This window comes from Staphylococcus sp. ZWU0021, assembly GCF_000798895.1.
GTDB classification, from domain to species: Bacteria; Bacillota; Bacilli; order Staphylococcales; family Staphylococcaceae; genus Staphylococcus; species Staphylococcus saprophyticus.
In genome coordinates this window covers 368166-425836 of sequence record NZ_JTLN01000005.1, presented here as the reverse complement: position 1 = coordinate 425836, position 57671 = coordinate 368166, and the positions used below count along the sequence as shown (strand labels likewise).

Here is a 57671-nt window from a genome sequence, read left to right as displayed (position 1 = left end):
ACCTATGATTTCGCCCTGAATAGGTATGGATAAATTAATATCTTGAAGTACATGTTTATTCCCAAGTGTAAGATTTAAGTTTTCTACCTTTAACATTTTAAACCTCCTTAATAATATTTTTAGGCTAACCTAATTTAATTTATAATATACCATGAACTTTTAGCGTGTCAAGTTGATTCGTGATACAATAAGGTGAATGATTTGAGAGGTGAGATAATGCTAACTGAAGAAAAAGAAGACTATTTAAAAGCAATTTTAACGCATGATGGTGACCATTCTTTTGTTTCGAATAAGACGCTATCCCAATATTTAACTATTAAGCCACCATCTGTAAGTGAGATGGTTAATCGTTTGGAGAAGTCAGGGTATGTTGAAACAAAACCATATAAAGGTGTAAAGCTTTCAAAGGAAGGTTTAACATATACATTAGATATCATTAAACGTCATAGATTATTAGAATTATTTTTAATAAAAATTTTGCAATATAATTGGGAAGAGGTACATCAAGAAGCAGAAGTACTGGAACACAAAGTATCTCACTTATTTGTGGAGCGTTTAGATAAGTTATTAGATTATCCAATCACATGTCCACATGGCGGTATTATCCCGAGAGATAATCAATATAAAGAATTATATACAACCAATTTATTAGCGTTTGATACTGGTGATACAGTGACAATCAAACGTGTACGTGATAGAACGGACTTATTAATCTACTTATCAAGTAAAGATATATTGATTGATGAACGTATTGAAATCTTGAGTAAAGATGATACAAATAAAGTTATTATTGTAAAGAAAGATGAGCAAATTACAGTATTAAGTTATGACAATGCCGCGCATATATACGCTGAAATTTAAATTTACTAATAGCCGTGTATAACATAGTTGAAAAACATAAAAAAGCAACCGCCTAAAAATTGAGCGGTTGCTTTTTGCATGATAGAAACCATTTTACTGTCAGAATGAAAAATAGGATTGTAGTAGATGATAAATTGTAAATAGATTAATGGCAATCCATATTAAACTAAATAAGGCCGTTGGCAAATGCGTGAGTTCTTTGAGTGTCGTGCCATCCCATGAGACATTTTGAAGTGAAAATGTTAGCTTAAAAATCGTCCAAGATGATTGGAGTACTTCGCCAAGTAGCACACCTAAAATAAAATGATAGCTAATAGAGACGATATAAAGCATCATTTGTTGATTATCACTTTGGAATAAAAAATATAATAAAGCGATGAGTAATAAGACAATTAAAATAGGGACTAATTTTCTTGATGTTAATGCTAGAAAATAAATGAAAATGATTAAGTAAGCAGTAATAAATAAACTAGGGTATTGATTTTCTAGCGCTAAAAAACCTAAAAGCAACATTAATGGTGGCATGATGTAACCGCCAAATGTTGTGATAGCTTGACCTAACGATGATTTAGATTGAGTAATCGCAAATCCTTGTTGAGAAGTTTCTATACGTTCTGAAGGTTTAGCAACAATAACTAAATCTTTTGCTTTACCACCACTTATTTTATTGAATAAGATATGGCCAAATTCATGCGTTAGTACTGGGATATAATTTAAATAAATATCGAGTATCTGATTTACAGATTTATATCTGTAAGTATGAATGATGATATAAATTAATGCGATAATCAGAACCCAAATTAAGTTGAGTTGTATTGTAGAACTAAAAAATGCTTGTATTTTTGTCATAATGTAACCTCGGTTTAGAATTCCTACAATCTCTTTTATAATTGAGATTGTTATAGCATAAACTTAATTATAAAGTAATTTAATATAGAAAGCATTTGGACTTTTGACGTAGATTGTGGTTAAAGTTGAATATTAAAAGCATGCGCATATAACGTTTAGAGTTGAATTTATGCTTATGATAATAAATTTAGATCAGTATAGGTTACAAAATCGTTTAATTTATAGTCACGTGTACTTATTGAATATGTTACTATAACAATAATAAATTGATAAGATGTATTTGAGTGAGGAGATTCTAAATCATGATGGAAAACAACCATATAGATAAAATAGATGTGTTATCTGTCTATTTTGATAATGTGACATTATTGGAAATGCGCAACAATATTAAGCGATTTTTTCTGGCAGATGAAGGGGAAAATTTATTTATCGTTACTGCAAATCCTGAAATTGTGGACTATGCTACAGAAAACGAAGCATATCGTAAATTAATTAATAGTGCAGATTATGTTATTCCAGATGGAACTGGTATAGTCAAAGCGGCAAGTATACTGAAGACACCATTGAAGACGCGAGTACCTGGAATTGAATTAATGGAAGAATGTTTAAAAATTGCAAATGCTAATAACCAAAAAGTTTTTTTATTAGGTGCTAAAAATGATGTTGTGATGAAGGCAGAACAGAAACTTACTGAGAAATATCCTGATATAAACTTTGATTTTCATCATGGTTTCTTTGATTTAACAGATGAAATGGTGTTAAAACAAGTCACATCATTTAATCCGGATTATATCTTTGTTGGTATGGGTTATCCGAGACAAGAGCAATGGATAGAGCGACATGCACACCGTTTTAATAAAACGGTACTCATGGGTGTAGGTGGCTCAATTGAAGTGTTTAGTGGAACGAAAAAAAGAGCGCCTGTATTATTTAGAAAAATGAATTTAGAATGGGTATATCGCTTACTTATTGATTGGAAACGTATCGGTAGAATCAAAGCAATTCCCAAATTTTTGTATAAAGTATTTAAATTGAGATTAAAGAAATAACATTAGAAAGCACAGTGATTGTAATCTGTTATTCATAAAACAGGTTGTAGTTTTAAGTTAGTGTCATAAGCAAAAAGTGTTACTTGAGCTGAATTTTACTTAAGTACATATAAATTAGGAGTCCGAGACATAGGTTTATTGATGTCTCGGACTCCTATTTAAATTTAAGTCATTTATTTTACAACAAATCTTGAACTATCTAAGTCATTTCTGAATTTCTTTTGTTCTCCTTTAGAACGCTTTTTAAAGTCGTTTAAGAATTTTTCATATTCAGGGAGAACGTCATCTAATTCACCGAATTGTTTAAGTTTGCCTGCTTCAATCCAAGCAATTTTAGTACAGAATTCACGTACTTGTTTCATATTATGACTAACAAAGAATATCGTTTTACCTTGTTCTTTATATTCAAATATCTTATCTAAACATTTTTGCGCAAAGGTTTGGTCACCTACAGATAATGCTTCGTCGATGACGAGAATGTCAGGGTTAGTTGTGATGTTGATAGAGAAACCAAGCTTAGCACGCATACCACTTGAATATTTTTTTACAGGTTGATATATAAATTCTCCTAGTTCACTAAATTCAATGATTTCAGGTGTGAGCTTTTTAATTTGCTTACGCGTAAAGCCCATACAAAGCATTTTGAATTCAATGTTTTCGATACCTGTTAATTGACCATTTAATCCTGCATTAATCGCAATGACACTTACATCACCATCACGTTTGATATCGCCTTCAGTAGGAGACAGAGAGCCACCAATCATATTACTCAAAGTAGATTTACCCGAGCCATTTATACCTACTAAACCGATGACATCACCTTCATAAGCCGTTAATGACAAATCATTTAATGCATAGAACGTTTTATTTTTATGAAAAGGAACAATGACATCCTTTAAACGTTCTTTATTATTACGATAAATACGATATTCTTTAGTTACATGTTCAATGTTAACCGATACGTTCATATTTTTACCTTCCTTGTTTACAGTTAATACCATTATATTATACATTATATTAGTTGTTAAATTTATTAACCTATTGTAAAGTAAGTGAGTACAATTTAACATAATTATTACTTATACAGTTGTTAAATTTTACTGAATATACATTATAAAATCAACTATTAATGATAAAGTTAAAAAATAATATAGATACGAAACGCTTTTATCTGAATTTATAATAACTATTTTTCATTATTTTAATATATAACATGCTAACTTAATAACACTTTTCAAAATGAGTCATATGCGAATAGAATGAAAGTTGTTATGTAACGACATAAAGCGTATATTGGAATTGAATACAATAAATAGCGTCATGAATAAATGATGATAAGCAAATCGATTGAAAGTGTGGTTTATTTAAATGAATGCAGTGTGGATAGTATTTAGAGAGCATTTTAAAAATTTCTATCTTATACAAAGGCTTGCGCAGTTCCAAGTGAAAATTACGAATACGAATAATTATTTAGGTATGGCTTGGGAATTAATTAATCCAGCGATGCAAATTATGGTTTATTGGTTTGTCTTTGGTCTGGGGATTAGAAGTAATAATCCTATAGACGGCGTGCCATTTATTTATTGGTTACTCGTAGGTATAAGTATGTGGTTCTTTGTTAACCAAGGTATTTTAGAAGGAACAAAGTCAATAGCAACGAAGTATAATCATGTAGCGAAAATGAATTTTCCGTTATCCATCATCCCTTCCTATATTGTAATGAGTAGATTCTACGGTCATCTAGCATTACTCGTTGTTGTTATATTCATATGTATGTTAGCTGGCTATTATCCAACAATTTATACATTACAACTGTTTTTATACGTACCATTTGCACTAATCCTTACAACAGCGATTGCTTTGTTCACCTCTACATTAGGTGTACTCGTTAAAGATACGCAACAGGCAATTCAAGCTTTAATGAGAATGGTATTCTTTGCTTCATCTATTTTAATTGTACCGCCAGAAGGTATTGTAAAAGATGTAATGAAATTAAATCCGATTTATTATTTAGCAGAGGCATATCGTTCTGCTGTGTTACACAAAGAGTGGTACTTTATTACACATTGGGAATTAACGTTGTATAACATGTTTATTATTATACTTCTGTTTATACTCGGTTCAATACTTCATATGCGTTATCGAGATCATTTTGCAGATTTCATGTAAATAAGTAGATATTTAAAGTATAGAGAATGCTGAATCAATGAATTTAGCGCGTAATATATTGAAATCAAAGTCTGGGACATAATGATATGTCTCAGACTTTTTTACACTCAACATAATTGCTTACTACGCTTTAGAACTACTGTGATTTGCGTGAAATGAGCCGTATAAATGCACGAATATAAGTGCATGTAATCCTATTAAAATGTTGGCGGTTATTATAAAGGCGTTTCAACATTTGTATTAAGTATGAAATGCGAGGGATCTAAGGATTTGCATTGGTTCAATAAAATTGAGTATTTCAAATGGATAAAAAGGATTTTTCTATAATTTTCTATTTATGATAGATATAATATAAACAAGCGCATTGAAAAAATAATTGGCGGTGAACGTAGTGAGACAACTTATTAAAAAATTATATATGGGTATAATTCGCTTTTTGAATTTAATATATAAAAAGAAGAAAGTACAAAGTAAGCATATTGTTATCATGATGACATTTGCTGAAGACGTGTGTCCAATCGTTGAAGCATTATACCCAAAAGGGTACGCAATCACTGTGATTGGAAATGAAGCAAATCGTAAATATTTACAACAATTTGAAACAATAAACTTTTTACCAGCGGGTAATAAGCGTGTATTTAAACATATCAAAGCACTTAGTTCTGCAAAAGTCATCGTTATTGATACGTATTATTTAATGCTTGGAGGATTAAAGAAAAAACCGAATCAAACCATTATTCAAACATGGCATGCAGCAGGTGCATTGAAACAATTTGGATTAACGGATCATCAAGTGGATTTATCCAATGCTAAAATGGTGAGTCAGTATAGAAAAGTCTATAATGCGACAGATAAGTATTTGGTAGGCGGTGAGCCAATGGTTGAGTGTTTCAAAGCATCTTTTGAAGCGACAGACGACCAATTTTTAAGAACTGGACTACCAAGGTTGGTTCCTTATACAAGACTCGATGTAGTAAAAAGGCAGAATGAATTGAAAAAACAATATGGTATAGAAGGAAAGGTAGCAATATACGTCCCCACTTATCGTGAACATAAGCAAGCCAATCGTCAAATTGATAAAAGCCAATTTGAAGCAGCATTACCAGAGTATACGCTACTTAGCAAGTTACATCCTTCTATCGCAACAGAAGACCAAACAGCGATTAATTTACAATCAATGATGATTTTAGCGGATGTGATCATAAGTGATTATAGCTCATTAGCGATTGAAGCTAGTATTTTAGATAAGCCATCATTATTTTATGTCTATGATGAAGCACAGTATGAGGAAGAGCGAGGATTAAATACATTTTATAAAGCTATTCCTGAAGCATATAAAGCCTATACAGAAACAGAATTAATAGAAAAGCTAAAAGATCATGATGTACAATTAACCCCTTTATTTAATGATTGGCACGAGTATAATGCCAAAGACAGTTTGACTAAAGTTATTAATGAGATAGAGAAAATGGTGAAAATATGAAAATTTCAATTATCATTCCTGTATTTAATGCAGTGAATACAATTCGTAGAGCAATTGCATCTGTTGATACGAAACAAAATTATGAAATTATATGTATAAATGATGGCTCAACAGATGATAGTAAAATAGAACTCGAAAAACTTCAAAATGAATACAAGCATGTCATTATTATTAATCAAGAGAATCAAGGTGCGGCAGCTAGTAGAAATGTTGGGCTTGCTAATATGACAGGTGATGTATTTATGTTTTTAGATGCAGATGATGAATTTTTGCCAAGCAGAATTGATTTTATGGCAGATTATTATCAGCAAGATGACAATGTGGATATTGTAATTGGTCAAATTGGTCGTGAAAAAGATGGCGATTGGCAAACGATTTATTCACATCAAGCTATTCAAAAACTTGATAAAGTCAATCTCGCACAATGTCCAGATATGATGCAATCTATCGGTCCGGGCGCTAAAATGTTTAACGCCAAATTTGCAGACTTACGCTTCGATGAAGATGTGGTGTTCTGTGAAGAACATACGTTTATTATTAATGCATATAAAAAAGCACATGATATTCAACTATTACCTGATATTGTGTATGGTTATAACGAGCAAGAAGGGTCCGTAACAGATCAACGTGCAGATCAATTTGCTTCGTATATGCAAGATGCAGTTAAAGTAAGAGCGCGTGTTATGGATACGTTATTACTTAGAGAATCAAGAATTTATTATAGCTACCGCATGGATGAGTTGATTGTCAGTTATTTATTGCAATCATATATTGAAAAGCATGACATAATAACACAACAATTATTAGATTTAGTTATTGCATACATGATGGAAATGCAGAAAACAGATTACGATGGTGCAGCGATGTTTAGAATTGTAAAAGTGATTGAGCAAGGCAGTAAAAAGTGGAATAAAGCGCTGTATCAACAATGGAGAGATACATTGTTAAAGGTTGGTATTGGTAGACCGAATTATTATCGCTTTAAAGCGGAAATTTTACCCAAACGCGCTCGATTCAGAGGAAGAATGAAATTGAAACAAATTTTAAACCGATAAAAACAGTCGATATTCGTAAACTTGTATGGAATATGCTATAATTTTTAAAATGTAAAATTTAAGTAAATTTTTTGTTAAGGAGTATAGTTTATGAAACGAGTAATTACCTATGGCACATATGATTTATTACATTATGGTCATATTGAATTGTTAAGAAGAGCAAGAGAAATGGGTGACTATTTAATAGTTGCTTTATCAACAGATGAGTTTAATCGCATTAAAAATAAAAAATCTTATTATAACTTTGAACAACGTAAAATGATGTTAGAATCCATACGTTATGTTGACCTTGTTATCCCAGAAAGTGGTTGGGGCCAAAAAGAAATTGACGTTGATCGCTATGAAGTGGATACTTTTGTAATGGGCCATGATTGGGAAGGCGAATTTGATTTCTTAAAAGACAAATGTGAAGTGATATATCTTAATCGTACAGAGGGTATATCTACAACTAAAATTAAAAAAGAATTATATGGTGATAGTGAAAAGTAAAATGTGCTATATAAATGGAACTTGTTTTGAAAAAATTAAATAACACATAAAAAGGTTGTTGAGGTGAACTGACTTCAACAACCTTTTTATGTGTAAAAAAATGGAAGTGGTACAGAAATCAAATTTTTTATTGAGATTTCGTAGTCCCACTCCCATCGGGTAATATTATTTTTTATTACGTGATTTTTTTCTGAATAAGTCGATAATAAGATAAATAACAATGGCTATGGCTACAATGATTAAAATGGTACCTAATAATGTTAAGATTGGATGTTCATCCCAAGATGATTTTACAATTGTTGTTGCTTGATGTACAAGTGGTTTATTAACATTAACTGATGGTGGACCATATTTATCTGAAATAAATTCACGGTCATAGTCGATATGTGCTTTGTCATCTTCAATAACGACTTTGTAGTCGTTTTTATCGAAGTCTTTTGGTAATACATCGTAAAGATCTTTTTCAACAAAATACGTTTTACCGTTAATTTTTTGTTCGCCTTTTGATAATATTTTTGTATATTTATATTGATCAAAGGACATGTTCATCAATCCATTACCTATCATATTACGTTGTTTTTCGCCGCCAAGGTTTTTATAGTCGCCGGCCCCCATGATAACTTGATTAATTCGGAAACCATCACGTTTGGTTGTAATGGTATGGTTGTAATCGGCGATATCACTTGAACCTGTTTTTAATCCGTCAGTACCTTCTAGGCTCATATCGGCACCTTCAAGTGAATGGTTAAATGTATAATAAGTTACACCGTGTTGGGTTGGCGCAAGTTGTTTAGTAAAATCTAAAATTTTTGGTGTATCTTGTACAGCATGTTGTGATAAAATGCCAAAGTCTTTAGCAGTTGACGTATTATTGTCTTCGTTTTTGTATTTTTTAGGTGCGAAATCTTTTAATTGTTTATTTTCAGCACCAGTAGGGTTTACAAAATGCGTATCTTTCATGCCTAATGATTTTGCTTTTGAATTCATCTTGTCTGTAAAGTCTGAAAGATTCCCAGAAACTTCTTTAGCTAAAATAAGCGCAGCAGCATTACTAGAGTTAGACACCGTAATTTGTAATAACTCTTTGATCGTATATGTTTCACCTGGATAAAGTTTTGTATTACTTAGTTCAGGAAGTGTAGACATTCTATAGTGTTCATCTGTGATTTTAACCTTATCATTTAAAGACAAATCACCTTTATTTACTGCTTCGAGTGTTAAATACATGGTCATTAATTTAGTCATCGAAGCGGGATACCATGTTTTATTGATATTGTATTGATATAATAGTTGCCCTGTTTGCGAAACATTAATGGCGCCTTCTGGTTGATATGAATCTGTGACATTATAGCCATATTGATTAGCAGCCTGAGTTGGCGTAATGCTTTCAGCTTGTGCAAAAGGTGTTATAATTGTACCAACGAAGAGTACAGTTATAATAGTTAGTATAAACTTTCTCATAATGACATTCCCTCTTAATATATTCAGTTTTGGTGCAATAGAAATATTTTAGCATATTGTAAACTTATAATAAAATATAACCCTATTAGTTTAGGGTATTTGTGGAATGGAAAAGAGTTGTGTAAAATAGAATCAGTTGAATTGTAATTCATTTAATGAAATTTTTAAATATCTGCTCAATTATCGTATAAAAGAAATAAAAATTTTATGAAGAGGTAAAAAGCATGAAGCAAGAGAATCCATTATTCTACTTATTCAAAAAATTATCATGGCCGGTAGGGCTGATTATTATTGCCGTATTGATTTCTTCATTAGGTAGTATTACAGGACTACTCGTACCATTTTTCACAGGTAAGCTTGTGGACAAATTTTCATTTGAAAATATGAATTGGATGTTTGTCGCTGGATTCATTTCTATTTTTATAGTAAATGCATTATTGAGTGGGATTGGTTTATATTTACTAAGCAAAATTGGAGAAAAAATTATTTATGCCATTCGTTCTGTGTTATGGTGCCATATCATTCATTTGAAAATGCCATTCTTTGATCAAAACGAAAGTGGGCAATTAATGAGTCGTTTAACAGATGATACGAAAGTAATTAATGAATTTATTTCTCAGAAATTACCCAATCTCTTACCTTCTGTGTTAACGATCATTGGATCTATGATTATGTTATTTGTCATGGATTGGCAGATGACGTTATTAACATTTATTACGATACCTATTTTTGTATTGATTATGATACCACTCGGTAAAGTAATGCAAAACATTTCTAAAAAAACTCAGTCAGAAATCGCGAATTTCAGTGGTTTGTTAGGACGTGTTTTAACAGAAATGCGTTTAGTAAAGGTTTCTCATACTGAAGATTTAGAATTGGATAATGCACATAAAAATTTAAAAGAAATATACTTTTTAGGATTGAAACAGGCTAAAATTACTGCCATCATCCAACCGATATCAGGTGTGATTATGCTACTCACGATTGCCATTATATTAGGTTTTGGTGCAATCAGAATTTCGACAGGGGCAATAACAGCCGGTACGTTAATTGCCATGATATTTTATGTAATCCAACTGTCATCCCCATTAATTAATTTATCAACTTTAGTTACAGACTATAAAAAGGCAGTTGGTGCCAGTAGTCGTATCTATGAAATTATGGAAGAACCAACAGAACTTTTAAATGTTACTCAAGCATCAGAAATTAATGATGGCAGCTTAATATTTGAAAACGTTGATTTTAAGTATGGTACGAAACCCATACTTTCGGATGTTAATTTTGAAATACCTCCAAGTAAAGTCACAGCATTTGTAGGTCCCTCAGGATCAGGTAAGAGTACAATCTTTAATATTATAGAGCGTATGTACGATATTGAAGATGGCGATATTACATATGGTGGTAATTCAATTTACGATATTGCATTAGGTCAATGGCGTGAAAAAATAGGCTATGTCATGCAATCCAATTCAATGATGAACGGTACTATTAAGGATAATATTTTATATGGTATTAATCGGGAAGTCACTGATGAAGAATTGATTCATTACGCGAAGTTAGCAAATTGTCATGAATTTATTGAAAAGTTTGAAGATGGTTACGATACGGTCGTCGGTGAACGTGGATTGAAACTATCAGGTGGCCAACGTCAACGTATCGATATTGCCCGAAGTTTTGTTAAAAATCCAGATATCTTATTACTTGATGAAGCTACTGCTAATTTAGATAGTGAGAGCGAACGGAAAATACAAGACGCATTAGAGGAATTAATGGAAAATCGTACGACGGTTGTTATCGCACATAGACTTTCTACTATTAAAAAAGCGGAGCAAATTATCTTTATTGATGCTGGGAAAGTAACAGGTAGAGGTACACATCAAGAACTAATTACTAATCATGAAAAATATCAACAATTTGTAAACACACAGAACTTAACAAAATAAAAAGAACAGAAACGGCTTCATTTGTTTATCAAATGAAACCGTTTTCATAATTAAATACGAATATTCTAGGAAGTCAATGACTGATTTTTCGAAATAAAACGAACTATAAAATAGTTATTTTATAAAAAGTACATGCGTGCTATAATTATTAAGTAGATTCAAAGTAATGTCTTATGAAAGTATAACTCATTTATTATGATGATTGAACAAACTAAAAATTAGAAGAAAAAAGGATAAATGGAAAGTTGAAACTTAATAATTAATGCATGCGTTATTAAGGATGGAGACAATTTGTTTATTTATATTTTCAAAATACATAGCAACAGGTGTACTTTCAAACATACATTGATAACAATGATTTAAATTAGAAATGGTGGGTGTAGTGATGTTCTTAGTGATAAACATAATAGGATTGTTTGTATTTTTAGGGATTGCAGTCTTATTTTCTAGAAACAAAAAGCATATTCAATGGAAATCTATTGCTATTTTAGTATTAATAAATTTATTCTTAGCATGGTTTTTAATGTACTTTCCTTGGGGGAAAACAGCAGTACAATCGTTAGCGAATGGTATTTCTTGGGTGATTGATTCTGCACATGCTGGGACAGGCTTTGCATTTGCAAGTTGGGTGAAACCAGGTGCAATGGACATGGCAGTAAGTGCTTTATTCCCAATTTTATTAGTTGTACCATTATTCGATATTTTAATGTACTTTAATATATTACCAAAAGTCATTGGTGGTATAGGTTGGGTATTAGCGAAAGTTACAAGACAACCTAAGTTCGAGTCATTCTTCAGTATCGAAATGATGTTCTTAGGTAATACAGAAGCTTTAGCTGTTTCAAATGAACAATTGAAGCGTATGAAAGAAACACGTGTGTTAACTGTTGCAATGATGGCAATGAGTTCGATATCTGGCGCCATTGTTGGTGCATATGTCTCTATGGTTCCAGGTGATTTGGTACTAACTGCTATTCCATTAAATATTATTAATGCAATTATTGTTTCATCAATATTAAATCCAGTCACTCTTGAAGAAAAAGAAGATATTATTTACAGTATTCAAAATGATGAAGTGGAACGCCAACCGTTCTTCTCATTCTTAGGTGACTCTGTACTTAATGCTGGTAAATTGATTCTAATAATTGTGGCGTTTGTTATTAGTTTTGTAGCTTTATCAGACTTAATTGATCGATTAATTAACTTAATAACTGGCATCGTGGGAAGTTGGGCAGGTATTAAAGGTAGTTTCGGTCTAGATCAAATACTCGGTGCGTTCATGTATCCATTCGCACTACTATTAGGTTTACCATGGGGCGAAGCATGGATTGTAGCACAACAAATGGCTAAAAAAATTGTTACAAATGAGTTCGTTGTGATGGGGCAAATTAAAGACGTCGTTGATTCCTATTCACCACATAGACGTGCAGTAATCACAACATTTTTAATCTCATTTGCTAACTTCTCAACAATCGGTATGATTGTAGGTACTTTGAAAGGAATCGTGGATAAGAAAACATCCGATTTTGTCTCACAATATGTGCCAATGTTATTACTTGCTGGTATTTTAGTATCATTAATGACTGCAGGTTTCGTTGGATTATTTGCTTGGTAAGTTGAATGAGATTTCATTTTAAAATGCATAATAAATTCATATTGATGTGAAGCATGCGAAGTATACTTATATACAGGATTTAAAATGCTTATATGTTTTTTATCTCGAACCCATGTTGGAGTGTATAGGGAACTTAATTTTTTCTAAATTAGGTTTCTGTACACTCTTTTTTTATTGTTTAAAAGCGTGGCATCGTTTTGTTGAAGAAGTCCTATCACATAAGTACTGTATTGATAAGGCTAGGTATCAAAAAACACAATAAAAAACCAAGTAATTGAAGTGAGGAGACACATTCATCATTACTTGGTTTTTACGGGAAATGAATTAATTGTACATAATTAGTAAGGACTAGGTACTAAAAATATACTCGAGCAAAAATTGTTTTGTTTGTTACTATAAACAACACAAAGGAGATGGCTTCTTATTGGCTATCAATAAGAAGATAGATTTTATTATAGCAAACAGAGATGTATAAGTAAACAGAAATTTCAGAATTTTTAAACTTTAAAAAGTTGAGATATAAAGTATCGGCAGTATCATAGCGATTTAGGCCGATGAATTCGGCTTTTGCGACAATATAGATGTTGTGGTATTGACGATTATTTGCTAACATTCAATTGATTGAAGCAAATCGAAGGGGGTCGTGTGGGTGAATAAAACAGTACGTGATTTAATATTAGTCGTTTTTGGATCATTTATATTTTCAGCTGGCGTAAATACATTTATCATATCTGCTGATTTAGGTGAAGGAGGCGTAACTGGTATAGCGATTGTTCTGTACTATGCCTTTCACATTTCTCCAGGTATCACAAACTTTGTCTTTAACGCATTGCTAATTGCGATAGGCTATAAATTTTTAAGCAAGAGAAGTATGTACTTAACGATAGTTGCAACCATACTTATCTCTATATTCTTAGAGTTTACCGAAAGCTGGAAGATTGAAACCGGTAATATTTTAGTGAATGCAGTATTTGGCGGTACATGTGTCGGACTCGGTATCGGGATTATTGTACTTGCCGGTGGCACAACAGCGGGAACAACGATTTTAGCGCGCATTGCCAATAAATATTTAGATGTCAGTACACCGTATGCATTGCTATTCTTTGACTTGATTGTCGTAGCGATTTCATTATCGGTTATTCCAATTTCTAGCGCACTCGTAACAGTGATTTCGCTATACATTGGTACCAAAGTGATGGATTATGTAATAGAAGGTTTGAATACGAAAAAAGCAATGACCATTATTTCAAGCCAGCCAGATGAAATTGCTAAAGTAATAGATGAGCAAGTAGGACGTGGACTTACCATTTTAAATGGACGTGGCTATTTTTCTAAACAAGAAAAAGATATCTTGTATGTTGTAATAACTAAGACACAGGTCACACGTGCAAAACGCTTAATTAGAAAAATAGATAGCGACGCCTTTTTAGTGATACATGATGTACGAGATGTATATGGTAATGGTTTTTTAATCGACGAACATTAAAAATAAATCAATTCACTTTTAGCCTTTAATTTATGAAGTAATTCATAACTAAAGGCTATTTATTTTGCTTAAAAAGCTCCCCTGGAAACGCACTTATAAGCAACTGAAAATAAAAAGTATATAGATATAAACAGATTATAAAGTAAAGAAATACTATAAAAACATTTGATAGTCAATAGGTTTAAAAAATGATATAATGACATCTATGATAATGATTATCATTTAAAAAATATGGAAAATTTATAAGTCAATAGATAAAATTTATAAGGGAATAAACAGGCTATGATGCCTACTGCTATAGGAAGAAGGGGAATTATGAATCGCTTAAAAGGAGAACAGGTCACTATAGGTTATGGAGATAATGTCATCGTCAATAATTTAGATGTACACATACCAGATGGAAAAATTACTTCTATTATAGGACCAAACGGTTGTGGGAAATCAACATTACTTAAAGCGTTATCACGGTTATTACCGGTTAAAAATGGAGAAATTAAGTTAGATGGTGAAAACATACATTCACATTCTACGAAAGAAATTGCAAAGAAAATAGCGATTTTACCTCAATCGCCAGAAGTTGCTGATGGATTGACAGTCGGTGAGCTTGTATCATACGGTCGCTTTCCGCATCAAAAAGGCTTTGGTCGTCTGTCTGCAGAAGACAAAAAGGAAATTGATTGGGCAATGCGCGTAACTGGTACGTATGATTTTAAATTGCGTTCTATCAATGACTTGAGTGGTGGACAACGTCAACGTGTATGGATAGCTATGGCTTTAGCTCAACGTACGGATATTATTTTCTTAGACGAACCAACAACATATCTAGATATTTCTCACCAATTAGAAATCTTGGAATTGATTACGCAATTAAATAAAGAACAGGGTTGTACAATTATCATGGTTTTACATGATATAAACCAGGCTGTCCGTTTTTCAGATCATTTAATCACTATGAAAAATGGCGATATTATTGCGACTGGTGAGACTGAAGAAGTATTAACGAAAGATATTTTAGAAAAAGTGTTTAATATTGATGTAGAGATTAGTACAGACCCAAGAACTGGAAAACCTATGCTAGTAACATACGATTTATGCAGAAAAAGTTATTCTGAGGTTTAGGGGTAATTTATGACTACAAAGAGAAAAGGGAAGTTGAATTTTACAACGACATTTATTATAGCAGTGCTACTATTGATTGTTGCCTTGATTACTTCAATCTTATTTGGTGATGCTAAAATTCATTTATCGACTATTTTTGAAGCAATATTTAACTATAACCCTAAAAATCAACAACATAATATCATAAGTGAAATACGCATACCACGAGATATAGGTGCAATCTTAGTTGGTGTTGCATTGGGTACTTCAGGTGCAGTCATTCAAGGTGTTACTAAAAATGGTTTGGCTGACCCGAGTTTAATTGGTCTGAATTCGGGTGCTTCATTCATGCTTGCGCTCACTTTTGCATTCTATCCGACAGCACCATTTATCGTTATGATGTTTGCTGGATTCATAGGTGCATTAATGGGTGGCTTTATTGTGCTCATGATTGGTAGGTCAAGAAGTGATGGGTTTAATCCTATGCGTATTATATTAGCAGGTGCAGCCGTCAGTGCGCTATTGACTGCATTAAGTCAAGGTGTCGCATTGTTATTTAGATTAAATCAAAGTTTAACGTTTTGGAGTGCCGGTGGTGTTTCAGGTACGACTTGGAATCAATTAATGTGGGCAGCGCCATTTATTTTAATTGCACTTGTCATTATCATTTCAATGAGTAAGCAATTAACAATATTAAATTTAGGCGAAACCCTTGCTAAAGGCCTTGGTCAAAATGTAGCATTCACGCGCGCAATTACGTTGATTTTATCTATGATTATGGCAGGTATAGCCGTAGCGATGGTTGGTCAAATAGCATTTGTCGGTTTAATGGTACCGCATATAGTGAGATATTTAGTAGGAACAGATTATGCTCGTGTTATTCCACTTACGGCAGTTGTTGGTGGCTTGTTACTACTTGTTGCGGATACAGTTGCACGTATGTTAGGAGAAGCTCCAGTTGGTGCAATTATTTCCTTTATTGGTGTACCTTACTTCTTATACTTAGTTAAAAGAGGGGGACGCTTCTCATGATAGATCCAAGATTAAAACATAAACAATGGATCACAATGGTGATTCTAACTATCTTAGTATTGTTGGCATGTGCTTGGAGTATGACTTCAGGTGAGTATAAGATGTCAGTTGGCACGTTTTTCAAGACGCTAATTGGTCAAGGAGCCTATACAGATACCTTAATACTCATGGAGTTTAGATTACCACGAATGATTATTACAATTTTAGCAGGCGCAGCATTAGCTATGAGTGGGGCTATTATACAAAGTGTAACTAAGAACCCATTAGCGGAACCGGGTATTCTTGGAATCAATGCAGGTAGTGGCTTTGTTATTGCGTTATTTATAGTTGTAGGTCAGGTTGATGCAGCCAATTTTGTTTACGTCCTCCCTATTATAAGTATGATCGGTGGCGTACTGACTGCGCTCATTATATTTTCATTCAGTTATAACAAAGGTGAAGGTATTACGCCTGCAAGTATGGTGCTAGTTGGTGTTGGTATGGCCTCAGCACTAAGCGGTGGTTCATTAACATTAATGTCTACATTCGATGAAGATCAATCAGAGTTTATTGCTTCATGGCTTGCTGGTAATATTTGGGGAGATGAGTGGGCATTTGTTATTGCCTTCTTACCATGGATTATTGTACTTATACCATTTTTACTATTTAAAGCGAATGTCTTAAACTTATTGAATACACATCAGCATATTGCACAAGGTGTCGGTGTGAAAATCGGTAGAGAACGTATTATCCTTCTACTTGTCGCAGTCTTACTTTCATCTGCCGCAGTATCGGTTGCAGGTGCAATAGGTTTTATAGGATTATTAGGGCCTCATATTGCTAAATCAATTGTCGGACCAAGACACCAGTTGTTCTTACCAATTTCTATATTAATTGGTGCTTTCTTACTTGTCTTGGCAGATACTTTAGGACAAGTTATCTTACAGCCATCTGGTATTCCAGCAGGAATTGTTGTTGCAATTATCGGAGCACCTTATTTCTTATACTTAATGTACAAAACAAAATCAGTTTAATAGATGAAATATTGAGACGAATACTTGTTGAAGTTGATACAAGTATTCGTTTTTTTATGCTCAATTTTAGAAGGTAACCATAATGTTGGAAAAATTAGAAGAATCAACACTTATATGTTAGCGTTTATATTTGTGAGTGGGGTATACTAAGAATAAATAGATAAATGAGGAGGTCGTCGTTATGAAAAAATTGATTAAAGAAAAAACACATTTTTTAAATGATATGTTAGATGGACTTTCAATCACAAATAAAGAAATTGAGATTATTTCAGATACCGTTGTTGTTAGAAAACATAAAAAAGAAAAAGGTGTAGCGATTGTTTCTGGAGGTGGTAGTGGCCATGAACCAGCACATGCGGGTTACGTAGCACAAGGCATGTTGGATGCTGCAGTTTGTGGCGAAGTCTTTACATCACCAACACCTGATAAAATATTAAGTGCGATTAAAGCTGTAGACAATGGTGATGGCGTATTATTAGTAGTGAAAAACTATGCTGGTGACGTTATGAATTTTGAAATGGCACAAGAAATGGCTGAAATGGAAGACATTCACGTAGAAACAGTGGTTGTGAAAGATGATATTGCAGTAAGCGACGAAGAAAAACGTAGAGGTGTTGCGGGTACAGTACTCGTTCATAAATATGCGGGACACTTAGCAGAGAATGGCGTAGTATTATCAGATATCAAAGAAAAGATAGAGCATTTTTTACCAAATATTAAAACGATTGGTATGGCCATTACAGCGCCCATGGTACCAACAACAGGTCAATTTGGTTTTGACATAGCAGAGGATGAAATGGAAATAGGCATCGGTATACATGGTGAGAAAGGTCTATCAAGGGAAAAAATAGAAACCGTAGATAACATTGTAGAACGTTTATTAAATGAATTGTTCAAAGAAGTACAATCAGATGATTTGATCGTAATGGTCAATGGCATGGGCGCCACGCCGCTTTCAGAGCTTAATATAGTGGCAAAATACGTTGCTGAATATATGGACAAAAACGATAAAACGGTTGCTCAATGGTTAGTAGGCGATTATATGACAGCTTTAGATATGCAAGGATTTTCGTTAACGCTAGTACCGAATTCAGAAGCAATCCTAACTGCGATCAATACGCCAACCTCAAGTCATTATTTTAATTAAAATATCTTAAAACATAAACTGAAGGAGTGGAAGCATGAATATCTCTGAACTCAAAGCACGGTTATTAGAATTAGTAGAAGTATTTGAAGAAAAAGAAACACTACTTACGGATTTAGATAGAGCTATTGGTGATGGGGATCATGGTGTTAACATGGTAAGAGGCTTTAAAGCTTTACCTGATAATATTGATGACAGCTCTATGCAAAGTTTATTAAAGTCTACTGGAATGACTTTAATGTCTCATATCGGTGGTGCTTCAGGCCCTTTGTATGGCTTCAGCTTTGTAAAAATGTCTCAAGTGGTCAATGAAGAAATTGATCAAGACAATTTAAAAGCACTATTAAATTCATTTTCAGAAGCGATTGCGCAAAGAGGCAAAGTAGAATTAAATGAAAAAACCATGTTTGACGTTATCGAACGTGCTAATCAAGCCATACAACAAGGTGAAAACTTGACGCTTGATGTATTGCAATCATATGCTGATATGACAAAAGATATTGAAGCTACAAAAGGACGTGCTTCCTATTTCAAGGAAGATTCGAAAGGACACGTTGACCCAGGCGCACAGAGTAGTGTTTACATTTTAAATGCATTGATTGGAGATGAATCATAATGACTCAAATCGTAATCATTAGTCATAGTAAAGCAATTGCGGCTGGTACAAAAGATTTATTAAAACAAATGGCACCGGGTGTGACAGTAATTGATCAAGGTGGTGTAGGCGATGATATCGGCACGTCATATGACCATATACAAGCGTTAATTAATCAAGTAGATGATGATACGTTATGTTTTTATGATATCGGGTCTGCAGAAATGAACTTAGATTTAGCAATTGAGATGTATGAAGGGCAACGCCGAGTAGAGAAAGTTGATGCACCTATTGTTGAAGGGAGTTTTACTGCAGCAGTTAAATTATCAGTTGGTGGATCTATTGATGAGACCATAGAAGCGTTAAATAAAACATTTGGCTAATGCGCATAGCTATTGTTAAAAACTATAAAAAGTAAGTTAAATATGAAGGTAGCAACTAATTTGACAAAAAACTTCTTTTTTAAATGAAAATAGAGATAGATTATGGTAGAATAAAAGCTAACTGTTATAGAAATCTGGATACCTAGGAGGACATTGCCATGAAAGATTTAATACAAAAGCATGTCTTAAACGGCGAATTTGAGTCAGTCAAACGTTTAATGTCCCAGTCAGATTTTATGGAATTTGAAGAAGCTTATATTTCAAGTGCTCATGAAGTGGAAAATATTATGTTTTATACATGTATTTTAGATATGATGAAAGAAGAAGAAACGGCAGAAATGCACGATTTAGCGTTTCTCTTATTAGTCTATCCATTAAGTGAACTCCATGGGGCTTTGGATTCTGCATTTTATCACGCAGAAGCATCCATAAAAATCACTGAGGGCAAAGAAGTAAAAAGCTTGTTACAAATGTTATTATTACATGCAGTTCCGGAACCAGTCATTTCTGATAAAAAAGCATTCGATGTATCACGTCAAATACTTAAATTAGATCCTACGAATAGTGTTGCGCGTAATGTGCTTAAAGAAACTGCTAAACGTATGGATAATGTGGTTGTTGAATTTAACGAGTTAAATCGTTTTAAAAATGCCCATTAATGAGTTAGTTAATTTAGGTGAAGTATTAAAAATATTAGATTTTGACAAATAATCCAATCTATTTTAAATAGAACCAAGTAAACTACATTTATCTGTAATGTGTTTCACTTGGTTCTTTGTGTTAAAAATAATGTATAGTGTGAAATTTTATGGTGTGCTGTTGCAAAATTTATTCAGTAAGTTATAATAACTCAATGTGTTAACTATGAGGAGGTTAAATTTACATGGGGTTGAATAAAGAAGCGGTAAAAATTGGATTCGCTTATGTTGGTATCGTTGTAGGTGCCGGCTTTTCAACAGGACAGGAAGTAATGCAATTCTTCTCACCATATGGCTTATGGTCATACATCGGTGTTATACTTTCGGGTCTGATTTTAGGATTTATAGGTAGACAAGTTGCGAAAATCGGAACTGCTTTTGATGCACAAAATCATGAGTCTACTTTAGATTACTTATTTGGAAATAAGTTCAGTAAAATTGTCGATTACTTATTAATATTTTTCTTATTTGGTATTTCAGTCACAATGCTTGCTGGCGCAGGATCAACGTTTGAAGAAAGTTTTGGCGTACCAACATGGTTGGGTGCATTGATAATGGTTATTGTAATTTATATCACTTTATTAATGGACTTTAACAAAATTGTACGTGCTTTAGGCGTAGTCACACCATTCTTAATAATTTTAGTTGTTATTATTGCTGCGTATTACTTATTTAATGGAAGTATTTCGTTTGGTGAAGTCAATGACGCAGTCCCAGATGCAAGTCTCGTAAAAGGTATCTTATATGGTATCAACTATGGTGGTTTAGCATTTGCAGTTGGGTTTAGTACGATTGTTGCAATTGGTGGCGATGCTTCGAGACGTAGAGTTTCAGGCGCAGGTGCATTATTTGGTGGTATCGTTTATACGATATTATTAGCACTTATCAACTTTGCATTACAATCAGAATTTACAAAAATCGAAGATGCATCTATTCCAATGTTAACGTTAGCTAATGATATCCATCCTTGGATTGGTTTAGTGTTATCTATCATTATGTTAGCGGTAATGTATAACACAATTCTTGGTTTAATGTACTCATTTGCGGCAAGATTTACAGAACCATATAGTAAAAAATATCACATATTTATCGTGGTTATGGTAATTGTTGCATTCGCATTAAGCTTTGTAGGTTTCGCTGGTCTTATCAACTTCTTATATCCAATTATGGGTGTTGTAGGTTTAGTTGTTGTAATAGGCGTACTTGTGAAATACTATAGTAGAAAACGTCAGAACAAGAAATTTATTGCTTAAATAAAAAGATATATTAAATAATTATCATTAGGGAAGGGACTTTATTTCTACTTCCCATTGAGTAAAAGTCTGAGGCATCTTACTTATTGATGTCTCAGACTTTTTCATTCATCTATATTTGTTAGCCAATTCACACTACTGTATGAATTATGGTACAATGCTTCCGAAAGGAAAGGTCATGCATGAAGAAAAATTACAAGTGGACGATAATTACTGTGATTGTATTTATTGTGGTAGCGTTAGTTACTGCGTTGTTGTTAAAACAGCAGTATGATCGACAGCATTCTAGAGAAATAAAAGAAAAAGTACAAATTAATAATAGAAATGTCAATGCATTTACCAATATAACTTATAGTACAGGCGTACCAAACAGTAGATTAGATATTTTAACGCCTACTGATTTAGATAAAGATAATAAATTGCCGGTCGTATTTTGGATGCATGGTGGTGGTTTTATAGCAGGGGATAAACAATATAAGAATCCATTACTATCAAAAATTGCTGAACAGGGATATATTGTAGTAAATATTAACTATGCACTTGCACCTGACTATAAATATCCAACGCAACTTCATCAAATTGACCAAGCGGTACAATTTATTAAAAAAAATAAACATGAGTTACCTATGGATTTTGATCAAGTGATTTTTGGTGGTGATTCAGCAGGTGCTCAGCTATCAAGTCAATATACTGCGATGCAAACGAATAAATCTCTAAGAGATAATATGGGATTTGAACAGCAATTTGAACCAGATAAAATAAAAGCAGCAATCTTCTTTGGAGGCTTTTACGATATGAAAACTGTTAAAGCCACTGAATTTCCAAGGATACAACTGTTTATGGAAAGTTATACTGGTAAGAGAGACTGGGAGACACAGTTTAAATATATTAGTGAAATGTCCACGATTAATCAAGTTACAAAAGACTATCCGCCTACATTTTTATCAGTAGGTGATGCAGATCCGTTTTATAGTCAAAACATTGAGTTTTATAAAAAATTAAAATCTAAAGGCATACCTACAGATAAACTATTTTATGATGGAACGCACAATTTAAGACATCAATATCAATTCCATTTAGAGTTACCAGAATCGAAACAAAATATGAAAAAAGTGCAAAGTTTCTTAAGTAGAAATACAAGTTCTTCAGGTGTAGAAACTGAAGTGGATGAAGAAACATCGAATCCTAATGGTATCGAATTAAATCCATATTAATAAATTAATGCATCATATACATTGGTATGTATGTTGAAGATTTAAGTGTAAATCTAAAGAGCTTGCCAATGACTATGCTCAAAAAAGCTAATCCGTTTATCGGATTAGCTTTTTATTTTAATAACTTACAATATTTACGATTTATCATACGATTCGAGTAGCTCATTTATTGTGTATGCACTTTGCCACATATATCAATACGTTATAAATTACTATATAACATGAGTTAGAGTACAACAGACAAGACAATTAGTAATTAGATAATACGTTCTACTTAACTAAAAAAGATGACCAAGTTCCATTCTTTCAGGTTAATCTAACAGAGAATGATAAAAAACTGACACCTACGCGCATTACTGCTGCTACAATGTGAAATTGAGACAATAATAGTGAAGTTAGTTTACTGTTTGACATGTTTTTCATTTACAATAAACTTATATATAAGCGACGTTTAGATAAATAGTTGAGAGGTAAATTAAAGTAGTAACTTCGACATGACATATTTGTTAAAGTATTTACCATCTATATACAATTTGTCACGCAATTCACCATCAATTTGGTATCCTGCAGTTTTAAATAAATCTACTGCTGTTTCATTTTCAGGAACGACCGAAGCTTCAATACGACGGATATGATGATTTAAACACCATGCTTCAACAGAGTTAATTAATGATTGACCGAGCCCTTTCTCTCGATAATGTCTGATAACGCCCATAGAAAATATAGCTTCGTGGCGCGTGCGTTCAAAATTACCTGTCGTAACAATAGCAAAGCCAACGAGTTCATCGTTATTCTCTGCTACGTAAATGGCGTTAGAAGGTGATGTGATGTAATGTTCCAAGTTTGCAATGGCGTCATTGTTAGACGGTGCATATTCCCCAGGATTATATATTAAGTAATCAGATTCATCATAAATTGTCGTTAATAACTTTACAAATGGATCTATATCATTGATACCAATTTCACGTATTTGATGAACCATGTATGAACACTCCTTATATCTATTTTGCTAATACTCAGTTATAGTATAACTTAACATCATTAGCATGATATTACTAGGTATTATTTAAATAGAGTCAAACTAATAAAAAGGAAGTATGCTTATGAAGCCCAATATTTTACTCGCTGGTGTCACAGGTTATATAGGGAAAACCTTGATTCATTCTATAAAAGATGAAGGCAATCTATATACATTATCCAAATATCCTAAAGAGAAAGATTTCCAAGAAGTGATATGGTTGAAAAAAGATATTTATAATTATGATGATGTATTAAATGCGATGGAAGACATGGATATTGCCATTTATTATTTGGATCCAACCAAACATTCAGCTAAATTAACACAAGCAACAGCAAGAGATTTAAACTTAATTGCTTCTGACAATTTTGGAAGGGCGGCTGCTGAGAACGGTATAGGTAAAATCATTTATATTAGCGGTAGTCGATTTGATCATGAAACCATTCAACGTTTGTCAGCATACGGTGTACCAGTAGAACAAACGGAAGCGATCGTTTCACGCCCACATGTGGCAGTTGAATTACAAGTCTCTAAATATGATGATGTACGCAGTGCGTTGAGTATTCAATTACCGATGAATTGGACATTAGACCAAATGGTTGAATATTATTTTAATTGGTTAAATGAAACAAAAGGAACGATGCTGCATGCGTACAAAGACAAGGATAATTATGTAATCTACATAAAAGATAAGCAGAAACCTGTGTTAGTACTTCATAAAATGCAAGTCGAATCTGATATGATTGTGCTACATTTAGTAAGTGGTTCTATTGTTAAGGCCAATGTAATAAAGCAAGGTAAGCTGGAGTTCCGTATGCTGAAAGGGACACAAACTGTCTTAGTGCATCTATATGACTATATACCTAAATTAGTTTGGCCTGTGTATTACTTATTTCAATCGCCGTTCCAAGGTTTAATGCTGCGTGGCTTTGAAATCGATTGTCGAATTAAGCATTTTAATGGACGAATCCAGTCAGGTGAAGATATAAAATATACAAAATAAAAAGGTGATTTTATGGATATACTATTAGTAGAAGATGATATGACATTATTTAAAGAATTAAGTGAAGAGTTGGAACAATGGGATTTCAATGTAAATGGTATAGATGATTTTAATGATGTGATGACTAAATTTGAATCTGTTAATCCCGCAATCGTCATTATGGATGTTAAATTACCCAAATATGATGGATTTTATTGGACAAGAAAAATTAGGGAAGTCTCTAATACACCCATTTTATTTTTATCATCTAGGGATAATCCAATGGATCAAGTGATGAGTATGGAACTTGGCGCGGATGATTATGTTCAAAAACCATTTAATACCAATGTATTAATAGCGAAACTCCAAGCCATATACAGACGTGTCTATCAATTTAGCTTAGATGAAAAGCGTGTGCTATCATGGCAAGATGCGATATTAGACTTATCAAAAGATAGTATAAGTAAAGAGGATCATCAAATATATTTATCTAAAACGGAAATGATTATATTAGAAATGCTTGTGAAAAAACAAGATCAAATTGTTACGAGAGATACACTCATTACTGCGTTGTGGGATGATGAAGCTTTTGTTAGTGACAATACATTAACCGTTAATGTGAATAGATTAAGAAAGAAATTAGCAGATATAGATATGAATGATGCCATTGAAACGAAAATTGGCAAAGGATATATGGCGCATGGCTAATTTAAAATGGTTTTTTATCTTTTTACGCTCGCGCATATATTGGATACTATGGCTATTATTTCTGCATTTCATTTTCTTAGGTATTGCTTATTTAGATTATGATATTAGTGTATATAGCATTTTATATATTATTATTTTAAATATAGGCCTATCGGTGTTGTTCTTAATATTTACTTATTTAAAAGAAGTGAAATTTTATAAGCATCTTGACGAAAATATAGAACCAGAAGCTTTGAAGCATAAATCATTAGCAGACACACCGTTTCAACAAGAAATGGTGAATTACTTATATGGGCAAATTACGAATCAAAAAGCATTAGTTACACATCAAAAGCAACAAATTCAATCTACGGAAGCGGCGTTGACTGATTTTGTACATGATATTAAGACACCTGTAACAGCAATGAAACTGTTAATAGAAAAAGAACAAGATTTATCTAGGAAGCACGCCTTACTTTATGAATGGTCGCGTATCAATGATATGTTAGATAGACAGTTATTTTTAACACGACTTGAATCTCAGAATAAAGATATGTATTTCGAACATGTGCCATTGAAACGCCTTGTAATAGAAGAAATACAGATTACAAGATACATCAGTCAGTCTAAAGGCATTGGTTATGACTTAGATTTTGAGGATACATTGAATGTATATACAGATACAAAGTGGTGTCGCATGATGATTAGACAAGTGTTATCTAACGCTGTTAAATATAGTGAAGAAAGTATGATACATATACGTGCATTAAAAGAAAGTAGACACGTTGTACTCGAAATTAAAGATGAAGGCAAAGGTATCAGTGAAAAGGATTTACCTAGAATTTTTGATAAAGGATTTACGTCTACTTCAAATAGAAATAATACGACATCATCAGGTTTAGGTTTATATTTGGTTAATCACGTTAAAGAAAAACTGAGCATATGCGTGCGTATTCATTCAGAACTAGATAAAGGAACAGTAGTTAAATTTATTTTCCCGAATCAAAATGAAATTGTAGCAAAATTATCACAAAATATATAAGCGTTACTTATGAGATTAGATTGACATCAAATTTTAAAAAAAAGAATTTCATCATATAATGTAGCAATATCAGATTGCATTGCTTATATATAATCTAGAGGCATTGTCGGCAAATGACTATATTTGTCGACAATTTTTTATTGAAAGCATCATTGTGTACAAATGAAGCGTTGACAGAAACTATTAAATCATTTGTGTATTTATAAAAGTAATTGTTGAATCTGAAAAGTAAATGTGCAATTATATCTAATGTGAGTTTTATTTAAAAATCTCATTAGATACAATGCGATATTATAAAGCATAAGTACAAATCATCATTTTTGATAGAGATGTATTCTGTATTCATAATGTATGAAAATCATTTTATTAAATTAATGAAAATGAAATGTTAAGAATTTGTAAATTTAATTGTAGTATTGTAAATTTTGTGCTATTTTCAAATAAGGATAAATTAACATTTGTGAGATTTTTTAAACTAATATAAGCAAATGCTCATTTACATATAATTAACAAATGCTGTTATACTGGCAAAAAATGAGCAAATTGTAAATCTTGCCAATCTTAATTTGTCTTAAAGGATTTTAAATTTTTTTAAATTTATTGAAGGTGATTGAGGACAATCGCTGTAAATGGAGGATTTTTTGAATGTTTAACAAGAAAAAAGATAAGTTCATGGTGAAACTTGAAGAAATGGTTTTCAACTTAGACAGAGCAGCAATTGAATTTGGGAAAATGGAGTTTAATACGCATTTAGACCTTAAAGTATACTCAGACAATATTAAAACGTATGAATCACACGGCGATGAATTAATGCATCAAGTGATTTCAGACTTAAACCAAACTTTTATTACACCAATTGAACGTGAGGATATCCTCTCTTTATGTAACGCTATTGATGATGTTTTAGATGCAATTGAAGAAACATCAGGTATGTTCGAAATGTATTCTATTGAATATACAGATGAATACATGGCTGAATTTGTAGATAATATCCAAAAAGCAATCGCAGAAATGAAATTAGCTGTTGGTTTGCTTGTAGAGAAAAAATTATCGCATATGCGTATCCATTCTATTAACATAAAAGAATTTGAAACAAATTGTGACGGTATTTTACGTCAATCAATTAAACACATATTTAATAGTGAAACAGATCCAATCACTCTTATTAAAATAAAAGAAATATATGAAAGCATGGAAGAGATTGCAGATAAATGTCAAGCCGTAGCAAATAATTTTGAAACAATAATCATGAAAAATAGCTAAGGAGTCCTAACTTATGGAATATATTTTGATCATCACAGTAGCTATCGTTATTTTTTCACTTATATTTGACTTTATCAATGGTTTCCATGATACAGCCAATGCTGTTGCTACTGCTGTTTCTACTCGTGCCTTAACGCCTAGAACTGCGATACTTTTAGCATCAGTGATGAATTTTATTGGTGCTTTAACTTTCACTGGGGTTGCAGGGACAATTACGAAAGATATTGTAGACCCATTTAAATTAGAAAATGGTCTTATTGTCGTATTAGCAGCCATTATCGCAGCTATTTTATGGAATTTAATCACATGGTATTATGGTATACCAAGTTCGTCATCACACGCATTAATTGGTTCTATTGCTGGCGCAGCAATTGCTTCGCAAGGTTCATTTGCAGTATTACATTATGAAGGATTCACGAAAATCATCGTTGTTTTACTTGTATCACCGATTATTGCATTTTGTGTTGGTTTTATCATGTATTCAATCGTAAAAGTTGTATTTAAAAATGCAAATCTTACAAAGTCTAATCGTAACTTTAGATTTTTCCAAATTTTCACAGCATCACTACAATCATTTTCTCATGGTACAAATGATGCGCAAAAATCAATGGGGATTATTACATTGGCTTTAATAGTTGCTAATATTCAAACAGGTACAAGCGTTGAACCGCAATTATGGGTTAAAGTTGCCTGTGCTACTGCAATGGGACTAGGTACAGCTGTTGGTGGTTGGAAAATTATCAAAACAGTTGGTGGTAATATTATGAAAATACGTCCAGCTAATGGTGCAGCTGCAGATTTATCATCTGCGTTAACAATATTTGTTGCATCATCATTACATTTCCCATTATCCACAACACATGTTGTATCTTCATCTATTCTAGGTGTTGGTTCATCTAACCGTATTAAAGGTGTGAAATGGAATACAGCACAACGTATGATTATCACATGGGTAATTACATTACCAATTTCTGCACTTGTTGCAGCAATTATTTACTACATTATAAATATTTTCTTATAGATAGTAATTTTCTTACACTATAGGCACTTGTTGATTGGTATTTACATACATTAGATAGATATCAATTGATTTACTAAAAGAACGAGCGAAAACCAATTGTTTAACAATTGTGTTTATCTGCTCGTTCTTTTTATTTATACAGCGATAGGGCGCATAGGTGGGAATATTAATAATAAATAAGAGGAGAAAAAAACGGGAGTGGGACAGAAATCAAATTTTCTAATAGAGATTTCGTATTCCTACCTCGGCAAGGATGACTAGGATTGAAAAAAGCTTGATATAAGCGAATTTTTAATTCAGTCATCTACTGCCTAAATGAAAAAGAGCCTGTGACATCTATTTATGTCCCAGACTCGCTTGAATATATATTTAGTGAATGTAGTTATAGCTTGAAGCTTGTGAAGCTGGGATTGTACGGTAATCAACTGTACCTGGTGGTGTATTATAGTTCATTTCTGAAATTAAAATACTACCATCTGGGTTAACACGTTCAACATAAGCTACGTGACCTACAGGTCCTTCGTAATTTTGCATAATTGAACCTGCTGTAGGTGCATTATTAACTGTATAACCATCTGCTGATGCATTATTAGCCCAGTGATCAGCGTTCCACCAGTAAGTACTGATTGGTTGACCAGTTTCCGCTCTACGGTTAAATACATGCCAAGTACATTGTCCCCAGTCATATAGGTTAGCATCACTTGCTGTAGAACCACCTGTATTTGAACTTGGTGTTTCTGTAGCAGTTCCACCTGAACCACCTGTTCCTGTAGTACCTGGAATTGTTAGTGTTTGATTAGGATGTATTAAATATCCATTTAAATTATTAGCTGCGATGATTTCATCAACTGACACACCATATTGATTTGCAATAATGTTTAGTGATTCACCAGATTGAACTGTATGTGATGAACCATTTGAAGTGTTATTTGATGTAGATCCACTTTCTTGTGAGCTACTTCCACCAATTTCAATAACTTGTCCCGGGAATACCATGTTGTTATTGATGTCATTGCTTTGTTTGATTTCGTCTACTGAAACACCATATTGTTGTGAAATTGACCAAAGTGACTCACCAGATTTTACTGTATGTTGTGTTGACGCATCGGCTTCATGATTGGCGATAACGGCTGCCGCGCCTGAAGCTACTGTAACTGCAAATGCTAACTTTTTCAAAAGAACTCCTCCTTCAATTCCTATATATCTAACCGTAAATATGTATTAAATATATTCGTTAGTGTTTTTAATCTGAATTCACGTTCCATACTAACAAAAATCATTTGCTTTGTGTACGTTGTTATCAAGATGTAATATTATTAAAATTTCGTAATGCCATGTTTATATGAAATAAATACTTTTACTGCGCCATTTACAAGTCTTTCTGTTATTTCAAGTAAGATGATATTTATTTCAAATGTAACATAAGCGGATATAAAAAAAGTCTATAAATAATAAATTTTAAAAATATTGTATATTCAATGTTTGTTTATTTGAAAAAACGTGAACATTAAAGTATTACGCATTATTTTTGTGGAAAATTTAAAAAGTACATGCTATTAATATAGACGTTTAATGTTATGATTAAACGCATATATTTTATTTATTTATAGTAGCTTTTGGAATTGAGGAGTGATTGCGTTGGCTGAAACAGCACAACATGTAAATAACCAGCAAAAAAAGACTAAAGAACAATCAAAATCACATGCATACGGAAAAGTTTGGCTCTTTTTTGTATATTATTGGATTATTTTTGGAATAGGTTGTTATTTTGGACAATACCTACCAATGTCATGGAGACAACCACTTTCTTTTGTACTGCTCGGTTTAGTATTAATAACTTTAATTTTTAATAGAGCGCGTAAGTATGGGCTTGTGATTTCTCATATCTATGCCATTATACTTGGGTTGCTATCCTATGCAACGTTTACGGCGTATTTACAGAATTTAGGGCCAGAGGTTTTTTATAAGAATATTATATTAGCCATATCTGCCTTTATTGTATTTGGATTGATTGGATTTTTCGTTATTGGAAATGCAGCGAGCATGGGTAAATACCTTTTTGTAACACTCATTGCATTAATTGTTGCAAGTTTAATAGGTATGTTTATCCAGAATCCAATTTTCCATACAATTATTACAGTTGTAGGATTATTGCTATTTTTACTCTATACGTTATATGACTTTAACCGCATGAAACGGGGTCAGTTCTCACCGAGAGAAATGGGTTTCAACTTGTTTATTAACTTACTTCATATTATAAAATATGTATTAAGACTTGCCAACAGAATGAGAAAATAGTTAAATAAAGTATATATATAATCCAAAAAATATTATTACACCCTTAAAATTACTTTCTACAGTAATTTATAAGGGTGTTTTTTTAAAATCTAGTGTAATTTTAAATTTTGTGAACTATTTAAAAGTTTAATAATACTATATCTGTATTTTAAAATTTAGTTCGATTAATACAAAAAAATGTTGACAAAATTAATTATTTTATTCAAAATTACCTAAAGACTAAAAGTATGTTAATTGAAATATTTGGGGTATGACGTGATTAAGCTAGAATTAATAGTGAAGTGAGCGTTTAATGCATAGCCTATGACAATATTCGAAAGAGGTTAAATTATGAAAGCGCAATGCTTAAATATTATTTCTAAGCACAAGTATCCTACTAAGCGCGTGACAGACGGTATATTATTATTATTTCCTTTAAAGGATGCCGTTGAAGTACAGCATTTTATAACAAATGTAGAAGTTGAAGAAGATTTTCTTATCGTGAATAATACAGAAATATTTAGAATCAAAAGAAACGAAATGTCGCTATTATTATATATTTCTAGTGATTGGTTTCATGAACGAGGATATTCATTTTTTGAGTATCAATATACATCTAAGTTGATACAATCTTCGAGCAAATTACTTGAAGCTTTATTAAATTTAGCAAAGCATCATTTAGATCAAACACTGACAAATGAACTATATGAAACTTATATGTATAAAATCGTTGATATTATTGCGACAGAAGCTAAGATTGATGTTAATTATTTAAAACAACAAACAGATTATTCATTTTATGGTATTACAGGTGAAATGTTAGATTACGTAAATACACATTTACATAAAAGACTAACATTGAAAGCAATTGCCAATAAAGTGTTTATATCACAATCAAATATATCAAGCCAATTTTATAATACATTAGGCATGCGATTTAAAACTTATGTAGACACGTTAAAATTATCAGTATCAATCGGTCCATTATTAGACGGGGAACTTACGATTTCTGAAATTTCAGATGCTTATGGTTTTAGTAGTTCTGCGAGTTATAGTAAAAAATTTAAACATTATTTTGGATATTCACCTAAAGAATATCGACAACTTACAAAATCAGATAAAGTCTTTAATATTGTAACAAAAGACGATGAGCAAAACTTTGAGGAAACGCAACAAATCATTGCCAAAAAATTACAGAAACTAAATGTCCAAAATAATTATATTTGTTTAGATATCAATGAAATGGCAGAATCTAACAACGATGCAATCGTCATTCAAATCCATTCTTTAGAAGAATTTCGTAATTTATTTGATAACCAAAGTATGCGCTATATCTTTGAAGGCTCACAAAAAGTATTAGTTTATTGCATGATAGATGTTGAATCATTACGAGGTGCTTTTACAACAGATGTGGATTGCGGTTTTATAAAATTTGTGTTGAATATAAATGTTAATATAGCATTTCAAATTCAAACAGATGAAGAAGTGAATATTTATATAGATGAGATCTATAGTCAATACAAATCATATGTACAATCACATCCTGAGTTGTTAGAAGATAGCATGCACTAGGTCAGCTACGTCTTTGATCTTTCAACGATGCCCCTTAAAGAAATATATCGCAATATCATTAAAATACAACGTTATAGAAAAAATGTGAAATTTGGTGTTGATATTACACATTTATTCAATCAGCCAGAAGCGTTTAAAAATATGGAGCCTCAATTGAAGCGCATTGGATTTGATTACTATTTTATTGATAATCATAAATTATCATCATCTTATCTTAATGAAGATCATGAAGAGTTACTTACCAAAGAAGTGTTTAAATTCAGTAATATTAAAAAAATAATGAGTGAAATGCAGTTAGAAGAAAGAAAATATTATCTTTTAAATGTTCATAATAATTTTTTATTAAATGATGATCATATGGAGTTAATAGAAAGTCCGCCATTATTGATGAGTATGTTTAAGAAAGCGCGTGGAAACTTCTTTGGTGTCGGTATAGATTTAGTTAAACAAGAGGATAAGAAACATGCATTGTATTTATATGATAGAAATGGATTCCGTTCTATTCTAGGTAATATATATGAAAGATTAATGGAAAAGAGTAAATCTAGCGTGAAAGAATATGATTATTATACGGTAGCACATCACCCACACAAAATCACAATTTTTGTGGGTGACTGGCGTGTAGTTGAGAGTGAAAATACTTTAGATCACGAAGAACAAAACATCCAAATTCATATCAACTTTAAGGATATGATGTTGCGACGTGCTTATGTTATTTTTTATGAAACTATAAGCAACGTGTACGGTAATATTAATTACGCGATTCCTGAGCACTTACGTAACCATTATCAATGGTCAAATGAATGTATTAAGAAAATAGATGAATATAATAAACCTGAATTCAGTGTGTTTGAGCATCATTTTGAAGAAGAAACTTTGACATTAAATTTAGATTATAATACAGTGCACATTATTGATATATATAAATGATCAACACATAATAAAATTTATAAAATGCAATATTGAAAAAGCGTTATGAAACTTAATTTATTATTGTTCGCAATTTTGACAAACCTATAATTACAAATGATAAGGACAAGCAATTACATTTTATGGATAATTATATTGTATTGCTTACTAGCATTTGGAGGTGTAACAACAATGAATGAAGAGAAAAAAGCGCAATTTTTAAATGTTTATAAAAAGTATAAACGTGTGATGCATTACGTTGAAGAAACCTATAAGTTAACAATGAATGATGTAGCTATCTTAGAACTTATACGACATAACTGTAGGAATCAAAATATGCTAATGCAACCATTTTTAAAAATTGCAACAACGGAATTAGAGTTGAGTAGAACGAAGGTGCTTGCATCTATCCGTCGCTTAATCGATCAAGACAGAGTAAGTAAAATACGTTCAACAGAAGATGAACGTAAAGTCTACTTATTTATGAATGACGACAACGCAGAAAAATATGAGACTCTACTTGATGATATTGAAGCATATGTAAAATAATCATTCATTATTAACACGAAATTTTTATATGAAAATAGAATATAAATATAACGACGAGCCTGAGACATAAATAGATGTCTTGGGCTCGTTTTCAATTAGGGAGTAGATGGCTATATTGAAAATGCAATGTTCTCACTTGTTTAAAGAAAAGATGTTTCTATTTTTATAGAATAGCGTCGTCTTTATGCATAAGCTAAAACATAGATATGACACGTAAAAATGCTTGTGAGACATATGCGTGAGCGTTAGCCCAGGTAAACCCACGCCTGTTTTTTAGTATATAAGGTGAATAAACAAAATGGATGTTATGGGCTTACATCTATATTCTCTGTGGAAATTATTGTATAATATAACATGTTAATCAATGTAGTTATTGAGAAAGTGAGATGGAAATATGGGACGTAAATGGAATAATATTAAGGAAAAAAAGGCCGAAAAGGATAAAAATACAAGTAGAATTTATGCTAAATTTGGTAAAGAAATTTATGTGGCTGCTAAATCTGGAGAACCAGATCCTGAGTCAAACCAAGCATTGCGTCTAACTTTAGAACGCGCGAAGACATATTCAGTGCCTAACCATATTATTGAAAAAGCGATTGAAAAAGCAAAAGGTTCTGGTGAAGAGAACTACGACGAACTACGATACGAGGGATTCGGTCCAAGTGGTTCAATGATTATCGTAGATGCTTTGACTGATAATGTGAATAGAACAGCATCTGATGTTCGTGCAGCTTTTGGTAAAAACGGTGGCAACATGGGTGTCTCTGGTTCGGTTGCGTATATGTTTGAATACACGGCAGTCTTTGGTATAGAAGATAAATCAGCGGATGATATATTGGAAGCATTAATGGAACAAGATATAGATGTGAGAGATGTTATAGATGAGAATGGATTAACGATTGTCTATGCTGAACCGGATCAATTCGCTCAGGTGCAAGATGCATTACGTGAAACAGGCGTTGATACATTTAAAGTAGCTGAATTTGAAATGTTACCACAAACAGATATTGAGTTATCAGCAGAAGACCAAGAAACATTTGAAACATTAGTAGAAGCGTTAGAAGATTTAGACGATGTACAAAATGTATTCCATAATGTGGATTTGAAGTAGTATGGAACAAACAGTACAACGTTGGATTTCACAATTAGAATTGCAACCGCATCCAGAAGGTGGCTATTATAAAGAAGTTATCAAAGGTAACCATGATAAAGACATGGATAGAGCAGCTTACACAAGTATTTATTTTTTGCTAACTTATCATAATATTTCACATTTTCATCGTATCGATGCTGATGAAATTTGGTATCATCATGAGGGTGATTCACTCACAATTCACATGATTTCTCCGAATGGCCAATATGAAAAGGTGACATTAGGTAAGCATATTGAAGCGGGTGACGTATTACAATACGTCGTTCCTAAAGGTACGATTTTTGCATCTAGTGTAGAAGATGAAAATGCATATGCTTTGGTTGGCTGTATGTGTCAACCAGGCTTTGAATTTGAACATTTTGAATTGCTTAGTAAAGAGTGGCTAGATAAACATTATCCAGAATTAACAGAGATAAATGAACGCTATGCTTTAAAGGCAGATGAAATAGAAAAAAATAATAAATAAGTGAAAAAGTCTAGGACATAAATAGATGCCCCAGACTCTTTTTTGAATTAAGCTGTAGATGATTGAATTGAAAATGTAATGTCTCATTTATTTAAAGAAACGTTGCTTCATTAATAAGCTACGCATTTCTTTTGAAATTCAAGAAATGCGTAGCTTAATTTATGATATATCTAAGATCACATCGCCATAAAATGGGTTGTTTTAATATGCAATCTCTTCATTTACCGTATTTGGGTAAGACAAGATATTTAAAATTATTTCGCAGTGCCAAAGACTTCATTTGCAATTTCGACAACGTAAGCTAATTTTTTCCATTGCGCGTCTTCAGTCAATTTATTTCCTTCTTCTGTAGAAGCAAAGCCACATTGTGGGCTTAAGCATATTTGATCTAAAGTAATGTATTTTTGTGCTTCTTCAATACGCTTAAGAATCGTTGCTTTATCTTCTAAATCACCATTTTTTGATGTAAATAATCCTAACACTGCTGCAGATTTGTCTTTAGGGAAGAAACGTAAAGGTTCAAAGTCACCAGAACGTTCATCATCATATTCTAAGAAAAATCCACCAAGTTGTTCTTGGAATAAATAAGGTGCTACAGGTTCATAGCCACCTGAAATTGCCCAAGTAGATTGATAGTTACCACGGCAAATGTGTGTGGTAATGAGTAAATCTTCTGGTAAATCTTTAACAGCTTCATTGACAACTTGATAGGCAAGTTGACGTGCAGCTTCTTTTTCTTCTTCAGTTCGATCACGACCACGCGTCTTTTGTGTACCTGAAGTTAGGTTTGCCCAATAAACATCGTCTAATTGAATGTAACGTGCGCCTAATTCGTAAAATTTAAGTAGGCTATCATGATAGGCTTTTGCGACGTCATGCGCAAAGTCTTCGATATCTGGATAAATCTCTTCATTTAAAATATTAGGATGAAATAATTGATTAGGGCTTGGTATAGAGACTTTAGATGTAGCACGTCCATCTACTTTGTCATGTAAAAATTTGAAATGCTCAAAGTGAGGATGATCTGGATTGAATTGTACTTTGCTAATGATTTTAACATTGTGATTTCGTGTCTCTACACCTTCGAATTCTAAACCACGGTCTGAGGTATAACCTTCTACGCCATTTAAATTTTCTAGGAAATCGAAATGCCACCAACTTCTGCGAAACTCTCCATCAGTGATACTATGTAATCCAATTTCAAGTTGTTTTTCAATGATGTGCTCAATTTCCTCATCTTCAACTTGTTTCAATGCCTGTGCATCGATAATGTTGTTTTGGTAATCCTGGCGTGCTTGTTTTAAGCGTTCAGGACGTAATAAACTACCGACATGATCGGCTCTAAATGGTCTTTGAATAACTGCCATGGTTCTATCTCCTTTATTTATAGAATTTTCAGAAAAATATAGATAAAATTTAACAGAATTCATAAAGATTGTCAATTTCGCTTTTACGCTATGAAGTATAGTACAATAATAATAATCAAATTTTCTGCAGTGCAAATTGAATGCTGACAATATAATTCATGAGATGACATAAAGAAGACAGTTTTATATAATAATGTTAAGGAGTTGGTGACAGTGAAAGTAAAATATATCGATAAGCGTCACTGGCGTCGCATCATTGATAGAGAATATACTGAGGTCAAGGTGAACAATAATAAGTTCAAAGGAATCATTGGTTTGGTCACAATGAATAAAGTACGAGAACCATTAGAGGTTTCAGTTGTAGGTCAAAATATTATTGTTGCTGATGATAACTATCAATGGTTACAAATCTTACCTGAGAAAAAGCGCTATAGTATTACAGTGATGTTAGATGACAAGGGCAATCCGTTGGAATATTATTTTGATATAAATATAAAAAATGTTACACAAAAAGGTAATGCACGCACAATTGATTTATGTCTGGATGTACTTGTATTACCCAATGGCGAATATGAACTTGTAGACCAAGACGATTTAGAACGCGCTTTAGAGTCAGGGCAAATTACGAGAAAGCAGTATCACGAAGCTTATGTGATTGCACATCAATTAATGATTAAAATTGATGCAGATTTTCAATCGATGCAAGATAAGATTATGTATTGCTTTTATAAAATTAAACAAAAGGCAAAGCAACATAAGCAAGGTGTTACAAAAACGCAAGCACAGCATAAACCGAAAGATCATAAAGCTAAAACACACAAGCATAAGCCCTCGCACAAACAAGAAAAACACATCAAACAGGCGAAAAATGAAAGAACTGAAACAAAACCTCAGCATAAAAAAGGTACATTTGAACAATGGAGTCAGAAGTCTTCATCTAGATCCAAAGAAAATTAGAAACTGATTAATATGCATAACAAACTTAATCGCTCATTATGCAGTATGTAGTCCTTTGAAAAATAGGATAGGAGTCATTAAAAAAACGTGTTATAGTGAACCATACACATAGAATAAAGGACATTTGAAACATAACTTGAATGTCTTTTATTTATTTTAATTGCTGAACTATAGTGAAAGTAGCGAGGACGAACTGAAAAGGTGATTGTGGTTAGTATGAAATGAAATATTGAGATAAAACGTGCGTATTGAAGTATGAGTCAGTTTGTTTACAGGTTACATTATGGGCATAATGGAAAACATGTTGTAATGAAATGGAAGCGGCTACAGAAACGTGCATAAAAAATAGGGGGATAATTATGAAGATAGACGATTATCGCTTGTTAACTACGCTTGATGAAACTAAAACACTTAGGAAAGCAGCAGAAATATTATATATTTCTCAACCTGCAGTCACGCAACGTCTAAAGGCCATTGAGAATGCTTTTGGCGTAAATGTATTTATTCGAACAAAGAAACAATTGATTACGACTACTGAAGGCGCAATGATTATTGAGCATGCTAGAGAGATGCTTAATAGAGAGCGTCTATTCTTAGACAAAATGCAAGCGCATATTGGCGAAGTAAATGGTACGATATCGATTGGTTGTTCATCTTTAATTGGACAAACATTATTGCCAGAAGTTTTAAACTTATATACACGACAATTTCCAAACGTAGAAATTCAAGTTCAAGTAGGTTCAAGTGAACAGATAAAAGCAAATCATAGAGATTACCATGTCATGATTATTCGTGGTAATAAAATGATGAATTTAAGTAATACGCATCTTTTCAATGATGAACATTTCTTTATTCATCCCAAAAATCGCAATGATGAAGTAGATAAGATGCCATTTATTGAATTTCAAGCTGATCCAATTTATATTAATCAGATAAAAGAATGGTATGGTAGTCAAATAGGTCAAGATTATCATGCGATGATTACTGTTGACCAAGTTGCTACATGTAAAGAAATGTTATTGAATGGTGTAGGCGTTACGATTTTACCTGAAATTATGATGAAACATCTCGATCGAGAGCAATTTGAATTCCAACGTGTAAATATTGATGAAAAACCATTGATTCGTTCAACATTTTTAAGCTACGATGCGAGTATGAAGCAATTACCTCAAGTAGAATCATTTATCAATTTAATGATGGAATATGTTGAATCATAAACGACAAACCATCTCAACTTTCTTATAGTTAGAAATATTTCCATATTGGAATACTCACTTTCACGCTGTTGAACATATTATTTATAGAATAGAGGTTGGCTATATGTTTAGTGCCTTATTACATATCAAGAATTACAAATTATTTGTAATTAATATGATGCTATTGGGAATGGGAATTGCGATTACCGTACCTTATTTAGTGTTATTTGCTACAAATGATTTAGGAATGACGTCCTCTCAATACGGGTTATTATTAGCTTTAGCAGCAATAAGTCAATTTATTGTAAATACTATTGTGGCACGATTTTCAGATACGCGAAATATAAATAGGAAATTGATTATTGTTGCTGCCCTGTTTATGGGGGCTGTAAGTTTTTCTATTTATTTTTATATTCATGAAATTTGGATTTTTATAGCGATGTATGCGATTTTTCAAGGGTGTTTTGCACCTGCAATGCCACAAATGTATGCCTCGGCAAGAGAATCAATTAATGCCTCCGCGTCTAAAAATAAAGCCAAATTTGCAAATGCTGTCTTGAGATCAATGTTTTCATTTGGATTTTTATTTGGTCCTTTAATAGGTGCTTTGCTATTAAGCGCAAATGGTTATTCAGGGCTGTTTGGGGGCACCATTACAATTATAATCTTCACTTTACTACTGCAAGTTTTCTTTTTTAAAGATATTAAAACGGAACACACAGTTTCCGATGTGAACCATGTAGAAGCAGCTGCACCAAATATGTTAAAAGATAAAGTATTATTAGTTCCATTTTTAGCGTTTATCTTATTGCATATTGGGCAATGGATGTATACGTTGAATATGCCATTGTTCGTTACAAACTATTTAAATGAACCTGAAGGGTTTGTCGGCGGTTTGGCAAGTTTATGTGCAGGATTAGAAGTACCATTTATGGTATTACTCGGTATTTTATCTGCTAAATTAACAACGCGCACACTATTAATATTAGGCGGTTTATTTGGTGGATTATTTTACTTTAGCATTGGGGTATTCGAAAGCCTTGTAATGATGTTTGTTGGCCAAGTATTCTTAGCCATATTTTTAGCAATTTTACTTGGGCTAGGTATTAGCTATTTCCAAGATATATTACCAGATTTTCCGGGTTATGCGTCGACATTATTTGCTAATGCGATGGTTATTGGTCAATTATGTGGGAATTTATTAGGTGGTATCATGAGTCAATGGGTTGGTTTAGGCAATGTATTTTATGTCTCAGCAGCTTCAATATTTGTTGGCATGATACTGATTTTCTTTACTAAAGATCAAAAATTTACAGAAGAAAGTATGGAGTAGATAATCATGACAGTAATTTTATGGCTATGTATTATAGCAGCATTTGTTTTAGCATTTATTGGATTAATTAAACCCATTATTCCTTCAGTATTAGTGTTATGGGTCGGTTTTTTAATTTATCAATTTGGTTTTCATAATGGCAACTTATCATGGGTATTTTATGTTTCTATGATATTATTCACGGTATTTATTCTTGTTGCTGATTTTATTATGAATAAATACTTTGTAAATAAATTTGGTGGTTCAAAGTTAAGTGAACTGGTTGCACTTGTCGGTGTCATCGTCGGTTGTTTTGTCTTTCCACCTTTTGGCATTATTATAGTTCCATTTGTTGCAGTGCTTGTTGTAGAAATGATTCAAGAGCCTAACTTAACTAAAGCGCTAAAAGCGAGCTTTGGTTCGGTCGTTGCCTTTTTAGCAAGCTCAGTAGCACAGGCAATCATTATGATTATTATGGTGATTTGGTTCTTTGTAGATACCTTACTTATAAACTAAATCAGTATACCTTCGTGTTGATGGTTCATTTTTAAAATAACTTTTGTAAGATGTTATTTTAGATTTGAATGATCAACATTTTTTATATGTGCGATTAATTTTAACTACACATATAATGTAAGCGGATTTATATAAAAAAAGTAAAAATTAAGCAATACCCTTGTTTTAAGCAATCGCATTTTAGTATAATCACAATCATGTTTAAAAAATACGTAATGGGAGGTAAGTCGAAAATGAAATATCCTATAGCGATATGGATGCTTGCAATTGGTGCGTTTGCAATTGGCATGACAGAGTTTGTTATTATGGGGTTATTGCCTAATATTGCACGAGATTTTGACGTGACGGTGAGTCAAGCAGGACAATTGATCACTGGTTATGCATTGGGTGTAGCAATCGGTGGACCTATCATAGTTATGTTGACAATAAAATGGAATAGAAAATATTTGTTGATTGTATTGATGGGAATATTTATTATAGGGAATCTTACAGCATCGTTTAGTCCTAATTATGGGTTTATGATGACAAGTCGAATTATTACCTCTTTAGCACATGGTTCGTTCTTTGGTATTGGTTCTATACTTGCGGCAAGTATGGTAAGACCTGAAAAGCGTGCGAGCGCAATGGCACTTATGTTTATGGGATTAAGTATGAGTAATATATTAGGCGTACCTTTTGGTACGTTAATTGGTCAAAACTTTGGTTGGCCTATGACGTTTATTATTATTTCGATTATTGGGGCACTTGCACTGATTGGCATCATTATTTTTGTTCCTATGCAACGTGAAACGATTAAGTCATCTGTCTTAAATGAATTACAAATTTTAAAAGAAAAGCGTTTATGGCTAACACTTGCAGTGACATTGTTTGGTTTTAGTAGTGTGTTTGCATACTTTACTTATATTTCTACTGTGCTCATAGATGTCTCCAATGTACAAGAAAACTTAATCTCTTATCTTTTAATTATATTTGGTATAGGGGTTACTCTTGGTAATGTCGTTGGTGGTAAGCTGGCAGATTGGAATTTAAATAAAGCTTTAAAAATCATTTTTATCGTCTTTATTCTATATTTCATCTTATTATACTTCGTTCAAATGAATAGTATTTTAATGGTAGCAGGCATCTTCTTCTTTGGTTTGATTGGCTTTAGTATGAGCCCGTCATTACAATTTAAGAGTACTTTAATCTCTCAAGATGCACCAACACTTGCAAGTACGTTGAATCAATCTGCATTTAATTTAGGTAATGCTTTAGGTGCATTCATAGGAGGCGTCGTGGTTACGAATTTACCTATAGCATCATTAAGTTTAATAGCACCTTTATTAACGGTTATTGGACTCATTTTCTTATTAGTGAGTATTCGTGTTGAGAAAAAAGAAGACTAAATATTTAATATAGACATATTAAATAATAGATAAAAGTAGGGCGATGAAATCATATTTTAAATAAGATTTCGTTGTCCTACTTTTTTATCCTATGCACTGTTTATAAAGAAGTGTTGGCATCTTTATTGATAAAGTGATGATCGATATAGAGTGAAACTGGAATAACGATAAAAGAAATAATGATAAAAGTCCAATTACTAATTAAGAGATAAGGGCCTATCGCTAAAAAAGATTGTGGAACAAAAAATACATAGAAAGTTGCAAATAATAAAAGGATAATGCTGATATAAGTACCAATCCATGTCCAATGTGATTTAGTAAAACATTGCATTTGCACAGTTTTAAATATTACCCAAATAAATAAGAAAATGATAATAAAACCGACAATTAATATAAGAGGGAAGGTATAAATATATAAACGTTTTGCGCCAATGAAAAATCCAATAAAACCTTTTAAAAAACAAAAAATACCTATAAATAATAAGATATGTTGAAATATATATTTGAATATATTAGTTATAGTTTCATTAGGTAACTTTTTGATTTCGTTTTTAGCATGCGCTTTAGGATCATGATTAAAGAAATCCATTGCGAGGGTGCCTTCCTTTTCGGCCTGTAATAACTGATGTAAAATGCGGTTTAACATTTTTTCAGATGCATGTGGATTTACGCTTAAATCAGCTCGTACATAAGTCATATAATTTTCAAACGTTTCTCTATCTGTATTATTTAATCTAAGTGATTTCACATTATTTTCACGCATTAATTTATCAGTGGATTTCATTTGAATTTCGCTACCTTTTTTTAGAATATATTTATAAGATAAGAATTATTATGACTAATATCATAATATAAATCAACAAGCTTTTATAAGGAGTATATATGAATCGATTAACAATTAAACAGACACAATATATTAACCGAATTGCTGAAGTGCATGAAGCAGAACTAGAACGGCAAAATACTACATATAAAAAGACTAAACTTTCTGTTGCTTTGCGTATTGAAATGATTGAACATGGTTTAAGATACAGTGACGATACAATATTGATGCAAACAGAAGGTGAACGGTTGATTGGTTTTATTTGGGCACGATATGATAAAACACTGAAAACGGCGTTAATTGAGATGTTATATGTTGAAACTACTCACCGTAATCAGGGTGTTGCAACTAAGCTAAAAAAAGAGATTGAAGCATGGGCACGAGATAAAGGGGCGTATACAATAGAAAGTACTGTAGCTTATTCGAACAAAAAAATGCAAAAAATGAATTTTAACATGGGTTATGATATGAATAAGGTTGTTATGGTCAAAAACTTATTGGTAAATAATGAAGATAAGCATAAATAATGATAAAATATATATTATTATGAAAAAGGAGATATTACATGAAAAAATGGCTGGCACTCATAATAGCATCAACCATTACTCTAACAGCATGTGGTAAAGATGATGAGAAAGCGTCTTTAGAAAAAGATATCGATAAACTTGAAAAGCAAAATAAAGACTTGAAAAAACAAAAAGAAAAACTAGAAAAAGAGCAAGACAAACTTAAAGATAAATCGGACGACTTAGAAAAAGATATTAATGCCAAGACATAAAGTAATCGTAGGGTATCAGGCATCATAATTTATATATCATCTTATTTAAACATCCTTAAATAGTATTTCCTAGGAAATCATTGTAAACTGGTTTTAGTAATTGTTATAATGGGTATCGTTATAAGATATTAGAAGTTTTAATCGTCACATATAAAAATATTTAAAATAAAAAGTTGGAATACAAGTTAATTGATAAATATGTTTTATCGTTTATGTGAATATAAAGATAAAGTGAATTAACAATTTCCTTGAATAGAAGAGAGGTTACCGTTATGCATGAACAAGATTTCAATTTATTAGAAGGCCGTTCAATTACTTTGCCAGAATTAGGTAGAGAAATTGAAAGTATTACTGGCAGACAAATTAAAGATTCAACGGGTGAAATTAAACGTGTTATTGCACATTTGCCTAATTTCGAATCAGATACGGATACATTTGTAGCGACGTATAAACTAGATCATCAGAATGATTTTATCGATGCAACATTTACTGCACCGAAAAGCGAACGCAATCGTTTAAAAGAAATTGCGGTAAACGTTGAATTAATTAGCTATATTTCAAGAGCGTAATTGATATTCTTTGAAATACTAAAAAAGTAACGCGATATGAGTGCGCTCATAACGCGTTACTTTTCTATATAAATTTACTTTAAGTATAGAGGTGTAATGAATGACAGTTTATATTGAAACTGAACGGTTGAGATTACGTGATTGGCGAGAAACAGACTTATTACCATTTCAACAAATGAATGCCAATCGGCAAGTTCGGAGATATTTTCCTAGTTTATTAAGCTATAAACGTTCAGAACACGATATGAAAAAAATGGATGAAGCGATTCAATCAAATGGCATAGGATTATTCGCTGTAGAACTTAAAGAAACAAATGGCTGGCTAGGGTTTGTTGGCTTGAATTATGTTCCTAAAGAAAGTAAATACACATTTGAAGAATTGCCATTTTATGAAATTGGGTGGCGCCTAATTCCAGAAGTATGGGGCAATGGCTTTGCAACTGAGGGCGCAGCTGCGGTATTAAAATATGCTAAAGAACAAGGCATTGAAGAAGTATATGCTTTCACTTCAAAAAATAACGAAGCTTCACGCAAAGTTATGGAAAAAATTGGTATGAAACGTTTTGATCATTTTGAATACCCAGAACTTAGCAAGTATCATCCACTGAAAAAACATGTTAGATATTATAAAGATTTAACAATAAATGTCTGAGAAGTGTTGTTTTGATAATGTATATGATCATCTCTACAAATGTATATAGATTAAGTTAAATAGAGGCTGAGGCAAATTTAATTGTCTCAGCCTTTATCAATTTTTTAAAGTTAGAAAGATTTATGCATGTACCACAGTTCAGAAGCACTTTTTATACTTATCAACCGTGATTACCTTTGCCAATGTGGGAAGACGGTGGCGTAAAACGTGTTTGGATAATTTTGCTTAAATGTTTTAAAGTTTCATCGATATCTTCGGCATCGACATAAGCATATGAGAAACGGATACAATCACGCGCATCTTTATCATATACTTCACCAGGGTTAATCAGTATGTTTTCTGCAATCGCTTCATCGAAAAGTCTTTTCATATCGATGGAGAACTTAAATTGGAACCAAATATAAAATGATCCTTCGGGCGTTGACCATGAACCGAAATCACTAAAATATTTCTTCAGAGATTCTAAAAATAAATTTCTCTTAATTAAAAGTTGGTTCTTTAACATTTTGAGGTGTTGGTCATGATATTGAGGATGTGTTAACCATTGTGTTGCGATATATTGTGATATAGAACTTGCGCCATAGTCATTTTGCATTTTTAAATCAGCTAAATGTGCTGCGACGGAAGGCTTGGCAACAATCCACCCGACACGTAAACCAGGACTTACAGTTTTAGATAAGCTATTCAAATATAAAATATTGTCGTTTGTATCAAACGATTTTAAAGGTTTAGGTCGCTCATGATTGAAATATAAGTCACCATACACATCGTCTTCTACAATCGGTATACCATGTTGTTCACATTGCATGATGATTTTTTGTTTTTCTTCTGTTGAATAACTATGTTGTGTTGGATTGTGTAAAGTCGGTATACAATAAAAGATACTGTTTGTATATTGTGATTGTGCTTTAAAAATATTATTAATATTACTTTTAATATCAGAAATGCTTATTTGCTGAATATCGGCCCTCATATTATGCCACGTGCGTATTGAATTAATGTATGAAGGTGATTCAACAATAATCTTGGATTGTGGAATGAGTAAGCCATCTGCAATGAGTTTTAAACCTTGTAATGCACCTGATGTAATACAAATGTGGTCAACAGTACATGAGACACCTAATTTTTGCATATATTGTGCCACTGCTTCTCTAAGCTTAAGGTTGCCTTGAGGTGGTTCATAATTAGTATTTAACACAGGAGTATGACACTTGCTCAAAATTTCTTTGAACTGTTCATTAGGTATAAGATCGGGAGCAAGTTCACCAGTACCCAATCGTATCATGTTAGTGTGGAATTCTAGTTTATTAATTTGTTGAACAAAGTATTGGTTATTTTTAGTCGTACTATGGCTAATATAGTTTTGCCAATTAATATTGTTTTTAATATAAGTATGCCAAGTATTTCCAGATACATATAAGCGTTGTTTTTCTCTACCTTCTATGATTCCCTGACTTTTTAGAATATCGAGTGCTTGTATAACGGTGGAACGGTTCACTTGATATAACGAGGCCATATCTCGTTGAGAAGGTAATTGCATGCCTTGTTCTAAATCTCCAGAATCTATTTGTGAAATGATATCATCTATAATTTGCTTGTATTTTGGTTTGAACATAAAATAGCTCCTATATTATCTGGTTGGTATTTTAATTTGCATCTGGTGGGTCCAATTTCTGTGTATATAATATAGCATAGTTAAAATAGTCGTAATAATTAAAGGAGCGTAGTTTTGTATGTTGCAATCAGCCGTTCACGGATTACTATTAGCGCTAGGGCTCATATTGCCTTTAGGGGCGCAAAACGTATTTGTATTTAATCAAGGTGCAAACCATAAAAGTATTACCAAATCATTACCAGTTATTATAACAGCAGGGTTATGTGATACATTTTTAATCGTGTTAGCCGTCATAGGTATTTCTGTGATATTGTTATCGATGCCTGTGCTACAAATTACAATTTATTGTATTGGACTGGTATTTTTATTATATATGGCATGGTCATTATGGCGTACACGTCCAGTTACACTACAATCATATCGACCGATGTCCGCTAAAAAGCAAATTGGTTTTGCACTGTCTGTATCATTACTTAATCCCCATGCAATCATGGATACCATAGGCGTAATAGGGACAAGTGGTGCAGTTTATGAAGGTACTGAAAAAATGGTCTTTACTATAGCTACTGTTATTGTTTCTTGGCTATGGTTTATTTTCTTGGCAGTAGTTGGAAAAATGATTGGAAACATAGATAAAACAGGGAAATATATCATGCTATTGAACAAATTGTCATCAGTCATTATTTTAATCGTAGCTATAATGATTTTAAAACAACTCTTAGCAATTTTGTTATAAGTCAAAGGCTAACTATTCAATGATAGATTTCAAGTTAGATTATATTAAATGTTTGGGATATAAATAGATATTGTCAAATTGAGGGATAAGGCGAAATAATGCTTCATTATTAAAAAGCGTCTGGGACAAAAATAAATGTCTCAGACGCTTTCCTACGATTAGTCATCCTTTTTACGCGGATTATATAAGCTAGTGCTTGTGTATAATAGCTGCTTAATTTTATTAACATGATTTAGTCATAAGTTCTAATGCCAAGAGGTTGGTAATTGTTTAATGTTTCAAAAAGTGATTCTGGCGTAGCGCATAAAGGTGCAAGTGCTTTATATTTTGGATCGATAAAGCCTTCTTTAATCATATGATTTATTAATGTTTGTAAAGGTTCAAAAAAGGCATTGATGTTAAAAATGGCTATCGGTTTCTGGTGTATACCAATTTGCGCCCAACTATACATTTCGAAAAATTCCTCTAGTGAGCCAGCGCCACCAGGTGCCATCACGAATGCATCGGCAAGCTCTGCCATTTTATTTTTTCTCTCATGCATGGAATCCACTAAAATAAGCTCCGTTAATTTAGTACTCGTAATTTCTTTTTCATCTAACATTTTAGGCATGACACCAATTGCAGTGCCGCCATGATCCAATACACCATCTTGAATTGCGCCCATAATCCCTACAGAACCTGCACCGAAAATGAGTTCATAGCCTTGTTCTGCCATGTACTTACCTAATTGATAAGCTTCGTTCATATATGTAACATCATTGCCTTTACTGGCACCACAATAGATAGCAATTTTTTTCATGATTAATCCTCCGTTTCTAAAAAATATTTATGAATTAAATTTGAAAATATAGACTCGAATTTTGATACATCTTCTTCTGTAAAAGCAGCCGGCCCTTTTGTTCGACCACCACTTTTTCTAAACTGTGCACTTGCATGTCGTTGTTCGAGTAGCGTATTGATATTTTCTTGATTATATATAAATCCTTTGTGATGCATGACAATTTTAGCTTTGTTTAATAATAAACTAGCGAGTCCATAATCTTGTGTTACAACAAGATCATCAGAGTGAACCAGTTTTACTATTCTATAATCGACAGCATCAGGCCCATCATCAACATAAATAATATTGACATGTTCAGGTTGAATGACGGTAGAGAAGTGGCTAAAGCTACGGACGACGGTAACAAAAATGCCTGTCCCTTTCGTCAATTCAATAATTGAATTGGTTACAGGACAAGCATCTCCATCTATAATGACTTGTGTCATTTGCTTATTTGCCTTTATCTTCGTTGTTTTGTTTTACAACGCTTTTTGCCACATAGTCTTTATATTTTTTGAATTCAGATAAACGTGCTTTTTTATTTTTTTCTTGCACTTTCTCTTCTTCTTTATGACGTTTGTCGATGTTTTTTTGTAACAATTTGCTTAATTTATTTACATCTTTACGATTATCTTTTTCTAATTTTTCGCCTTTTTTCTCAGTTTCGTCATCAAGTTTACCTGGTGTTAATCCAACTTTTTCCATGTGCTTGTTAGATTTTTTCATATCTTTGATACGTTGTTTTTCATTTTCTTGACGTGCTTTCTCTTCTTCTTTGCGACGTTTATCGATATTTTTTTGCAGAATTTTGTTCATTTTATCTGCTTCTTTGCGATTTTCTTTTTCTAATTTTTCGCCTTTTTTCTCGATATAAGCTGGATCATTTTCTTTTGCAATGCGTTTAAGTTCGCGCTTTTGATCCATGTTGTGTTTTTTATCTACAACATATGCTTTCGCATTAGAAGATTTTTCAACTACATTATCTTTCAAATGTACAGATTTATCTGCAACTGTTTTAGAAGCGCTAACTGTCGCATCGCTAGCTTTTTTAACATCTGGATGATCTTTGATGCGTTTACGTTCGACGATTAGCGGTACTAGAAACACAGGCGCTACTGTGATAATTGTTTTAATTAATTGCTTTTTGTCCATACTCGTTGCCTCCATTTAATTTATACTATCTTCACCATACCCTATATTACATGAAAATAAACGGTAAATATAGCGTATGCATAGGATTTATTATCTGTTGTTTTATTCAACATAACAAACACTACGACTGCCCAATTTATATATTATATTATTTTCTATATATTATTGGCAGTGATTTAGATCGATACCTGGGAAAGCAACACTAGCCGAAACCTACACGCTAAGATACTGTCTGCGAAAACCATGCACAAAAAAACTGCCAACAAAATCGGAGACTTTGTCGACAGTTTGTGATAAACCCCGTTGATGGGGGAGTTACCTGTTTTTATTAAATTATTCACCAGTGATACCTTGACCAATACCAAAGCCAAAATAAAGAATAGCGATAATGATTACTAAGACAATTCTATAAATAGCGAATGGAATCAGTTTGATTTTACTAATTAAGTATAAGAAAGTTTTAATGGCAATTAGACCAACAATAAATGCGGCTAAGAAACCTAAAACATAAAAGCCAATATCACTCATGTGGATATATTCCATATTTTTAACTAAAGATAAACCACTTGCAGCAAGCATTACTGGCACTGCCATGATAAATGTAAAGTCAGATGCTGATTTATGATTCATTTTCATTAAGACACCAGTGGAAATCGTAGATCCTGATCTACTAAAACCTGGCCACATAGCTATGGCTTGCGATAAACCAATGACAAATGCTTGGAAATAATTGATTTGGTCCACGTTTCGTGGATTGGTAACTTTTTTGCTGTAAATATCAGCAATAATCATATATATAGCACCGATAAATAGTCCTATCATTACAGTAGGCACACTGAAAAGATATTCTTGGATGACATCATCGAAGAGTAATCCTAAGACACCAGCAGGTATCATACCAACGATAATATGCAATAAGTTTAAACGTTTTGGTTTTTGGCCAATACCGTCAATGGGTTCATGTCTGTATTTGCCAATATGTAACATTTCGAAATAACGTTCACGGAATACCCAAGCACCTGCGAACACAGAACCGAGTTGGATTACAATTTTAAATGTAAAAGCGGATTGTGAACCTAAAAATTCACTAGATTTTAGCCACATGTCATCGACAAGTATCATATGGCCAGTAGAAGAAACGGGTGCAAATTCCGTTAATCCTTCAACGATACCTAGAATAATACCTTTAATTAATTCAAGTATTAACATAATTTACCTACTTTCATAGTACTTATTAAATTTTATGCATTTTCATCTAACAATAATAGCACAATAAAAATATAATACGCTACTTAAAACCGTAATATGAGACCAAAGAATGAGATAATATAAAATATATATATTTTAGTAGCTTTGTCAGAGGAATAAAAAATCAATTTTAAATTTATGTCAGAAATATGAAATTAACATAAAAAATGTTACTTGATAATGAGCGAAATCATTTAAATTTCATATAATGTGTTTATAATATGTGGCAGGTGATATTTTGTGAAAAGATTAACAAATTTAGCTTTAAAATTTAAAGTATATCCTATATGGATGTTTATTATTAGTACATTATTAGCCATAACCGTAGTAGTTCAAAATATTTCTATTGCTGAAATTTTAAATATCATGTTATTAAAAACCAATCAAGATGTATTGGCTTTATTATTTATAACATTGGTGATTTTAATTGCACGTGCGACACTTAATACAGTGAACCAAATGATAGGTAATCGTATGGCTTCAAAAGTCAAACGAGATTTGCGACGTCAGCTCATATTACAACGCTCAAAAGAACCAATTGGTGCGCAAATAAACACGTTGACAGAAAGTATAGATGGCATTGTTCCTTTCTTTAACAGTTATTTTCCACAGGTATTTAAATCGATGATGATTCCACTGATGATTATTGTGGCAATGTGTTTTATACATTTAAATACTGCATTAATTATGATTGTTACAGCACCATTTATTCCTATTTTCTATATTATATTTGGCTTGAAAACACGTGATGAATCTAAAGATAAAATGACATATTTAAATCAATTTAGTCAGCAGTTTCTAAATAAAATTAAAGGTCTTATTACATTAAAGCTTTTTAATAGAACAGATAAGACTGAAGCGGCATTATATGAAGAAAGTACAACATTTAGAGATTTGACAATGCGCATCTTAAAGAGTGCATTTTTATCAGGCCTCATGCTTGAATTTATTAGTATGTTAGGTATTGGCTTGGTTGCATTGGAAGCAGGTTTAGGATTGATTTTATTTCATAACATTGATTTTAAAACAGCAGCAATTGCAATTATCTTAGCGCCAGAATTTTATAATTCAATTAAAGATCTTGGACAATCGTTTCATACCGGTAAACAAAGTGAAGGTTCAAGTGATGTCGTATTTGATGTCTTAGATAAAGGAACCGCAGAACATAAGATTCAAAAACAGATTGATACGTATCAAACACCCATTGTTCAATTATCGCAGGTTGATTTCAAATATGATGCAGCTGACACCTATGCTTTGAAAAATATTAATCTAAGTATTTATCAAGGCGAGAAAATTGCACTAGTTGGTAAAAGTGGTGCGGGTAAATCAACGTTAGCACAATTGATAACACAAAATTACAAACCCCAATCCGGTTCAGTAACGTTTAAGGATCCATCTTTAAGTATTGGCTTTTTGAGCCAATCACCTTATATTTTTAATGCTTCTATACGTGATAACATTACGATGTTTCAAGACGTTGATGATGCTAGAATATTAAAGGTATTAGATGATGTAGGACTGAAAGAAAAAGTACTGAGCTTAGCGGATGGTTTAGATACATGGATAGGTGAAGGTGGAGAAATGCTCTCAGGAGGGCAAATGAGACGTATAGAACTCTCAAGAGTGTTAATGACACAACCAGAGCTCATCATCTTTGATGAGCCCGCTACCGGCTTAGATGTGAAAACAGAACAAACCATTCAAGATGTGATTGCACATGAATTTGAAAGTGCGACCATTATTACGATTGCCCATAGATCACATACAATTAACAAAGCAGATAAACGCATATTAATAGAAAATGGTTATGCAGCATCTGTCGAGCAAACGACAATGAAAAATTCATCTCAAGGTGGTGATGCAACATGAAACCACATATTCAATTTAAAATAGACAAAGATTTGATTTTATCAATACTAATTGGTGTCGTTGGTAGTTTGGTAGCGTTGGGTATGTTCTTCTTAAGCGGGTACATGATTACACAAAGTGCATTAGGTGCGCCTTTATTCGCTTTAATGATCCTGATTGTATCTGTTAAAATGTTTGGATTTCTAAGAGCGATTGCACGTTATATCGAAAGACTTTTATCCCACAGAGCGACATTTACGATGTTGAGAAATGTGAGAGTTCAGTTTTTCAAGAAATTATTACCCGTCATACCCGATGTATATCGTAAATTTAATTCTAGCGATTTGATTGCGCGTATGATTGGCAGGGTGGAAGCACTACAAAATATTTATCTGAGAGTGTATTATCCTCCAGTAGTTATTGGCATTACAGCAACGATAACTGTTTTAACAATGATTTATTTTTCATATGTACATGCAATTATTATCTGTGTGAGTATGATTGCAACTTTATTGGTTATACCTTGGTTGAGTGCTAAAAAAGCGCGACAAATAAAAAAACAAGTCAACCAAGTACAAAGTGGTTTTTTAAATCACTTTTACGATTATAAAGAAGGTTACGTAGAACTCGTTCGTTTTGATAGAACAACATACTATAAAACAGCATTGTTAGATCAGTTAGAACAATATGAAGACGCACAAGCGAAAGAGCAACGATTTTTATCTCTATATGAGTATAGTTTAAATATTGTCTCAATGATTGCACTGTTTTTTACCTTATATTTGGGTGTTGTCCAAGTGCAAAATCACCAATTAGACGTCGTTTATTTAACGAGTATCGTGCTCATGATGTTAACGTTGTTTGAACAAGCCATTCCGATGAGTAATGTGGCCTACTATAAAGGTGATACAGATGAAGCAATTGAAAATATAAATGAAGTGATTGCGCATCCGATGGTACAAGGTACCGAACAAATGCAAAGAGATTTGAATGAAGCTAATTTGTTATTCGATATTCAAGCAGTAGATTTTAAATATTGGAATCAATCAAGTAATGTGTTATCCAATATTCAATGTACTATTAACAAAGGTGAACATGTTGCAATCGTTGGTCCTTCTGGTTCAGGGAAAAGCTCATTACTTCAACTCATGCTAGGTTTGTATCAAAGTGAAAAAGGGAGCATATTATTTAACCAACAAGATATAGTGAAAATTAAGGATAAGGAAAAATATGGTCATATAAATGCCTTATTACAATCACAACAACTTTTTGATGGAACAGTTCGTGAGAATTTATTTGCTGAAAAGCGTGATCTTGAAATGAGAGAAGTACTTGATGACTTGGGGCTAGCGCATATTGATTTGGACAGAATGATTACACTTTCAGGTCAAACATTATCTGGTGGAGAGGTTCAAAGATTGGCAATAGCAAGGTTGTTTTTAAAACATGCGCCTATTTGGATATTAGATGAGCCGACAACGGCATTGGATATATATCATACCGATAAAGTGATGGAAGCAATTCATCAAACTGCGCAAACCTTGATAGTGGCAACACATGATTTAAGACTATTGCCACATTTTGATAGAATTATAGTTATGCAAGATGGCGTTATTTTAGAAGATGGCAGTTATCAGGCGCTATTGAATAAAACGAATGGTTATTTACACCAAATGGTAGCCATTAATGCTGATTAAAATAAACGTGGAAACGAAGACATCTAAAATAAATAATAAATCTTTAGTTATTCATTTAAACCGCGGTAGATAGAGCTGTTAAATATGAGTTATGATTTATTATGAAAAAACGAGCTCAAACACATAAGTGTTTGAGCTCGCTTTATAAATCAAGTATATTAAAGGAATAATTTTTAATAGCTAGTACCTAAACTTTTGTTGTGAAAAATTATTTAGATTTTTCTTCAGTGAAGGCATTGATTACTTTTGAAAGTAATCGATTTAACTCTTGAGATTCATCTGGGCTTAATGATGATGCAACAGCAACATCTTGACAAGCCGTGTCTAATTCTGGACGAATTGCTTCACTTTTGTCAGTTAAATGAATAAACACTTCACGTTGATCTACTTCAGAACGTTCACGTTTGATTAAATCAACTTGTTCCATTCTCTTGAGTAATGGAGATACAGTACCTGTATCTAATGCTAATTCTGTTACGACTTTCTTTACATTGACAGGTGAATCAGCCCATAAAATTGTTAATACTAAAAATTGTGGGTAAGTCAGTTTGTATTTTTTAAAGACATTATTTGAGTAGTAGCGATTTACTTGTCTTTGAGCATTATACAAACTAAAGCAAAGTTGTTCCTTTAAATTAAGTGGTTCAGACATAAGTTCTCCTCCAGACATTCTATCCGTTTTGTTCTCTCTGTATCGGACCTGAATCCGTCTTGCGTTGTGTTTGACACTTCTTCAATCATACTTTTGCACTGTGCCATGCTAAAATAAAGTGTGTATAAAGTTTAGAAGATATCTAATATTTTATCAAGTAAAAGTTTAATTATATGTATAAATTAAATTTTACACAAACATTTGTGTTTAAGAAATGAGTGATTTTATGAAAAATATTAAACAACCTAAGACGCCTATTACAATTGTAACAGGTTTTTTAGGTAGTGGGAAAACAACTTTCCTTAGCAATTATGTGAAATATTTATTAAGAAAAAATGAAAACCCAAGTATCATCGTAAATGAATACGGCAATTTAGATGTAGATAGCGCTGCATTAAGCGACGATGTTGAAGTCGCATCGATATTAAATGGTTGCGTCTGTTGTGACTTGCAACAAGATTTAATAAAACAATTAAAACATTTTCTTAACAAAAGTGCAATGCACCATATTATAATTGAGGCGACGGGTATTGCACATCCGATAGAAATTATTGCGGCATGCCAAGATCCTGAAATTGTCGCTAATGTCCAAACGCCTATGGTAATAGGATTATTAGACGCACCAAGATTTTTGACCAGAACCCAATATACCCATAGTACAAAACAATTGATGGAAGAACAATTAGAAGTAAGTCATGCAATTGTAGTCAATAAAATGGATTTATTAAAAAGTGATGCGTATGATGATCTTAAAGCTATTGATAAAATTAATTCAGAAGTGCCCAAATTTTATACAACTTATGCAGATATGCACATGGATGCTTTTGATACGATTACAAATACATCATTGCCAACTAAAGAAAGCCATATGCATCATCATGGTATAAATAGTGTACAATACCATTTTTCTGGGCCGATTGATCGTCAATTATTTTATCAATTTATTTTACGGCTCCCAGATAATGTTCTAAGATTAAAGGGATATGTTAAATTTCGTGATATGCCTCATGAAACTTATGAATTTCAATATGCATTTGGTCTCCCAGATTATCAAATTATTGATGATGAAATGCCATTAACGATTGTGATGATTGGTGAACAGATTGATGAAAATCAAATACGCAACAAATTAGACATGTTACAGTTCACTTAATTATCTAATAAAATAAAAGGTGTTGGTTTTTAAATGGATAAAGTAAAAATAAATCAGTATGTCTCGTTTTCAAAAGTGATACAAGGGTTTTGGAGAGCACAAGATTGGCAGTGGACACCACAACAATTGAATCGTTATTTAAATGAGTTAGTAGAGCGCGGGGTCACAACGATGGACCATGCCGATATTTACGGTAATTATACATGCGAAGGTATTTTTGGTGAGGCTTTAAAATTATCACCTCAATTACGAGATGAAATTGAGATTGTGACGAAATGTGGTATCGTACTACCATCAAGCCCTGAACAAGACATTCATGGACACAGATATGATCATAGTAAAACACATATTCGAAAAGCAGTAGACCGTTCATTACAACAATTAAATGTTGATTATTTAGATAGTTTGCTTATCCATCGACCATCACCGTTGATGGATCCCCATGAAGTAACAGAAGCTTTAAAGGCTTTAGTAAGCAAGGGTAAAGTGAGATCATTTGGTGTCTCGAATTTTAATAAATCACAATATGATTTGTTAAGTAAATGCCTTGTGTGTGACAAATTACACATTACAATAAATCAATTAGAAGTGTCGCCATACACATTAGATGCAATTGACAATGGTGTCATTAATCATATGTATAAAGATGATGTTAAAATTATGTCATGGAGCCCTATGGCGGGTGGCAAGCTCTTTGATCTAGGTGATGAAAAGGCTGCAAGAATTATGGCAATTGTTTCACCATTAGCACAGAAATATAATGTGACAACGAATGGCATCATCATGGCTTGGTTAGATAAACATCCTGCCGCAATCATGCCAGTGTTGGGTACGCATAAGATAGAACGGATTGATGACGCAATCGCTGGACTTGAGGTAACATTAACAGACCAAGAATGGTTTGATATTTATACAGCTTCATTAGGCCACGATATCCCTTAATTTAATTTTAAAAGGAGTGTAAATAATGAATACTCAGAACGAACAACACCATAGAAAAGAACTCAAGTTTCAAAAACGCTTTATTACTTTTCCATTTTTAGGATTTGCTTTGATTATTGCTATATTGAACATCGTTTTTCCTGACATTACTGTGATGGTAACTTTATTTGGTTTGTTTTTCCTTTATAATGCTTCGATTTTATTCGTTGTTTTTATTCATCATTTTAAACGGATAATGATTTTATCATTAATATTAACCATACTTTCCTTAGTATTATTTGGACTTACATTTTATTTATATGGTTTGACTAACCATTTTTTTAACTAGTCACGAGTAAATGACTTATAGAGCAAGCGTGATTATAACGAGGAGGTAATGCATGGAACAGTGGATTACACACTTTATGGAACAATATGGTTA

The 57671-nt window shown here is 32.5% G+C and carries 59 protein-coding genes (2 of these 59 cut by a window edge); 45 read left to right on the top strand and 14 right to left on the bottom strand.

What is annotated here, in order from left to right:
• Positions 1 to 96, bottom strand: partial view of a metal ABC transporter ATP-binding protein gene (locus tag L987_RS02725; RefSeq protein ID WP_011303729.1) — the 5' portion only. It extends 627 nt beyond the left edge of the window; the window shows 96 of its 723 coding nt (coding positions 1-96); its start codon is at positions 94 to 96; the stop codon falls past the left edge of the window.
• Between the two features lie 120 nt (positions 97 to 216).
• Between L987_RS02725 and L987_RS02720 the strand changes: the two genes are divergently transcribed.
• A complete protein-coding gene (locus L987_RS02720; RefSeq protein WP_011303728.1) occupies positions 217 to 861 on the top strand; it encodes a metal-dependent transcriptional regulator in 645 nt (214 codons plus the stop codon).
• A gap of 99 nt (positions 862 to 960) precedes the next feature.
• Here the strand turns inward: L987_RS02720 and L987_RS02715 are convergent, their stop codons facing one another.
• Positions 961 to 1710, bottom strand: a complete 750-nt coding sequence (locus L987_RS02715) for a M50 family metallopeptidase (RefSeq protein WP_011303727.1) — start codon at positions 1708 to 1710, stop codon at positions 961 to 963.
• Positions 1711 to 2012: 302 nt separating this feature from the next.
• Here L987_RS02715 and tarA point away from each other — a divergent pair, with 302 nt between their 5' ends.
• Positions 2013 to 2759: an N-acetylglucosaminyldiphosphoundecaprenol N-acetyl-beta-D-mannosaminyltransferase TarA gene (gene tarA / locus L987_RS02710; protein ID WP_011303726.1), complete on the top strand. Its 747-nt coding sequence runs from the start codon at positions 2013 to 2015 to the stop codon at positions 2757 to 2759.
• Between the two features lie 173 nt (positions 2760 to 2932).
• Here the strand turns inward: tarA and tagH are convergent, their stop codons facing one another.
• The gene (tagH, locus tag L987_RS02705) at positions 2933 to 3727 is read right to left on the bottom strand and encodes a teichoic acids export ABC transporter ATP-binding subunit TagH (RefSeq protein ID WP_011303725.1); all 795 of its coding nucleotides are present in this window, start codon (positions 3725 to 3727) and stop codon (positions 2933 to 2935) included.
• Between the two features lie 400 nt (positions 3728 to 4127).
• Between tagH and L987_RS02700 the strand changes: the two genes are divergently transcribed.
• The 4 genes from L987_RS02700 (at position 4128) to tagD (ending at position 7955) form a co-directional block, all read left to right on the top strand.
• Positions 4128 to 4928 (top strand): ABC transporter permease, encoded by an 801-nt coding sequence (locus L987_RS02700; protein WP_002484022.1) that lies wholly within the window; start codon positions 4128 to 4130, stop codon positions 4926 to 4928.
• Positions 4929 to 5319: 391 nt separating this feature from the next.
• The gene (tarB, locus tag L987_RS02695; protein WP_047502814.1) at positions 5320 to 6411 is read left to right on the top strand and encodes a teichoic acid glycerol-phosphate primase TarB; all 1092 of its coding nucleotides are present in this window, start codon (positions 5320 to 5322) and stop codon (positions 6409 to 6411) included.
• The gene (locus L987_RS02690) at positions 6408 to 7466 is read left to right on the top strand and encodes a glycosyltransferase family 2 protein (RefSeq protein WP_047502812.1); all 1059 of its coding nucleotides are present in this window, start codon (positions 6408 to 6410) and stop codon (positions 7464 to 7466) included. The genes tarB and L987_RS02690 overlap by 4 nt, the downstream gene beginning before the upstream one ends.
• A gap of 90 nt (positions 7467 to 7556) precedes the next feature.
• Positions 7557 to 7955 (top strand): glycerol-3-phosphate cytidylyltransferase, encoded by a 399-nt coding sequence (gene tagD, locus L987_RS02685; protein ID WP_002484019.1) that lies wholly within the window; start codon positions 7557 to 7559, stop codon positions 7953 to 7955.
• Positions 7956 to 8120: 165 nt separating this feature from the next.
• On the opposite strand, the gene pbp4 is transcribed toward tagD, so the two are convergent.
• Positions 8121 to 9416 (bottom strand): penicillin-binding protein PBP4, encoded by a 1296-nt coding sequence (pbp4, locus tag L987_RS02680; protein WP_011303721.1) that lies wholly within the window; start codon positions 9414 to 9416, stop codon positions 8121 to 8123.
• Between the two features lie 224 nt (positions 9417 to 9640).
• Between pbp4 and L987_RS02675 the strand changes: the two genes are divergently transcribed.
• The 12 genes from L987_RS02675 to L987_RS02620 all read left to right on the top strand — a co-directional run bounded on the left by L987_RS02675 (position 9641) and on the right by L987_RS02620 (position 22890).
• Positions 9641 to 11359 (top strand): ABC transporter ATP-binding protein, encoded by a 1719-nt coding sequence (locus L987_RS02675; protein WP_047502810.1) that lies wholly within the window; start codon positions 9641 to 9643, stop codon positions 11357 to 11359.
• A 385-nt stretch (positions 11360 to 11744) separates the two neighbouring features.
• The gene (locus L987_RS02670; RefSeq protein ID WP_011303719.1) at positions 11745 to 12974 is read left to right on the top strand and encodes a NupC/NupG family nucleoside CNT transporter; all 1230 of its coding nucleotides are present in this window, start codon (positions 11745 to 11747) and stop codon (positions 12972 to 12974) included.
• Between the two features lie 649 nt (positions 12975 to 13623).
• Positions 13624 to 14460 (top strand): YitT family protein, encoded by an 837-nt coding sequence (locus L987_RS02665; RefSeq protein WP_047502808.1) that lies wholly within the window; start codon positions 13624 to 13626, stop codon positions 14458 to 14460.
• 315 nt (positions 14461 to 14775) lie between these two features.
• Positions 14776 to 15579, top strand: coding sequence for an ABC transporter ATP-binding protein (locus L987_RS02660; protein ID WP_002484014.1), 804 nt, complete (start codon positions 14776 to 14778; stop codon positions 15577 to 15579).
• A 9-nt stretch (positions 15580 to 15588) separates the two neighbouring features.
• Positions 15589 to 16590, top strand: coding sequence for a FecCD family ABC transporter permease (locus L987_RS02655; RefSeq protein WP_047502805.1), 1002 nt, complete (start codon positions 15589 to 15591; stop codon positions 16588 to 16590).
• Positions 16587 to 17603 carry a FecCD family ABC transporter permease gene (locus tag L987_RS02650; RefSeq protein WP_011303717.1) on the top strand — a complete coding sequence of 339 codons (1017 nt, stop codon included), beginning with the start codon at positions 16587 to 16589 and terminating at the stop codon, positions 17601 to 17603. Before L987_RS02655 ends, L987_RS02650 begins: the two co-directional genes overlap by 4 nt.
• Before the next feature lie 181 nt (positions 17604 to 17784).
• Entirely contained in the window at positions 17785 to 18750 is a 966-nt protein-coding gene (gene dhaK / locus L987_RS02645; RefSeq protein ID WP_047502802.1) for a dihydroxyacetone kinase subunit DhaK, read from the top strand.
• A 34-nt stretch (positions 18751 to 18784) separates the two neighbouring features.
• On the top strand, positions 18785 to 19363 hold the full coding sequence (gene dhaL, locus L987_RS02640) for a dihydroxyacetone kinase subunit DhaL (RefSeq protein WP_002484010.1): 579 nt from the start codon (positions 18785 to 18787) through the stop codon (positions 19361 to 19363).
• A complete protein-coding gene (dhaM, locus tag L987_RS02635) occupies positions 19363 to 19725 on the top strand; it encodes a dihydroxyacetone kinase phosphoryl donor subunit DhaM (RefSeq protein ID WP_047502798.1) in 363 nt (120 codons plus the stop codon). The genes dhaL and dhaM overlap by 1 nt, the downstream gene beginning before the upstream one ends.
• Positions 19726 to 19883: 158 nt before the next feature.
• Positions 19884 to 20384 carry a hypothetical protein gene (locus L987_RS02630; RefSeq protein WP_002484008.1) on the top strand — a complete coding sequence of 167 codons (501 nt, stop codon included), beginning with the start codon at positions 19884 to 19886 and terminating at the stop codon, positions 20382 to 20384.
• Positions 20385 to 20608: 224 nt separating this feature from the next.
• The gene (locus L987_RS02625) at positions 20609 to 21676 is read left to right on the top strand and encodes a YkvI family membrane protein (protein ID WP_011303713.1); all 1068 of its coding nucleotides are present in this window, start codon (positions 20609 to 20611) and stop codon (positions 21674 to 21676) included.
• Positions 21677 to 21858: 182 nt separating this feature from the next.
• Positions 21859 to 22890, top strand: coding sequence for an alpha/beta hydrolase (locus tag L987_RS02620; protein ID WP_011303712.1), 1032 nt, complete (start codon positions 21859 to 21861; stop codon positions 22888 to 22890).
• A 475-nt stretch (positions 22891 to 23365) separates the two neighbouring features.
• Here the strand turns inward: L987_RS02620 and L987_RS02615 are convergent, their stop codons facing one another.
• Complete coding sequence (locus L987_RS02615) at positions 23366 to 23872, bottom strand: GNAT family N-acetyltransferase (RefSeq protein WP_011303711.1); 507 nt, start codon at positions 23870 to 23872, stop codon at positions 23366 to 23368.
• Between the two features lie 121 nt (positions 23873 to 23993).
• On the opposite strand from L987_RS02615, the gene L987_RS02610 reads away from it, so the two are divergent.
• From L987_RS02610 to L987_RS02590, 5 genes are all read left to right on the top strand, one after another.
• Positions 23994 to 24911, top strand: a complete 918-nt coding sequence (locus L987_RS02610; protein WP_011303710.1) for an NAD-dependent epimerase/dehydratase family protein — start codon at positions 23994 to 23996, stop codon at positions 24909 to 24911.
• A 12-nt stretch (positions 24912 to 24923) separates the two neighbouring features.
• Positions 24924 to 25598 carry a response regulator transcription factor gene (locus L987_RS02605; RefSeq protein ID WP_047502795.1) on the top strand — a complete coding sequence of 225 codons (675 nt, stop codon included), beginning with the start codon at positions 24924 to 24926 and terminating at the stop codon, positions 25596 to 25598.
• Positions 25591 to 26619: a sensor histidine kinase gene (locus L987_RS02600; RefSeq protein WP_047502792.1), complete on the top strand. Its 1029-nt coding sequence runs from the start codon at positions 25591 to 25593 to the stop codon at positions 26617 to 26619. Before L987_RS02605 ends, L987_RS02600 begins: the two co-directional genes overlap by 8 nt.
• 645 nt (positions 26620 to 27264) lie before the next feature.
• Complete coding sequence (locus L987_RS02595; RefSeq protein ID WP_011303707.1) at positions 27265 to 27882, top strand: DUF47 domain-containing protein; 618 nt, start codon at positions 27265 to 27267, stop codon at positions 27880 to 27882.
• A 13-nt stretch (positions 27883 to 27895) separates the two neighbouring features.
• Complete coding sequence (locus L987_RS02590) at positions 27896 to 28903, top strand: inorganic phosphate transporter (protein WP_011303706.1); 1008 nt, start codon at positions 27896 to 27898, stop codon at positions 28901 to 28903.
• 369 nt (positions 28904 to 29272) lie between these two features.
• On the opposite strand, the gene L987_RS02585 is transcribed toward L987_RS02590, so the two are convergent.
• The gene (locus L987_RS02585) at positions 29273 to 30079 is read right to left on the bottom strand and encodes a LysM peptidoglycan-binding domain-containing protein (RefSeq protein ID WP_011303705.1); all 807 of its coding nucleotides are present in this window, start codon (positions 30077 to 30079) and stop codon (positions 29273 to 29275) included.
• Positions 30080 to 30541: 462 nt separating this feature from the next.
• On the opposite strand from L987_RS02585, the gene L987_RS02580 reads away from it, so the two are divergent.
• The 6 genes from L987_RS02580 to L987_RS02560 all read left to right on the top strand — a co-directional run bounded on the left by L987_RS02580 (position 30542) and on the right by L987_RS02560 (position 35829).
• Positions 30542 to 31201: a Bax inhibitor-1/YccA family protein gene (locus L987_RS02580; protein ID WP_011303704.1), complete on the top strand. Its 660-nt coding sequence runs from the start codon at positions 30542 to 30544 to the stop codon at positions 31199 to 31201.
• 330 nt (positions 31202 to 31531) lie between these two features.
• On the top strand, positions 31532 to 32752 hold the full coding sequence (locus L987_RS14025) for a helix-turn-helix transcriptional regulator (RefSeq protein WP_231558561.1): 1221 nt from the start codon (positions 31532 to 31534) through the stop codon (positions 32750 to 32752).
• A 27-nt stretch (positions 32753 to 32779) separates the two neighbouring features.
• A complete protein-coding gene (locus L987_RS14020) occupies positions 32780 to 33682 on the top strand; it encodes a hypothetical protein (protein WP_231558560.1) in 903 nt (300 codons plus the stop codon).
• A 171-nt stretch (positions 33683 to 33853) separates the two neighbouring features.
• A complete protein-coding gene (locus L987_RS02570) occupies positions 33854 to 34210 on the top strand; it encodes a transcriptional regulator, SarA/Rot family (protein WP_047502788.1) in 357 nt (118 codons plus the stop codon).
• A gap of 394 nt (positions 34211 to 34604) precedes the next feature.
• Complete coding sequence (locus tag L987_RS02565; protein ID WP_047502786.1) at positions 34605 to 35321, top strand: YebC/PmpR family DNA-binding transcriptional regulator; 717 nt, start codon at positions 34605 to 34607, stop codon at positions 35319 to 35321.
• Between the two features lies 1 nt (position 35322).
• Positions 35323 to 35829 (top strand): cupin domain-containing protein, encoded by a 507-nt coding sequence (locus L987_RS02560; RefSeq protein WP_047502782.1) that lies wholly within the window; start codon positions 35323 to 35325, stop codon positions 35827 to 35829.
• Between the two features lie 254 nt (positions 35830 to 36083).
• Here L987_RS02560 and L987_RS02555 read toward each other — a convergent pair whose 3' ends face one another.
• Positions 36084 to 37196, bottom strand: a complete 1113-nt coding sequence (locus L987_RS02555; protein ID WP_011303699.1) for a 5-methyltetrahydropteroyltriglutamate--homocysteine S-methyltransferase — start codon at positions 37194 to 37196, stop codon at positions 36084 to 36086.
• A gap of 213 nt (positions 37197 to 37409) precedes the next feature.
• Between L987_RS02555 and L987_RS02550 the strand changes: the two genes are divergently transcribed.
• From L987_RS02550 to L987_RS02530, 5 genes are all read left to right on the top strand, one after another.
• Positions 37410 to 38153, top strand: coding sequence for a DUF402 domain-containing protein (locus L987_RS02550; RefSeq protein WP_047502778.1), 744 nt, complete (start codon positions 37410 to 37412; stop codon positions 38151 to 38153).
• A 359-nt stretch (positions 38154 to 38512) separates the two neighbouring features.
• Positions 38513 to 39370 (top strand): LysR family transcriptional regulator, encoded by an 858-nt coding sequence (locus L987_RS02545; protein WP_002483989.1) that lies wholly within the window; start codon positions 38513 to 38515, stop codon positions 39368 to 39370.
• Between the two features lie 103 nt (positions 39371 to 39473).
• On the top strand, positions 39474 to 40682 hold the full coding sequence (locus tag L987_RS02540; RefSeq protein ID WP_011303697.1) for a sugar efflux transporter: 1209 nt from the start codon (positions 39474 to 39476) through the stop codon (positions 40680 to 40682).
• 6 nt (positions 40683 to 40688) lie between these two features.
• On the top strand, positions 40689 to 41177 hold the full coding sequence (locus L987_RS02535; protein ID WP_047502775.1) for a DUF456 domain-containing protein: 489 nt from the start codon (positions 40689 to 40691) through the stop codon (positions 41175 to 41177).
• A gap of 233 nt (positions 41178 to 41410) precedes the next feature.
• Positions 41411 to 42562 carry an MFS transporter gene (locus L987_RS02530; protein ID WP_047502772.1) on the top strand — a complete coding sequence of 384 codons (1152 nt, stop codon included), beginning with the start codon at positions 41411 to 41413 and terminating at the stop codon, positions 42560 to 42562.
• Between the two features lie 100 nt (positions 42563 to 42662).
• On the opposite strand, the gene L987_RS02525 is transcribed toward L987_RS02530, so the two are convergent.
• The gene (locus L987_RS02525) at positions 42663 to 43346 is read right to left on the bottom strand and encodes a DUF1129 family protein (protein WP_047502769.1); all 684 of its coding nucleotides are present in this window, start codon (positions 43344 to 43346) and stop codon (positions 42663 to 42665) included.
• Positions 43347 to 43444: 98 nt separating this feature from the next.
• Here L987_RS02525 and L987_RS02520 point away from each other — a divergent pair, with 98 nt between their 5' ends.
• The 4 genes from L987_RS02520 to L987_RS02505 all read left to right on the top strand — a co-directional run bounded on the left by L987_RS02520 (position 43445) and on the right by L987_RS02505 (position 45384).
• The gene (locus L987_RS02520) at positions 43445 to 43912 is read left to right on the top strand and encodes a GNAT family N-acetyltransferase (protein ID WP_011303693.1); all 468 of its coding nucleotides are present in this window, start codon (positions 43445 to 43447) and stop codon (positions 43910 to 43912) included.
• Between the two features lie 38 nt (positions 43913 to 43950).
• Positions 43951 to 44163 carry an SA0632 family lipoprotein gene (locus L987_RS02515; protein WP_002483983.1) on the top strand — a complete coding sequence of 71 codons (213 nt, stop codon included), beginning with the start codon at positions 43951 to 43953 and terminating at the stop codon, positions 44161 to 44163.
• Positions 44164 to 44435: 272 nt separating this feature from the next.
• Positions 44436 to 44732, top strand: coding sequence for a hypothetical protein (locus tag L987_RS02510; RefSeq protein ID WP_011303692.1), 297 nt, complete (start codon positions 44436 to 44438; stop codon positions 44730 to 44732).
• Between the two features lie 100 nt (positions 44733 to 44832).
• Positions 44833 to 45384, top strand: a complete 552-nt coding sequence (locus L987_RS02505) for a GNAT family N-acetyltransferase (RefSeq protein WP_011303691.1) — start codon at positions 44833 to 44835, stop codon at positions 45382 to 45384.
• Between the two features lie 160 nt (positions 45385 to 45544).
• Here L987_RS02505 and L987_RS02500 read toward each other — a convergent pair whose 3' ends face one another.
• Positions 45545 to 46999 carry an aminotransferase-like domain-containing protein gene (locus L987_RS02500; RefSeq protein WP_047502766.1) on the bottom strand — a complete coding sequence of 485 codons (1455 nt, stop codon included), beginning with the start codon at positions 46997 to 46999 and terminating at the stop codon, positions 45545 to 45547.
• A 118-nt stretch (positions 47000 to 47117) separates the two neighbouring features.
• Between L987_RS02500 and L987_RS02495 the strand changes: the two genes are divergently transcribed.
• The gene (locus L987_RS02495) at positions 47118 to 47735 is read left to right on the top strand and encodes a LysE/ArgO family amino acid transporter (RefSeq protein ID WP_011303689.1); all 618 of its coding nucleotides are present in this window, start codon (positions 47118 to 47120) and stop codon (positions 47733 to 47735) included.
• A gap of 232 nt (positions 47736 to 47967) precedes the next feature.
• Here the strand turns inward: L987_RS02495 and L987_RS02490 are convergent, their stop codons facing one another.
• The 4 genes from L987_RS02490 to L987_RS02475 form a co-directional block, all read right to left on the bottom strand.
• On the bottom strand, positions 47968 to 48534 hold the full coding sequence (locus tag L987_RS02490) for a TIGR00730 family Rossman fold protein (protein ID WP_047502763.1): 567 nt from the start codon (positions 48532 to 48534) through the stop codon (positions 47968 to 47970).
• Positions 48535 to 48536: 2 nt separating this feature from the next.
• A complete protein-coding gene (locus L987_RS02485; RefSeq protein WP_002483977.1) occupies positions 48537 to 49001 on the bottom strand; it encodes a YaiI/YqxD family protein in 465 nt (154 codons plus the stop codon).
• A 4-nt stretch (positions 49002 to 49005) separates the two neighbouring features.
• Entirely contained in the window at positions 49006 to 49707 is a 702-nt protein-coding gene (locus L987_RS02480; RefSeq protein ID WP_047502760.1) for a hypothetical protein, read from the bottom strand.
• Positions 49708 to 50040: 333 nt separating this feature from the next.
• Positions 50041 to 50916: an undecaprenyl-diphosphate phosphatase gene (locus L987_RS02475; protein ID WP_002483975.1), complete on the bottom strand. Its 876-nt coding sequence runs from the start codon at positions 50914 to 50916 to the stop codon at positions 50041 to 50043.
• Between the two features lie 279 nt (positions 50917 to 51195).
• On the opposite strand from L987_RS02475, the gene L987_RS02470 reads away from it, so the two are divergent.
• Both L987_RS02470 and cydC read left to right on the top strand, forming a co-directional pair.
• A complete protein-coding gene (locus tag L987_RS02470; RefSeq protein ID WP_047502759.1) occupies positions 51196 to 52827 on the top strand; it encodes an ABC transporter ATP-binding protein/permease in 1632 nt (543 codons plus the stop codon).
• A complete protein-coding gene (cydC, locus tag L987_RS02465) occupies positions 52824 to 54503 on the top strand; it encodes a thiol reductant ABC exporter subunit CydC (RefSeq protein WP_011303684.1) in 1680 nt (559 codons plus the stop codon). Before L987_RS02470 ends, cydC begins: the two co-directional genes overlap by 4 nt.
• A gap of 208 nt (positions 54504 to 54711) precedes the next feature.
• Here cydC and L987_RS02460 read toward each other — a convergent pair whose 3' ends face one another.
• Complete coding sequence (locus L987_RS02460) at positions 54712 to 55155, bottom strand: MarR family winged helix-turn-helix transcriptional regulator (protein ID WP_011303683.1); 444 nt, start codon at positions 55153 to 55155, stop codon at positions 54712 to 54714.
• A 226-nt stretch (positions 55156 to 55381) separates the two neighbouring features.
• On the opposite strand from L987_RS02460, the gene L987_RS02455 reads away from it, so the two are divergent.
• The 4 genes in view from L987_RS02455 to L987_RS02440 are tightly spaced (at most 52 nt apart) and all read left to right on the top strand, a layout consistent with a single transcriptional unit that may run on beyond the window.
• Entirely contained in the window at positions 55382 to 56308 is a 927-nt protein-coding gene (locus L987_RS02455) for a CobW family GTP-binding protein (protein ID WP_047502757.1), read from the top strand.
• Between the two features lie 33 nt (positions 56309 to 56341).
• Positions 56342 to 57250: an aldo/keto reductase gene (locus tag L987_RS02450; protein ID WP_047502753.1), complete on the top strand. Its 909-nt coding sequence runs from the start codon at positions 56342 to 56344 to the stop codon at positions 57248 to 57250.
• A 25-nt stretch (positions 57251 to 57275) separates the two neighbouring features.
• Positions 57276 to 57578 (top strand): hypothetical protein, encoded by a 303-nt coding sequence (locus tag L987_RS02445; protein WP_011303680.1) that lies wholly within the window; start codon positions 57276 to 57278, stop codon positions 57576 to 57578.
• A gap of 52 nt (positions 57579 to 57630) precedes the next feature.
• Positions 57631 to 57671 carry the 5' end (the start) of a DedA family protein gene (locus tag L987_RS02440; protein ID WP_002483969.1) on the top strand. 571 nt of this gene lie beyond the right edge of the window, so only the first 41 of its 612 coding nucleotides appear in the window; the start codon lies at positions 57631 to 57633; the stop codon falls past the right edge of the window.

What these genes read in the sequence shown, in the direction of transcription:
- L987_RS02545 (WP_002483989.1), top strand. Translation starts at nt 38,513, where the DNA reads ATGAAGATAGACGATTATCGCTTGTTAACTACGCTTGATGAAACTAAA.
- L987_RS02455 (WP_047502757.1), top strand. Translation starts at nt 55,382, where the DNA reads ATGAAAAATATTAAACAACCTAAGACGCCTATTACAATTGTAACAGGT.
- L987_RS02700 (WP_002484022.1), top strand. Translation starts at nt 4,128, where the DNA reads ATGAATGCAGTGTGGATAGTATTTAGAGAGCATTTTAAAAATTTCTAT.
- L987_RS02485 (WP_002483977.1), bottom strand. Translation starts at nt 49,001, where the DNA reads ATGACACAAGTCATTATAGATGGAGATGCTTGTCCTGTAACCAATTCA.
- L987_RS02445 (WP_011303680.1), top strand. Translation starts at nt 57,276, where the DNA reads ATGAATACTCAGAACGAACAACACCATAGAAAAGAACTCAAGTTTCAA.
- L987_RS02535 (WP_047502775.1), top strand. Translation starts at nt 40,689, where the DNA reads ATGACAGTAATTTTATGGCTATGTATTATAGCAGCATTTGTTTTAGCA.
- dhaK (WP_047502802.1), top strand. Translation starts at nt 17,785, where the DNA reads ATGAAAAAATTGATTAAAGAAAAAACACATTTTTTAAATGATATGTTA.
- L987_RS02720 (WP_011303728.1), top strand. Translation starts at nt 217, where the DNA reads ATGCTAACTGAAGAAAAAGAAGACTATTTAAAAGCAATTTTAACGCAT.
- L987_RS02500 (WP_047502766.1), bottom strand. Translation starts at nt 46,999, where the DNA reads ATGTTCAAACCAAAATACAAGCAAATTATAGATGATATCATTTCACAA.
- L987_RS02565 (WP_047502786.1), top strand. Translation starts at nt 34,605, where the DNA reads ATGGGACGTAAATGGAATAATATTAAGGAAAAAAAGGCCGAAAAGGAT.
- L987_RS02450 (WP_047502753.1), top strand. Translation starts at nt 56,342, where the DNA reads ATGGATAAAGTAAAAATAAATCAGTATGTCTCGTTTTCAAAAGTGATA.
- L987_RS02605 (WP_047502795.1), top strand. Translation starts at nt 24,924, where the DNA reads ATGGATATACTATTAGTAGAAGATGATATGACATTATTTAAAGAATTA.
- L987_RS02650 (WP_011303717.1), top strand. Translation starts at nt 16,587, where the DNA reads ATGATAGATCCAAGATTAAAACATAAACAATGGATCACAATGGTGATT.
- L987_RS02460 (WP_011303683.1), bottom strand. Translation starts at nt 55,155, where the DNA reads ATGTCTGAACCACTTAATTTAAAGGAACAACTTTGCTTTAGTTTGTAT.
- L987_RS02655 (WP_047502805.1), top strand. Translation starts at nt 15,589, where the DNA reads ATGACTACAAAGAGAAAAGGGAAGTTGAATTTTACAACGACATTTATT.
- L987_RS02515 (WP_002483983.1), top strand. Translation starts at nt 43,951, where the DNA reads ATGAAAAAATGGCTGGCACTCATAATAGCATCAACCATTACTCTAACA.
- L987_RS02570 (WP_047502788.1), top strand. Translation starts at nt 33,854, where the DNA reads ATGAATGAAGAGAAAAAAGCGCAATTTTTAAATGTTTATAAAAAGTAT.
- L987_RS02625 (WP_011303713.1), top strand. Translation starts at nt 20,609, where the DNA reads ATGGGGTTGAATAAAGAAGCGGTAAAAATTGGATTCGCTTATGTTGGT.
- cydC (WP_011303684.1), top strand. Translation starts at nt 52,824, where the DNA reads ATGAAACCACATATTCAATTTAAAATAGACAAAGATTTGATTTTATCA.
- L987_RS02480 (WP_047502760.1), bottom strand. Translation starts at nt 49,707, where the DNA reads ATGGACAAAAAGCAATTAATTAAAACAATTATCACAGTAGCGCCTGTG.
- dhaL (WP_002484010.1), top strand. Translation starts at nt 18,785, where the DNA reads ATGAATATCTCTGAACTCAAAGCACGGTTATTAGAATTAGTAGAAGTA.
- pbp4 (WP_011303721.1), bottom strand. Translation starts at nt 9,416, where the DNA reads ATGAGAAAGTTTATACTAACTATTATAACTGTACTCTTCGTTGGTACA.
- L987_RS02715 (WP_011303727.1), bottom strand. Translation starts at nt 1,710, where the DNA reads ATGACAAAAATACAAGCATTTTTTAGTTCTACAATACAACTCAACTTA.
- L987_RS02630 (WP_002484008.1), top strand. Translation starts at nt 19,884, where the DNA reads ATGAAAGATTTAATACAAAAGCATGTCTTAAACGGCGAATTTGAGTCA.
- L987_RS02590 (WP_011303706.1), top strand. Translation starts at nt 27,896, where the DNA reads ATGGAATATATTTTGATCATCACAGTAGCTATCGTTATTTTTTCACTT.
- L987_RS02475 (WP_002483975.1), bottom strand. Translation starts at nt 50,916, where the DNA reads ATGTTAATACTTGAATTAATTAAAGGTATTATTCTAGGTATCGTTGAA.
- L987_RS02595 (WP_011303707.1), top strand. Translation starts at nt 27,265, where the DNA reads ATGTTTAACAAGAAAAAAGATAAGTTCATGGTGAAACTTGAAGAAATG.
- L987_RS02560 (WP_047502782.1), top strand. Translation starts at nt 35,323, where the DNA reads ATGGAACAAACAGTACAACGTTGGATTTCACAATTAGAATTGCAACCG.
- L987_RS14025 (WP_231558561.1), top strand. Translation starts at nt 31,532, where the DNA reads ATGAAAGCGCAATGCTTAAATATTATTTCTAAGCACAAGTATCCTACT.
- L987_RS02530 (WP_047502772.1), top strand. Translation starts at nt 41,411, where the DNA reads ATGAAATATCCTATAGCGATATGGATGCTTGCAATTGGTGCGTTTGCA.
- L987_RS14020 (WP_231558560.1), top strand. Translation starts at nt 32,780, where the DNA reads ATGCCCCTTAAAGAAATATATCGCAATATCATTAAAATACAACGTTAT.
- L987_RS02675 (WP_047502810.1), top strand. Translation starts at nt 9,641, where the DNA reads ATGAAGCAAGAGAATCCATTATTCTACTTATTCAAAAAATTATCATGG.
- L987_RS02520 (WP_011303693.1), top strand. Translation starts at nt 43,445, where the DNA reads ATGAATCGATTAACAATTAAACAGACACAATATATTAACCGAATTGCT.
- L987_RS02505 (WP_011303691.1), top strand. Translation starts at nt 44,833, where the DNA reads ATGACAGTTTATATTGAAACTGAACGGTTGAGATTACGTGATTGGCGA.
- L987_RS02495 (WP_011303689.1), top strand. Translation starts at nt 47,118, where the DNA reads ATGTTGCAATCAGCCGTTCACGGATTACTATTAGCGCTAGGGCTCATA.
- L987_RS02525 (WP_047502769.1), bottom strand. Translation starts at nt 43,346, where the DNA reads ATGAAATCCACTGATAAATTAATGCGTGAAAATAATGTGAAATCACTT.
- L987_RS02620 (WP_011303712.1), top strand. Translation starts at nt 21,859, where the DNA reads ATGAAGAAAAATTACAAGTGGACGATAATTACTGTGATTGTATTTATT.
- L987_RS02510 (WP_011303692.1), top strand. Translation starts at nt 44,436, where the DNA reads ATGCATGAACAAGATTTCAATTTATTAGAAGGCCGTTCAATTACTTTG.
- L987_RS02615 (WP_011303711.1), bottom strand. Translation starts at nt 23,872, where the DNA reads ATGGTTCATCAAATACGTGAAATTGGTATCAATGATATAGATCCATTT.
- dhaM (WP_047502798.1), top strand. Translation starts at nt 19,363, where the DNA reads ATGACTCAAATCGTAATCATTAGTCATAGTAAAGCAATTGCGGCTGGT.
- L987_RS02670 (WP_011303719.1), top strand. Translation starts at nt 11,745, where the DNA reads ATGTTCTTAGTGATAAACATAATAGGATTGTTTGTATTTTTAGGGATT.
- L987_RS02540 (WP_011303697.1), top strand. Translation starts at nt 39,474, where the DNA reads ATGTTTAGTGCCTTATTACATATCAAGAATTACAAATTATTTGTAATT.
- L987_RS02660 (WP_002484014.1), top strand. Translation starts at nt 14,776, where the DNA reads ATGAATCGCTTAAAAGGAGAACAGGTCACTATAGGTTATGGAGATAAT.
- L987_RS02690 (WP_047502812.1), top strand. Translation starts at nt 6,408, where the DNA reads ATGAAAATTTCAATTATCATTCCTGTATTTAATGCAGTGAATACAATT.
- L987_RS02610 (WP_011303710.1), top strand. Translation starts at nt 23,994, where the DNA reads ATGAAGCCCAATATTTTACTCGCTGGTGTCACAGGTTATATAGGGAAA.
- tagH (WP_011303725.1), bottom strand. Translation starts at nt 3,727, where the DNA reads ATGAACGTATCGGTTAACATTGAACATGTAACTAAAGAATATCGTATT.
- tarA (WP_011303726.1), top strand. Translation starts at nt 2,013, where the DNA reads ATGATGGAAAACAACCATATAGATAAAATAGATGTGTTATCTGTCTAT.
- L987_RS02600 (WP_047502792.1), top strand. Translation starts at nt 25,591, where the DNA reads ATGGCTAATTTAAAATGGTTTTTTATCTTTTTACGCTCGCGCATATAT.
- tagD (WP_002484019.1), top strand. Translation starts at nt 7,557, where the DNA reads ATGAAACGAGTAATTACCTATGGCACATATGATTTATTACATTATGGT.
- L987_RS02555 (WP_011303699.1), bottom strand. Translation starts at nt 37,196, where the DNA reads ATGGCAGTTATTCAAAGACCATTTAGAGCCGATCATGTCGGTAGTTTA.
- L987_RS02490 (WP_047502763.1), bottom strand. Translation starts at nt 48,534, where the DNA reads ATGAAAAAAATTGCTATCTATTGTGGTGCCAGTAAAGGCAATGATGTT.